The 55573-nt window shown below is 48.3% G+C and carries 61 protein-coding genes (1 of these 61 cut by a window edge); 24 read left to right on the top strand and 37 right to left on the bottom strand.

Annotated elements, in window-relative coordinates:
• The 7 genes from AC9UG7_RS00785 to AC9UG7_RS00815 all read right to left on the bottom strand — a co-directional run.
• A partial coding sequence (locus AC9UG7_RS00785) for an HGGxSTG domain-containing protein (RefSeq protein ID WP_509583126.1) occupies positions 1–348 on the bottom strand: 348 nt, incomplete at its 3' end.
• Between the two features lie 203 nt (positions 349–551).
• Entirely contained in the window at positions 552–2054 is a 1503-nt protein-coding gene (locus AC9UG7_RS00790; protein ID WP_509583128.1) for an AAA family ATPase, read from the bottom strand.
• Positions 2051–2719, bottom strand: coding sequence for a hypothetical protein (locus AC9UG7_RS00795; protein WP_509583130.1), 669 nt, complete (start codon positions 2717–2719; stop codon positions 2051–2053). Before AC9UG7_RS00795 ends, AC9UG7_RS00790 begins: the two co-directional genes overlap by 4 nt.
• Positions 2712–2957, bottom strand: coding sequence for a hypothetical protein (locus AC9UG7_RS00800; RefSeq protein WP_509583132.1), 246 nt, complete (start codon positions 2955–2957; stop codon positions 2712–2714). Before AC9UG7_RS00800 ends, AC9UG7_RS00795 begins: the two co-directional genes overlap by 8 nt.
• Complete coding sequence (locus AC9UG7_RS00805; RefSeq protein ID WP_509583134.1) at positions 2958–3251, bottom strand: helix-turn-helix transcriptional regulator; 294 nt, start codon at positions 3249–3251, stop codon at positions 2958–2960.
• Between the two features lie 72 nt (positions 3252–3323).
• Positions 3324–3971: a hypothetical protein gene (locus AC9UG7_RS00810; RefSeq protein ID WP_509583136.1), complete on the bottom strand. Its 648-nt coding sequence runs from the start codon at positions 3969–3971 to the stop codon at positions 3324–3326.
• On the bottom strand, positions 3968–5275 hold the full coding sequence (locus tag AC9UG7_RS00815; RefSeq protein ID WP_509583138.1) for a tyrosine-type recombinase/integrase: 1308 nt from the start codon (positions 5273–5275) through the stop codon (positions 3968–3970). The genes AC9UG7_RS00810 and AC9UG7_RS00815 overlap by 4 nt, the downstream gene beginning before the upstream one ends.
• A 383-nt stretch (positions 5276–5658) precedes the next feature.
• Between AC9UG7_RS00815 and AC9UG7_RS00820 the strand changes: the two genes are divergently transcribed.
• Genes AC9UG7_RS00820 through AC9UG7_RS00830 form a run of 3 tightly spaced genes read left to right on the top strand, consistent with a single transcriptional unit; the run spans position 5659 to position 7499 of the window.
• Positions 5659–6237: a recombinase family protein gene (locus AC9UG7_RS00820; protein WP_509583140.1), complete on the top strand. Its 579-nt coding sequence runs from the start codon at positions 5659–5661 to the stop codon at positions 6235–6237.
• A 16-nt stretch (positions 6238–6253) separates the two neighbouring features.
• Positions 6254–6583: an SPFH domain-containing protein gene (locus tag AC9UG7_RS00825; protein ID WP_509583142.1), complete on the top strand. Its 330-nt coding sequence runs from the start codon at positions 6254–6256 to the stop codon at positions 6581–6583.
• On the top strand, positions 6573–7499 hold the full coding sequence (locus AC9UG7_RS00830; RefSeq protein WP_509583144.1) for a glycosyltransferase family A protein: 927 nt from the start codon (positions 6573–6575) through the stop codon (positions 7497–7499). Before AC9UG7_RS00825 ends, AC9UG7_RS00830 begins: the two co-directional genes overlap by 11 nt.
• A gap of 86 nt (positions 7500–7585) precedes the next feature.
• Here the strand turns inward: AC9UG7_RS00830 and AC9UG7_RS00835 are convergent, their stop codons facing one another.
• From AC9UG7_RS00835 to AC9UG7_RS00860, 6 genes are all read right to left on the bottom strand, one after another.
• Entirely contained in the window at positions 7586–8086 is a 501-nt protein-coding gene (locus AC9UG7_RS00835) for a copper chaperone PCu(A)C (protein WP_509583146.1), read from the bottom strand.
• A gap of 61 nt (positions 8087–8147) precedes the next feature.
• Positions 8148–10469 carry a TonB-dependent receptor gene (locus AC9UG7_RS00840; protein WP_509583148.1) on the bottom strand — a complete coding sequence of 774 codons (2322 nt, stop codon included), beginning with the start codon at positions 10467–10469 and terminating at the stop codon, positions 8148–8150.
• Between the two features lie 90 nt (positions 10470–10559).
• The gene (locus AC9UG7_RS00845; protein ID WP_509583150.1) at positions 10560–10913 is read right to left on the bottom strand and encodes a DUF2946 family protein; all 354 of its coding nucleotides are present in this window, start codon (positions 10911–10913) and stop codon (positions 10560–10562) included.
• 81 nt (positions 10914–10994) lie between these two features.
• Positions 10995–12734 (bottom strand): PQQ-dependent dehydrogenase, methanol/ethanol family, encoded by a 1740-nt coding sequence (locus tag AC9UG7_RS00850; protein WP_509583152.1) that lies wholly within the window; start codon positions 12732–12734, stop codon positions 10995–10997.
• 41 nt (positions 12735–12775) lie between these two features.
• Complete coding sequence (locus AC9UG7_RS00855) at positions 12776–13363, bottom strand: QcrA and Rieske domain-containing protein (RefSeq protein ID WP_509583154.1); 588 nt, start codon at positions 13361–13363, stop codon at positions 12776–12778.
• A 55-nt stretch (positions 13364–13418) separates the two neighbouring features.
• Positions 13419–14960, bottom strand: a complete 1542-nt coding sequence (locus tag AC9UG7_RS00860) for a class I adenylate-forming enzyme family protein (protein ID WP_509583156.1) — start codon at positions 14958–14960, stop codon at positions 13419–13421.
• 128 nt (positions 14961–15088) lie between these two features.
• On the opposite strand from AC9UG7_RS00860, the gene AC9UG7_RS00865 reads away from it, so the two are divergent.
• Positions 15089–16819 (top strand): 2-hydroxyacyl-CoA lyase, encoded by a 1731-nt coding sequence (locus tag AC9UG7_RS00865; protein WP_509583158.1) that lies wholly within the window; start codon positions 15089–15091, stop codon positions 16817–16819.
• A 21-nt stretch (positions 16820–16840) separates the two neighbouring features.
• Complete coding sequence (locus tag AC9UG7_RS00870) at positions 16841–17497, top strand: GntR family transcriptional regulator (RefSeq protein WP_509583160.1); 657 nt, start codon at positions 16841–16843, stop codon at positions 17495–17497.
• A gap of 204 nt (positions 17498–17701) precedes the next feature.
• On the opposite strand, the gene AC9UG7_RS00875 is transcribed toward AC9UG7_RS00870, so the two are convergent.
• Positions 17702–18007 (bottom strand): hypothetical protein, encoded by a 306-nt coding sequence (locus AC9UG7_RS00875; RefSeq protein ID WP_509583162.1) that lies wholly within the window; start codon positions 18005–18007, stop codon positions 17702–17704.
• A gap of 324 nt (positions 18008–18331) precedes the next feature.
• Here AC9UG7_RS00875 and AC9UG7_RS00880 point away from each other — a divergent pair, with 324 nt between their 5' ends.
• From AC9UG7_RS00880 to AC9UG7_RS00900, 5 genes are all read left to right on the top strand, one after another.
• On the top strand, positions 18332–19024 hold the full coding sequence (locus AC9UG7_RS00880; RefSeq protein ID WP_509583164.1) for a hypothetical protein: 693 nt from the start codon (positions 18332–18334) through the stop codon (positions 19022–19024).
• Positions 19025–19044: 20 nt separating this feature from the next.
• Positions 19045–19851, top strand: a complete 807-nt coding sequence (locus tag AC9UG7_RS00885; protein ID WP_509583166.1) for a hypothetical protein — start codon at positions 19045–19047, stop codon at positions 19849–19851.
• Positions 19848–20351, top strand: a complete 504-nt coding sequence (locus AC9UG7_RS00890) for a hypothetical protein (RefSeq protein ID WP_509583167.1) — start codon at positions 19848–19850, stop codon at positions 20349–20351. The genes AC9UG7_RS00885 and AC9UG7_RS00890 overlap by 4 nt, the downstream gene beginning before the upstream one ends.
• Before the next feature lie 92 nt (positions 20352–20443).
• Entirely contained in the window at positions 20444–21166 is a 723-nt protein-coding gene (locus AC9UG7_RS00895) for a caspase family protein (RefSeq protein WP_509583242.1), read from the top strand.
• 20 nt (positions 21167–21186) lie between these two features.
• On the top strand, positions 21187–21993 hold the full coding sequence (locus tag AC9UG7_RS00900) for a DUF4384 domain-containing protein (protein WP_509583169.1): 807 nt from the start codon (positions 21187–21189) through the stop codon (positions 21991–21993).
• Positions 21994–22009: 16 nt separating this feature from the next.
• On the opposite strand, the gene AC9UG7_RS00905 is transcribed toward AC9UG7_RS00900, so the two are convergent.
• Positions 22010–22606, bottom strand: a complete 597-nt coding sequence (locus AC9UG7_RS00905; RefSeq protein ID WP_509583171.1) for a hypothetical protein — start codon at positions 22604–22606, stop codon at positions 22010–22012.
• Positions 22607–22624: 18 nt separating this feature from the next.
• Positions 22625–24553, bottom strand: coding sequence for a sensor histidine kinase (locus tag AC9UG7_RS00910; RefSeq protein WP_509583172.1), 1929 nt, complete (start codon positions 24551–24553; stop codon positions 22625–22627).
• A gap of 142 nt (positions 24554–24695) precedes the next feature.
• Between AC9UG7_RS00910 and AC9UG7_RS00915 the strand changes: the two genes are divergently transcribed.
• The gene (locus tag AC9UG7_RS00915) at positions 24696–25391 is read left to right on the top strand and encodes a response regulator transcription factor (RefSeq protein WP_509583174.1); all 696 of its coding nucleotides are present in this window, start codon (positions 24696–24698) and stop codon (positions 25389–25391) included.
• On the opposite strand, the gene AC9UG7_RS00920 is transcribed toward AC9UG7_RS00915, so the two are convergent.
• Positions 25379–25678, bottom strand: coding sequence for a hypothetical protein (locus tag AC9UG7_RS00920; protein WP_509583176.1), 300 nt, complete (start codon positions 25676–25678; stop codon positions 25379–25381). The genes AC9UG7_RS00915 and AC9UG7_RS00920 overlap by 13 nt on opposite strands.
• 36 nt (positions 25679–25714) lie before the next feature.
• Here AC9UG7_RS00920 and AC9UG7_RS00925 point away from each other — a divergent pair, with 36 nt between their 5' ends.
• The gene (locus AC9UG7_RS00925; protein WP_509583178.1) at positions 25715–26155 is read left to right on the top strand and encodes a LexA family protein; all 441 of its coding nucleotides are present in this window, start codon (positions 25715–25717) and stop codon (positions 26153–26155) included.
• 4 nt (positions 26156–26159) lie between these two features.
• Positions 26160–27431, top strand: a complete 1272-nt coding sequence (locus AC9UG7_RS00930; RefSeq protein ID WP_509583180.1) for a Y-family DNA polymerase — start codon at positions 26160–26162, stop codon at positions 27429–27431.
• Positions 27432–27475: 44 nt separating this feature from the next.
• Here AC9UG7_RS00930 and AC9UG7_RS00935 read toward each other — a convergent pair whose 3' ends face one another.
• From AC9UG7_RS00935 to AC9UG7_RS00950, 4 genes are all read right to left on the bottom strand, one after another.
• Entirely contained in the window at positions 27476–27835 is a 360-nt protein-coding gene (locus AC9UG7_RS00935) for a response regulator (RefSeq protein WP_509583182.1), read from the bottom strand.
• Positions 27832–28668 carry a sensor histidine kinase gene (locus AC9UG7_RS00940; RefSeq protein ID WP_509583184.1) on the bottom strand — a complete coding sequence of 279 codons (837 nt, stop codon included), beginning with the start codon at positions 28666–28668 and terminating at the stop codon, positions 27832–27834. Before AC9UG7_RS00940 ends, AC9UG7_RS00935 begins: the two co-directional genes overlap by 4 nt.
• Positions 28669–28703: 35 nt before the next feature.
• A complete protein-coding gene (locus AC9UG7_RS00945; RefSeq protein WP_509583186.1) occupies positions 28704–29099 on the bottom strand; it encodes a hypothetical protein in 396 nt (131 codons plus the stop codon).
• 114 nt (positions 29100–29213) lie between these two features.
• Positions 29214–29930 carry a winged helix-turn-helix domain-containing protein gene (locus AC9UG7_RS00950; protein ID WP_509583188.1) on the bottom strand — a complete coding sequence of 239 codons (717 nt, stop codon included), beginning with the start codon at positions 29928–29930 and terminating at the stop codon, positions 29214–29216.
• Positions 29931–30203: 273 nt separating this feature from the next.
• Between AC9UG7_RS00950 and AC9UG7_RS00955 the strand changes: the two genes are divergently transcribed.
• Positions 30204–30581 (top strand): hypothetical protein, encoded by a 378-nt coding sequence (locus AC9UG7_RS00955; protein ID WP_509583190.1) that lies wholly within the window; start codon positions 30204–30206, stop codon positions 30579–30581.
• 123 nt (positions 30582–30704) lie between these two features.
• Here the strand turns inward: AC9UG7_RS00955 and minE are convergent, their stop codons facing one another.
• From minE to minC, 3 genes are all read right to left on the bottom strand, one after another.
• Positions 30705–30965: a cell division topological specificity factor MinE gene (gene minE / locus AC9UG7_RS00960; RefSeq protein WP_509583192.1), complete on the bottom strand. Its 261-nt coding sequence runs from the start codon at positions 30963–30965 to the stop codon at positions 30705–30707.
• A 5-nt stretch (positions 30966–30970) separates the two neighbouring features.
• Complete coding sequence (gene minD, locus AC9UG7_RS00965; RefSeq protein WP_509583194.1) at positions 30971–31786, bottom strand: septum site-determining protein MinD; 816 nt, start codon at positions 31784–31786, stop codon at positions 30971–30973.
• Positions 31787–31864: 78 nt separating this feature from the next.
• Positions 31865–32614 carry a septum site-determining protein MinC gene (minC, locus tag AC9UG7_RS00970; RefSeq protein ID WP_509583196.1) on the bottom strand — a complete coding sequence of 250 codons (750 nt, stop codon included), beginning with the start codon at positions 32612–32614 and terminating at the stop codon, positions 31865–31867.
• 115 nt (positions 32615–32729) lie between these two features.
• On the opposite strand from minC, the gene AC9UG7_RS00975 reads away from it, so the two are divergent.
• From AC9UG7_RS00975 to AC9UG7_RS00995, 5 genes are all read left to right on the top strand, one after another.
• Entirely contained in the window at positions 32730–33260 is a 531-nt protein-coding gene (locus tag AC9UG7_RS00975; RefSeq protein ID WP_509583197.1) for a hypothetical protein, read from the top strand.
• Complete coding sequence (locus tag AC9UG7_RS00980; RefSeq protein ID WP_509583198.1) at positions 33257–34075, top strand: HTTM domain-containing protein; 819 nt, start codon at positions 33257–33259, stop codon at positions 34073–34075. The genes AC9UG7_RS00975 and AC9UG7_RS00980 overlap by 4 nt, the downstream gene beginning before the upstream one ends.
• A 122-nt stretch (positions 34076–34197) precedes the next feature.
• Complete coding sequence (locus AC9UG7_RS00985; protein WP_509583199.1) at positions 34198–35127, top strand: M23 family metallopeptidase; 930 nt, start codon at positions 34198–34200, stop codon at positions 35125–35127.
• Between the two features lie 23 nt (positions 35128–35150).
• On the top strand, positions 35151–35585 hold the full coding sequence (locus AC9UG7_RS00990; protein WP_509583200.1) for a bactofilin family protein: 435 nt from the start codon (positions 35151–35153) through the stop codon (positions 35583–35585).
• A gap of 12 nt (positions 35586–35597) precedes the next feature.
• Positions 35598–36449: an alpha/beta hydrolase gene (locus AC9UG7_RS00995; protein ID WP_509583201.1), complete on the top strand. Its 852-nt coding sequence runs from the start codon at positions 35598–35600 to the stop codon at positions 36447–36449.
• On the opposite strand, the gene AC9UG7_RS01000 is transcribed toward AC9UG7_RS00995, so the two are convergent.
• Together AC9UG7_RS01000 and AC9UG7_RS01005 are read right to left on the bottom strand one after the other, a co-directional pair.
• Positions 36450–37349, bottom strand: a complete 900-nt coding sequence (locus AC9UG7_RS01000) for a DMT family transporter (RefSeq protein ID WP_509583202.1) — start codon at positions 37347–37349, stop codon at positions 36450–36452. It abuts the gene before it with no gap.
• Complete coding sequence (locus AC9UG7_RS01005) at positions 37346–37864, bottom strand: methylated-DNA--[protein]-cysteine S-methyltransferase (protein ID WP_509583203.1); 519 nt, start codon at positions 37862–37864, stop codon at positions 37346–37348. Before AC9UG7_RS01005 ends, AC9UG7_RS01000 begins: the two co-directional genes overlap by 4 nt.
• A 108-nt stretch (positions 37865–37972) precedes the next feature.
• On the opposite strand from AC9UG7_RS01005, the gene AC9UG7_RS01010 reads away from it, so the two are divergent.
• The 3 genes from AC9UG7_RS01010 to AC9UG7_RS01020 are packed head-to-tail and all read left to right on the top strand — an operon-like array spanning position 37973 to position 41627.
• Positions 37973–39373 carry a phosphomannomutase/phosphoglucomutase gene (locus AC9UG7_RS01010; RefSeq protein ID WP_509583204.1) on the top strand — a complete coding sequence of 467 codons (1401 nt, stop codon included), beginning with the start codon at positions 37973–37975 and terminating at the stop codon, positions 39371–39373.
• Positions 39370–40362 carry a lipopolysaccharide heptosyltransferase I gene (gene waaC / locus AC9UG7_RS01015; protein ID WP_509583205.1) on the top strand — a complete coding sequence of 331 codons (993 nt, stop codon included), beginning with the start codon at positions 39370–39372 and terminating at the stop codon, positions 40360–40362. Before AC9UG7_RS01010 ends, waaC begins: the two co-directional genes overlap by 4 nt.
• A complete protein-coding gene (locus AC9UG7_RS01020) occupies positions 40359–41627 on the top strand; it encodes a 3-deoxy-D-manno-octulosonic acid transferase (protein WP_509583207.1) in 1269 nt (422 codons plus the stop codon). Before waaC ends, AC9UG7_RS01020 begins: the two co-directional genes overlap by 4 nt.
• Positions 41628–41646: 19 nt before the next feature.
• Here AC9UG7_RS01020 and AC9UG7_RS01025 read toward each other — a convergent pair whose 3' ends face one another.
• The 6 genes from AC9UG7_RS01025 to AC9UG7_RS01050 form a co-directional block, all read right to left on the bottom strand.
• Positions 41647–42984: a TolC family outer membrane protein gene (locus tag AC9UG7_RS01025; protein WP_509583209.1), complete on the bottom strand. Its 1338-nt coding sequence runs from the start codon at positions 42982–42984 to the stop codon at positions 41647–41649.
• Between the two features lie 22 nt (positions 42985–43006).
• Positions 43007–43678: a protein-L-isoaspartate O-methyltransferase family protein gene (locus AC9UG7_RS01030; protein WP_509583211.1), complete on the bottom strand. Its 672-nt coding sequence runs from the start codon at positions 43676–43678 to the stop codon at positions 43007–43009.
• Between the two features lie 13 nt (positions 43679–43691).
• Complete coding sequence (locus tag AC9UG7_RS01035) at positions 43692–46892, bottom strand: efflux RND transporter permease subunit (RefSeq protein WP_509583212.1); 3201 nt, start codon at positions 46890–46892, stop codon at positions 43692–43694.
• A 3-nt stretch (positions 46893–46895) separates the two neighbouring features.
• Positions 46896–48065, bottom strand: a complete 1170-nt coding sequence (locus tag AC9UG7_RS01040; protein WP_509583214.1) for an efflux RND transporter periplasmic adaptor subunit — start codon at positions 48063–48065, stop codon at positions 46896–46898.
• Positions 48066–48097: 32 nt separating this feature from the next.
• Positions 48098–48754, bottom strand: a complete 657-nt coding sequence (locus AC9UG7_RS01045; protein ID WP_509583216.1) for a TetR/AcrR family transcriptional regulator — start codon at positions 48752–48754, stop codon at positions 48098–48100.
• Positions 48755–48817: 63 nt separating this feature from the next.
• The gene (locus tag AC9UG7_RS01050; protein ID WP_509583218.1) at positions 48818–49594 is read right to left on the bottom strand and encodes a YdcF family protein; all 777 of its coding nucleotides are present in this window, start codon (positions 49592–49594) and stop codon (positions 48818–48820) included.
• 76 nt (positions 49595–49670) lie between these two features.
• On the opposite strand from AC9UG7_RS01050, the gene msrA reads away from it, so the two are divergent.
• A complete protein-coding gene (msrA, locus tag AC9UG7_RS01055) occupies positions 49671–50210 on the top strand; it encodes a peptide-methionine (S)-S-oxide reductase MsrA (protein WP_509583219.1) in 540 nt (179 codons plus the stop codon).
• Between the two features lie 8 nt (positions 50211–50218).
• Here msrA and pdxH read toward each other — a convergent pair whose 3' ends face one another.
• Genes pdxH through AC9UG7_RS01080 form a run of 5 tightly spaced genes read right to left on the bottom strand, consistent with a single transcriptional unit; the run spans position 50219 to position 55079 of the window.
• A complete protein-coding gene (gene pdxH / locus AC9UG7_RS01060; RefSeq protein WP_509583221.1) occupies positions 50219–50860 on the bottom strand; it encodes a pyridoxamine 5'-phosphate oxidase in 642 nt (213 codons plus the stop codon).
• A gap of 32 nt (positions 50861–50892) precedes the next feature.
• Positions 50893–51768 (bottom strand): carbohydrate ABC transporter permease, encoded by an 876-nt coding sequence (locus tag AC9UG7_RS01065; protein ID WP_509583223.1) that lies wholly within the window; start codon positions 51766–51768, stop codon positions 50893–50895.
• Positions 51765–52667, bottom strand: coding sequence for a carbohydrate ABC transporter permease (locus AC9UG7_RS01070; RefSeq protein ID WP_509583225.1), 903 nt, complete (start codon positions 52665–52667; stop codon positions 51765–51767). The genes AC9UG7_RS01065 and AC9UG7_RS01070 overlap by 4 nt, the downstream gene beginning before the upstream one ends.
• Complete coding sequence (locus AC9UG7_RS01075) at positions 52667–53986, bottom strand: ABC transporter substrate-binding protein (protein WP_509583227.1); 1320 nt, start codon at positions 53984–53986, stop codon at positions 52667–52669. Before AC9UG7_RS01075 ends, AC9UG7_RS01070 begins: the two co-directional genes overlap by 1 nt.
• Positions 53987–54014: 28 nt before the next feature.
• Positions 54015–55079 carry an ABC transporter ATP-binding protein gene (locus AC9UG7_RS01080; RefSeq protein ID WP_509583229.1) on the bottom strand — a complete coding sequence of 355 codons (1065 nt, stop codon included), beginning with the start codon at positions 55077–55079 and terminating at the stop codon, positions 54015–54017.
• Positions 55080–55238: 159 nt separating this feature from the next.
• On the opposite strand from AC9UG7_RS01080, the gene denD reads away from it, so the two are divergent.
• A protein-coding gene (gene denD, locus AC9UG7_RS01085; RefSeq protein ID WP_509583231.1) for a D-erythronate dehydrogenase crosses the window boundary here: on the top strand, positions 55239–55573 show its 5' end (the start). The gene runs 667 nt beyond the window's last position; the window shows 335 of its 1002 coding nt (coding positions 1–335); it begins with the start codon at positions 55239–55241; the stop codon falls past the right edge of the window.

Consider the following 55573-nt stretch of genomic DNA (forward strand, 5'->3'; position numbering starts at 1 on the left):
AAACTTACTTTTACACTTTGGACCTCTCGTCTTTGGCCCTGTTATGAAACCCAGTATCCTGCCCGTTTGTTCAAGCATTTGAAGCTCGGCTATTTTTTCAGAACGGGCTCGGCGGGCAGAGCGGGTTTCGCAACCATGAATTGTCTTTGCATCAGCGCAACGTTGCCGACCTGCTTCCGTTTTTGGGCCTGTACTTCGCCCGCCATGCGTCTTGCATACCAGTTTGCCTTTGAGGGCAGGGGCCGCACATTGCTGCTTTGTGCGTTTGGACTTGGCTTGACAGCGCTGGCACGAGACTCGTCCGCCGAGAGTGATGAGAGTTTGTTCTAAATTTTTAGTCGCCATCATTGGAAATGCACCTTCATAGTGGCTCGTTTAGGCTTGGTTTTTATCGCTCACAGTACCCCTTGTACGGGGCCGACTCTTTCGAGTTGTATGAAGGATGTCCAAAAAGTCTAAATCGTTGTATTTGGATTTTTTAGTTTTGGCCCAAATGTCTAAATAGTCCACCCACCCTATAGGGGTGGGACTTTTGGACTCCCAGTTTTTATTCATACAACCCAGCACCAAGCGTCTTGGTTTGCATCTAACGTTGTTTCTACAAACCCACCATCAACGAGTGCTTTAAGCAATCTTCTTGCTTCGTTGTTACGTTTGTTCTTTGGCTTGCCATGCAAAGTCCCAGAGAGATGGGTAACAGCATCCTCAAACTTCAAACAGACTTTATTAGCAGGACTTCCAGCAATCCCAAGCGTCGGATTAACTAATGATGCAATGTGTTGCGAAACGGTTTTCAAAGCTGATTGCTGGCTTTGCCCTTTGGGTTGGGGTTTAGCTAAGATGTTCCCTTGCACCGGAACGATCGTGCAACTTGTAATTTCATCTCCGTCGGTGTCCAGTCCAAGAACATGCAACTTCAAGTCAAATGGCACACTTTTCCCATCCTGACCATCCTTAGCTTTGGCCACAGACCAAGAACGTTGAGTAGCGGTTCGCTCAACTTCAATAGCGCCATCAAGTGCTGCAAAGAATGAACTATGGCCACGAGCACCTCGGGTGGTGTCTTTGCCGGTATGGTGGATCAATAGAACAAGACCACCGATCAATTCTTGAAGGTGTTTGCATGCCTCAAGAATTTCACCCATTTCCTTGCTGGAGTTCTCATCGCTTGTCGGTGCTGCGCGATTTAGCGTATCAACAATAACTACAGAACCATATGGAACGGCTGCCGCTAGTTCGTTGACGTCTTCAGGCTTGGTGATGTGAAATGGCTGTAAGACCATAAACATATCGGGTGGCAAAGGGCGACCGTTTTCAAGTTCCCAAGCCGCAACTCTGTTTTTAAAGCCAGACTCACCTTCGAGTGCAACATAAACAACAGTGCTTTTCGTGGTCCGAATTCCAAACCAGTCGACACCTCTAGAAATTGCAACACCAAGATCAAAACCCAAAAACGACTTGCCTGATGCGCTCGGGCCGTACATTGCCGCTAAACCTTCATAAGGCAAGATGCCTTTAAGTCGCCATTGGACGGGCGGTAACACCCGCAAGTCGTTACCTGTTAGAAGCTTGTATTTGTTATTTGTCGGTGTCGACGGCGCTTGGTTCTGCCAGCCCAATTGCATGGCAAATTTGTAAAGCGAACCGATGCCGATGTGGCGAGGGTGATTTGGGTTGTATCCATTCCATGCGTCTTCAAACCCTTGGTCGGTATATCGCGCTAGGCATTGTTGAGACCAGTTCTTTGCTATGTCTTTTCCTAACTTCCAACCAATACTGGCAATTGCCCAAATGACAGCCAACCAAATGTCAGATTCAGGGTAACCATTTGCCCCAAAGAACGAGCCATGACCACGATCAGTGTCCGGACTTATAAAAGCAAGGGCACTTTGAAGTTTGGCAATCTCAACAGGTGACTCTTGAGGAGACCCTGACAAACTCTGCATTAACGGGCTTGGCGCAGCTGTGAGAGTTTGATGTGGCGGCAGTTGTGCTCGCTTTGCTTCAAGAGCAGCGATGGTTTTCTTGATAAGTTCGAGACCATCGTTATTCATATGACCCTCGCCATGCGGTAAGGGCGTCCCTCTGATTCCAAGCCTTTGCGTGCAACTGTGCCCACTACCTTTGTAATGCGGGAAGCATTGAACACGGCGGTGTCGATCTTGACGATTTCGTTATCAAATTCAGCAGCGAGAATTTTCAGAAGACTTTGCACGTTCTGCTTTGAATCCTCATCATTAGAAACCTCAGGCAGTACGTAGTAAAGATGATGTCCGTTGCCAGACATAACTCTGATGGGTTCAGGCCATTCGTTTGTCGCAAGGTAAGCCATGACAGTGTCGGCGAGCAGTTTTGAAGCTTCCACCTCCTCGTCTGTTGCAGGTTGCTTTGCCTTTTGTGCTCGGTCAATGTCAATCAGCAGTAGATCGCGATAACTGATGTCCTCGTCTTTTACCGCGCTACCCGTGAAGGTAGGGTTGATTGGATTCATAACTATGTAGATGTTGTATCCGAGCGCATTCAATCGCAATGCTTCTGCCTCGAATTCAGATTTACATGCGTCAATACCTCCGGAGTCACTTGCTCTAAAGTGAACTGTCAGCGGCGGCTTAATTGGCTGGATGCCAGTTGGCCAGATTGCCCTAAGCTCAAGAACGGTTGTGCTGCTGGTACCGATGATTTGCCAAAGTTTTTTGATTTCTACTTTTTGGTCACTCATGGTCGTACACACCAAAACCGATTTGAAGCAGCAACAAGCCAGCTTGGCCACTGTGGGTTTGCTTGGTTAAGCGTCTAGCCTCTTTGGTAGACTTGCCGAGGTCGCAATACATTGCGAAGCCTAGTTCCTCAAATGCGATGAGAAGTCGATTCCATTCTTGCGGAGTTTCTGGTCTGAACCCTGAAGCAGGTTTAGCAGCCTCCACCATTAAGAGTGCTCTTTTTAAGTAATCAGTCATTTATTTGGCTCCTGTATTTTTGAAGCCAACTGGATCGTTTCTCCATGCGCGGATATCTGCGACCCTCCAGAGGCATATCTGGGGTGATATCTTGATTGGTGCCGGATATTCGTTGTTACGAATTTTTCTGTGGCGTGTCGAGTTTGAAAATGGGTGCGAGCCGGTTGCCTTTAGCTCATGTAGATTCAGTAACTCATCGCCACTACCGTTTGCTATTACCTCAAGTAATGCTCTGACTTTTTCTGGGGTGAAAAACGCAACTCTGGGTTGAGTTAGGGTGGTTTTCGTTGGCATTCAATGCTCCTTTAAAAAATGGAGTCTGGAATGTCGACGACACTTTCACGAAGTAGGTAAATCGTGAATAAACTATTTCCTACTTTTCTTTGGGGGCTTTAGCTTAGTCATGATGTTATGAACTGTTATAAGGCTTCGTGACTTATCAACATATTGTTTGCCAATACCATTCGGCACCCTAATGACTAAATTCTTGTCATCAATTTCAATAATGCCGTATGCGCTAGGGTTAGCCTGCATCTCGGTGATCACCTCATTGCCGGTTGCGTCTGGGTTGGCTTTTCTGATTATCTGTACTATTTTTTCTAGCTCTGTAGGTTGTGATCCTTTCCGTTTTGATTGGTAAGCTTTTTCGGTAATCTGATCTATGAGTTCGTCTATGGATTGCTTTTCTATAACTTCATCGCCGTTGGTGGTTAATTTCAAAGCTTGTTTTAATTCATTGCTTAATAATTTTTTAAATTCTTTTTTAGAAATCCATTGCAGTGTTGCGATATCGCATTCAAGAGCTTTGCCTTGATGCCAGTTACGTCTAATTTTGTTTCGACTTCGAACGGCAGCTAGGTATTGCTCTATCAGTTCTTTTGTTGCTGACTTCGACCCTTCGAGTTGTATGTTTTGTGATAAGTATTTGTCAAGTAATTTCCTCAACTTCCGTTCAACTGAGTTGCGCTTATTCAGTTCATTGATTTCTATTTGAAGCATATTTACAACTGTCATTTGCTTCTCCTTATTGGGGTAACTTTTCCAGATTTGAGTGTTGTAGCCTTGTCGCAGTAATTGCCCCACTCCAACATAAGTTGACGGCGCTTTTCTAGTAAGTCGGTGCGTTGATAAGCTTCCTTGACAGCATCGCCCAGTTTATGACTCGATACAGCTTTACGAATTTCGTCAGGGTAGGCAGTTTGCTCGGCAGCCCAATCTCTGAATGAGCTTCTCAATCCATGAGGTACGCCCTCTGTGGTTAGTTCTCCTCGTTCCCGCATCCCTTTCATGAATTGACTTAAGGCCATATCTGATAGTGCTTTACCAGTAGGACTTGGAAAAATAATATTAGTCCCCGCCATTTTCGGAAGTGACTTTAATAGTTTGATAGCTTGTGGTTGAAGAGGGACTCTGTGTTCAAGTTTCCCTTTCGTGTGCCCGGCAGGGATGACCCATAACTTCTTTTCGTAATCAATCTCCGACCATTCAGCATTTCTAACCGAGCCAGAGCGTACAGCTGTAAGTAACAGAAATTCCAGTGTCTTTGCACTTATGCTGCCGTTTTTGCGAAGCTTGGATACGAAGTCTCCAATCATTTGGTAGGGAACTGCTGGTTGGTGCTTTACCTTGTGAAGTTTCTTAGGGGAGGGCAGTTGCGTTGATAAGTAACCTGTCCACTGTGCTGGGTTCGTACCTGTGCGGTACTCGTTGACAGTTGCATAGTCCAACACCGTTTTGATTCTGCCTAGCAAGCGTTTAGCTGTTTCGGTTTTGACATACCAGAGCTTTCCTTTTTCAGTTTCAGTGACCTTGGTTTCTTGGTTTAAAACCGAAAGCACGTCACGCATGGTGATGTCTGCGACCATCATGTTTCCAATGATTGGGTAGGCATAGGTAGATAAGGTGCTAGGCCACTGCTTTCGGTGCTTATCACTGCTGTAGTCACTGCTGTGCGCTTCTATGTATGTCTCAGCACATTCTTTGAATGTCTTGTTCTTGGATGCTGCGGATAACAATGCACTGCGATCTGCGCGTTTCTTTGCTTTAAGGTTGATGCCTAGTTTGGCATCAATGACCATTTTCTTCGCTTGTTCACGAGCTTCGGCAAGTGATACCAGAGGGTACGAGCCAAGACCTATAGGCTGGCGGTCATCTCCAACTTTGACCCTGAGAATCCATGATCTTGGTAGCTGAGCACCTTCCTTCGCGGGTTTACGCACTTGCAAAAGAAGTCCGGCAACGCCGCCGACAGCATGCCACCCAACACGGTTGATGCGTCTGACTTGAATATCTGTGAGGGGTTTAGCTATTATTGGCATTCCATCCTACATACCATTAAAATTAAAATTCAATGATATCAGTTGAATGACGTTGGTGCAAATATCCCTCTGTAACCCGCATGAATACTAGGATAATGACTATTGATGGTAGATGTTGATTTTGGTCTATGGCAGCCTTCGTTTCCGCCAAGTACTGAAAATCGTATTTTCTTAAATAAAATCAAAGACTTACGCAAATACGAAATACTACATACACCACATTTTTTCACCACATGTCAGGTGCTTAAAACCGCACATTTAAGTATGGTGCGGTTTTTTCTTTGTCTAAGCACTATTTCACTGGGTTTTTGTACTGGCCTTTTGCTTGACTCATTCCCTTGGACAGTTAACTTTCTCCTATCAAACCAATAGAAGGAAAAGTCATGAAACGACTCGCAATCTACGCAAGAGTCTCAACTGACAAAATGACTTGTGAGAATCAACTAATAGAACATCGTGCAGTCGCAGAGAGATGCGGATACACAATCGTCACCGAGTTCGTTGATACTGGAATCTCAGGTGAAAAAGGTCGTTCGGAGAGACCTGCTCTCAATCAAATGATGAAAGCAGCAACTCAGAGACGTTTTGACATGGTTCTGGTTTGGTCTATTGACCGATTGGGCAGAAGTCTCCAGAATCTTGTCGAACTGCCAAATGAACCGCAATCAATGCGAATCGACTTGAAGTTTCTTCAGCAAGGTCTGAATACAAGCACTTCAAGTGGTCGCATGATGTTCAGTATCTTCTGTAAATTGGCGGAGTTTGAACGCAATCTGATTCGTGAACGAGTCATTGCGGGTCAGAATCGTGCAAAGGCAAAGGAAGTGAAGATGGGAAGACCGAGCAAGATGAACGAGGGGTTGAAGTCTGCAATTCAACTTTTGCGTGAAAAGGGAATGGGTATCAAACAAAACGCAAAAGAATGCGATGTTGGTATCGGTACTGTTTATTCGGTGATTTAAGCCACTTGGAGTTCATATGGAATTTTCGACATTTGTATATATTTTTATATTAATTCTGGTAATTGTCGCCTTATGGTTATCTATAAACATCGTGCCTCAATCCCAAAACTGGGTCATTGAAAGTCTTGGCAAATACAACAGAACCTTGAATGCGGGATTTCAACTAACTATTCCTTTATTGGAAGTAGTCAGATTCAAAGTGTCTGCACAAGAGATTCAATTACCACCTGATCCAATTAATGCAATCACACATGACAATGTTTCAATATCAGTTCAACTTGCGATTCTTTATCGAATCATTGATCCATCAAAGACGATGTATCGCATACAAAATCTTGAAAGTTGAATCCTCTTGCGGTACATATGTTGATATTAATTTTCATAGACCACATAATTACTTTAATTTTAAAATAATATGCAGTGGCGCTTTAATAGAACATGATCAGGTTTCGCTTGTTTACTATGAACCTAAAAGCCCAAATGTTGTGAGAGATTTTATTAAACGCAAAAAAATAGTTTTTATAGGTTGCGCAAGAAACTGTGATTCAAGCCTACAAAAATCCATTGAGGTCATGTCAAAGCTAGGAGACAATTTTCTTGAATACAAACTCATAGTAGCTGAAAATAACTCTCAAGATAATACTTTGCATCTTTTAAATGATTTAAAAAAAAGTTATCCATTAGACTTTTACAGTTTTGGCGATTTAGACTCTTCTATGAGTCTGAGAACGCAAAGACTGAGTTATTGCCGAAATTTTCTTTTAGATAAAGCCAAATTATTGAACTATGACTATATATGTGTTGCTGATTTAGATGGCGTATTTAATGAATCGTTGGAGTTAGAAAGTTTTTTTTCAAGTTGGGCTTTTGAAGAATGCTGGGATGGTTGCTTTCCGATAAACGATGGAATTTATTACGATTTGTGGGCTCTGCGTCACAGCGAATTAATCCCAGAGGATTTCAGCATCAGAATGAACCGTGCTGTGTATAGCTTGAGCGAACCCAATATTGCAGACATTTATTTAAAGCCTCTGCAAAACATTAATTTTAATTTACTTAAGGGCTGGCTTGAAGTTGATTCTGCATTTGGAGGAATGGGAATTTATAAATCTAAATCTCTTACACATGTCCGATACTGGGGTGTTGACAATGAAAATGAAATTTGTGAACACGTTATATTGCATCAAAAAATGAAGACATTACATTCAGCGAAACTTTATATCAACCCTCAATTTATGATCAAAGGCATGTCATACAAGTGATTCGGCTGAGCATTGTCAATATTCACTCAAGAGCATAGTGCTTTTTAATTTCAAAAAATGCCATTGAAACCTTGGATTTACTGTTATCAATGCTTGTGTTCCTCGGGCTTATTCACGTCAGTAGGTAGCTGAACCCATACCTCGACTTCCACCACGCCGGCTTTTTTAAAAGTCAGCCACACAGGAAATTTATCTCCATCTTTCAAAGGCTTTTTTAAACCCAGCAACATAAGGTGATAGCCGTTGGGGTTACCTTTGGCAACAGATACCTCCACGCCGGCAGGAATATCAATGCTGGTTAGAGCCCGCATTTTCATCACATCCCCATCCATTTTCATTTCATGGATTTCTGTTTTTTCTGCAACCTGCGTTCTTACTGAAATCAGTTGATCTGTTTCTTTTCCTGCGTTCTTGATATGCTTAAAAAAAACGGCGCCATTGCTGCTGCCAGCGATAGATGGGATCGCATAGGGATGTTGGATTGAAATATCACCTATTTGAAAACCATGTGCAATGGCGGCAGAAGTGATAGACAGTCCTACCAATAAAAAAAATTGAGAAATGAATGTAAAGAATTTTATTTTCATGATTTACCTTTTAAGTGATTAATTTTATTCTGTTGCATGTATTGATGTGTACTGTCAAGTATCAAGGGACATATTTCATATTCAATATGTAGGTTCTTTGTGGAAAGGCATGGTAAATCCAATATGTTTTGTTGCCAATATTGTCTATTCCAAATGATGAACTCCAGTGCTTATCCCATTGATAGCTAAGCTTGGCATCAATCACAAGGAAAGATTGAAATCCCCCGTAGGTATCTCTTTTGACATCATTGTTATCCAATGAAGAGGCGCCTGCTTTTTGGTAACGTCCTGCTATTGAATAGACAATATTTCCATCTGGTCTGAAGGTGGATATGACCGTTGCCCGCCAAGGAGACACATACGTAATTGGATTGCCGACCACACTTTTACCTGTGCTGCCAACCGAAGAACTTTCATCAATGGCTGACCAGACGCGGGTGACTTGACCACTTAAATCAAGCCCGTCTGTGCCTGCGTTCTTGAGTTTTCCGGCTAACTCTATGCCGTAGGCATGGACTTTTTCGGTGTTTTGCCAGTATTGATATAAACCGTTGGGATTGACTGATGGATAAAGTTTTCCATATTGCTGCAATATCGCGTCTTTGACTGATTCGCCAAACAAAGTAACACGCACAGTTCTCAATAATTCACTCTTTTCAAAACTCAATTCTGCTGAAGTGATTATTTCTGGATCTAAGTTTGCGGTTGCAGTAGTTTTATAAGCTGTGTCTGCGCAGGTGGAAACAGTTGTCAAACAATTTGTCATGCCATATAACTCCGTCAGCGTAGGGAAGCGGGTGGTTCTGGCCAATGATGCGGTGGTCAGCCAATTGTTCGGACCGTCGATCATGGCTGACAATTTGGGAGAAGCACCAGTGGCGCTCTGACTGGTTTGGTTCGAATATGCCCCCGTTGAAGCATAGTTGTATCCGTCATAGGCTTTCCATTCCTCTAATCGAATACCTGCTGTCAGCGTCAGATAGTCTGATTTTTTCCAAAAGTCTTGTAGCCAGATGGCGCTGGTTTTACTTGATCCGCGTGCGATCGTATGCTTGGTTGCTAAGCTGTTTGCGGTTGACCAGTTATAACCATAGGTCAAGAGATAGTTGTAATTATTTTGATCGTAATGCAGCCCGTAGCTGAGCGTATGTTCTCCATTGTCTATTTTGTAATTACCTCTGAAATCGGTGTTCACCCAACCAGTGCCACCATAGTCTGCAATAAAACCTGTGGCGGATGTTTTCATGCTGCCGTCACTGTTAAACCATGAGCTACTCCCACTGTTGCTTGCTGTACCGCCCGACCATCTTTGCTTGTCGTTGGCATATTCATATTTGCTGATCATCCATTCCCAAGACGATGGTTGATCTGCATTTGTCTTCAAGCTCACAGCATGCATCCAATGCTTTTGATCTAGGTAATAGGCTGATGCATTACTGCTGTTTTGCCAATTTGCAGAACTGGTGGATGCAAAACTGCTCAGGTAGGTCTGCGCATGTGCATCAGAGTTTCCATTCCATAGCGAGGAAAGAATGCCAAGCGTTAATGCAGGCTGGATTTTGTAGGCAAGTTTCACACTCAAACTGTCTGATATGCCGTGGGTGATTCCGCCTGCACCCTGATAGTACCCAGATGGACTGCTGTCTGTTTTTGACTGGTATCTGTAGGAACTGCTTGTTGTCGTGCTGTAAATGAATGACCTAGGTTGGGTATACGCATCCTCTCTGCTCAGCGACATTCGCCAGGATAAATCACCATTGGTATTTCCCAACATAGCGTTTGCTACGGTGGTGCTGTAGTCATCACTGGTGCCCATCAAATTGAAATGCTGAATCGCTTGAGTCACATTGGCTGAACCAGTGAATGTTTCGGGCATGGCCGTGGCTATGTTGACAGTCGCACCTACAGAGTTACCGGGGTATGCCGCAGAAAATGGGCCGTACATCACTTCGATATTGTCAATACTGTCAGGTGACGTGATCCACCATTTGGGCGAGCCATAGCTGTTATTTTGAAAAATTTGATTGGTGATGGGCACGCCATCCACCGTCACGGTACTTTTTGCGCTGTAAGCATTACCCCAAACTCGTGAAGAAATAGGCGCACCGTTGTAATCTGCGCCGTCTCTTTTCCTGACAAACAAGCCGGGGAAATATTTCAATGCATCTGGGGTGTCTACCGCATTAACCGTGTCAGTGATTTCTTTGGCATCAATGCCAATGGCAGTAGACGGAAAAGTTGGCATGATGTCGTTGGTTCTTTTACCTTTCACAACTATTTCATCCAATGCATTCTCATCTAAAGCAAACACATGTGTTGTCATCAACAGCAGACTAAACCCAAGCTTCCAATTCAAATATTCATTTCTTTTTGAACTCAACATCAATTCTCCAAACCCATACCCCATCGGTATGCGCATACAGCAAATGAAAACAATGGCTGATCAATGCTCAGCCATCAACTCAGATGAAGTTCAGAGTAAGGGTGGTCCGCGAGAAGGTAAAGGCGGCGCAGTGGCCGAAGCGATATGAGCCGCCGCTATAGGGTGCAGGGCATGGGCTAAGGGGGAGGGCTTGATAAAAGGATTTGCTGCAAGTGCAACAGGAATACCCACTGTCATGCATAAGGCGCAGTCCATGGTGTGGACTGTTGACTCTGCCTTGTCAGCATCGTCAGAAGATACGATCTTCATCGTTCCACCTGTGGTACAGACCAGATCCATGGCCTTTGGCGCAACCAGAGGGGAGGCTATGGCAACACTGACAGACATGACAAACCAAGCTAGCACAAAGCGTACTATGGTTTTGGCGCATCTGATGTTATCCACTTGAACATTCTATTGTCTGTAAGCCATAAAAAAACGCCCCTTTCGGGGCGTTTTAGTTTTCAGCTCATCAAAGTAAACAAATTAATTTTTAGGTAATTTGAACACCATGACTGTTCCGCCTTGAGGCACAGCAGTGGCAGAGCCGTCAAGCGTATTGATACCGGATTGCATACGCTCTGCATCGATACCCCAACCGGCTTGCACCGCAATGTACTGTTCGCCATTGACTTCAAATGATGAAGGAACGGCTGTGACACCTGATGGCATTTTGTACTGCCACAGCACTTTGCCGCTGGTCGCATCAAACGCACGGAAGAGGCGATCGTTCGTTCCACCAGTAAACAACAGGTTGCCACCTGTGGTCAAGAGCGGTGCCCAAATAGCGCGGTCATACTTGTGTGACCAAGCCATTTTTCCGGTGTTCAAATCCCAAGCTTGAAGTTCGCCAATGCTGTCGGGTTTTTTGCCGCCTTGGTAACGCAAGCTGCCCAACACACCCTCAATCGGGTAACCAATGTAGAGGTCACCTTTTTTGTATTGAGCCGTGTCAGCGGCTGGCAATTCGGAGCACAGATGGTTGTTTGCAGGGATATAGAACAGCTTGGTCTTGGGGTTCCAAGCCTCTGGAGGCCAGTCTTTACCACCCCACAATGAGGGGCAGAAGCTGACTGCTTTACCCATACCTGGCTTTTTGCTCATGTCATAGGTGGGTCGTCCGGTCTTCTTGTCGATGCTTTTAAACACATCGTTGTAGACGTAAGGGACACCGTTCACAAAGTCGATTTTGCCGTTGGATTGACGATCCAGCATCCACAGGTAGCCATTGCGGCCTGCATGAACTGCGCCTTTGACTTTGCGGCCATTGATTTCTGTGTCAATCAATACAGGCGCACTGACCTCATCCCAGTCCCATGCGTCGTTTTGGTGGTACTGATGGTGACCTTTGATTTTGCCGGTGTCCAAATCCAGCGCAACCACTGAGGTGCTGTAGAGGTTATCGCCAGGACGTCCTTCGGTTGGCCAAGGTGCGGGGTTACCTGTACCCCAGTAAGCAATGTTGTTTGCGGCATCGTAGGTGCCGGTGATCCAGACGCTTGCGCCGCCATTTTTGTGGGTGTCGCCAGGCCAAGTGTCGCCGCCGGGTTCACCTGGAGCAGCCGTCATGAATGTACGCCAGGCTTCCTTACCAGAAGCTGCATCAAATGCAGCCACAAAACCACGCACGCCGGTCTCGCCGCCGGATGAGCCGACCAAAATCTTACCCTTGGCGGCTAGCGGAGCCAATGTGATGTAGGACAAAGCCTTGACATCGCCTACGGTGGCATCCCAAACCACCTTACCTGTTTTGGCGTCCAGCGCAATCAGGTGCGAGTCAACAGTGGCCACGTAAACTTTGTCGCCATACAAAGCCACACCGCGGTTGGTGTTGTGCAGCATCAGCAAATCTGCGGGGATTTCTTTCTTGTAACGCCAGAGCTCTTCACCTGTGATGGCGTTCAATCCAATCACCTGACCGTTGGGTGTGGTGACGTACATATAGCCATTGTTGACAATGGGGGGAGATTGGTGTCCTTCAGTGACTCCGGTTGCAAAAGACCAGGCCAGGCTCAGGTTTTTCACATTACCAGCGTTGATTTTTTCTAGCGGACTGTAACCCCAGCCTTGGTAATTTCCGCGGTACATCAACCAGTTGCTGGCCTCAGGGTTGGTTAACCTGGCATCCGTGACTGGCGAATATGCGCCAAGTTTGGTATCGGCGTGCGCCATCAAGGCACACGCTCCTATCACTGCTATCGACATCTTCTTTAACAAAGGACTCATGGTTTATCTCCTGTAAGTGAGTCTTGCAAAAACCAAGGTGATTAGCCTTGACTAACGGGGGAACTGGCAACAACAGACAAAAACTCACCGTCCATCGCCAGAGAAACGGCAGGCAAGGGTTTAGAAGCCGGACCGCCAAGCACTTTGGCGTTATCAAGCAATGCAAATTTGGATGAATGGCAGTAACAAACCAATACGTTTTCTTTAGACATCCAGGTTTTGACTTCACAGCCTTGGTGTGTGCATATGCCTGAATAGGCAAGAACACCCGAGGCAGATCGTGCGCGTGTCTCAGCTGTCATTTGATCTTCTGGCAAACGGATGACAACCAACTTGTTCAAGCGTGATTCGTTTTGGGGTGTTCCTGTCTTGCTGTCAAAAGGAAAAACAAGCATCGGTTTGCCGTTAGCTAAATCCGCTGGACGCAAAGGTTTGAAATCTTTTTCTGCATCTGCATCCACCAACAGGATGGGCGAAGTTTGCGCTTGAGAAACAGATGACATGAAAGGAAGCGAGGTCAAGCCTCCCCAAGTCACCCATTGGATGGTTTGACGGCGCACCGTGTCAACGCAATCGCTATTGACATTGCATTGTTGGCAAGTTGCGTTGACTTGGTCAGTGGTTTTCATAAACATGAATTGAATTCTGTAGGATTTATCACAAGGGTTGATAGCGGGTTTTCACTTAAGTCATAGACAGTTCATTGGTGGGAAGTTGAATAACTTCTCGCAAGCGTCGGTGCATGACTTTTCCAGTTGCAGTGCGTGGCAGGTCATCACTGCATTTATAAACATAATGGCGAGGTTGTTTGTAGCCAGCAAGCCGTGACTTACACCATTGCTTGAGTTCGTCTTCATTGCACTCGGCGCCGGATTTCAACACCACAACAGCAACCACAGTCTCGCCCCATTTTTCATCTGTAACACCAATAGCTGCAGCTTCTTGTACCGCAGGGTGAGAACATAAAACCCCTTCAACTTCTGAGGGGTAAATGTTTTCACCGCCGCTGATGATCATATTGCTCTTGCGGTCTTTGAGCCAGATGTAGCCATCGGCGTCACGCATGGCCATGTCGCCTACTGAACACCACTCGTGTGCAAATGCTTCAGCGGTTTTTTCGGGTGCTCCCCAATAGCCTTCAAATGCATATGAGGTGCATGAAAACAATTCGCCTGTTTCGCCGTCTGCAACTTCTTGTCTTTGCATATCTAACAGTTTGATCGGACCACTGCCGGCCCATTCTCGACCGACAGATCCGAGTTTGGTAAGTTGGTCTTCAGGGCGTAACAAGGTGACCCAACCGGCTTCGGTGGAACCGTACAACTCATACAACTGGCCATTTGGGAACAAACCCAAAATGGCGTTTTTCAAACTCGCGTTTGCCGGTGCTGAAGAGACCAGCAAGCGAGCCACACTGCGAGGTGCGAACTGTTGCTTGACATCTTCGGGCAATGCCAGCAGCAAGGTGTAATGCGTAGGCACCAAGGACGTAAAAGTAATTTCGTGTTTTGACAAAAGCATCAAAAGATTCTTTGGATCAAAACTGGCGTTGTCATCAATGATGATGCACGCAGCTAAATGGATGAATGTGTTGGCAAAGTACAAAGAATTGGCATGACACAAAGGCATGACAAGCAAGGCCTTGTCGTTGCGTGTAAAGCCCATCTCCATGGCAGTGGCATACGCCATCAGCGTGCTTGCTTCATGACTTCGAACAGCGCCTTTGGGTTTACCAGTCGTGCCTGATGTGTACATCAATGCACATATGCTTTTGATATCCACATGAGGCCATGCAACAGCACGGCTGGCGTTTTGAATCAGGGATTCATAGTCCAGCCAACCGTTGCTCTGCTCACCATCCATTTGTATGCGCAAACGAACATCGGGTAATTCATTGGGGTTGGGGGCTTTGTCTTGTAACGATTGCGCACATACCAAGGCACTGACTTGTGCATCTTTCAAAATATAGGCAATTTCAGTGCTGACCAAACGAAAATTGAGCGGCAACGCTACCAAGCCGGCGCGTGCCAATGCCACATATATTTCCAGCCACTCTATGCGGTTGTAAGCCAATATCGCCACGCGCTCACCAGGCTTGAGTCCTTGAGCCAGCAAAGCGCTAGCTAATCCACTGGCTCGGTCGCTCCATTGGGCATAGGTGAGTTGGCGGCGGCTGTCCGCTGCACCTATTTGTTGAGGTCGCAAACGGGCATGGTGGGCAACCATGTCTGAAATGTTGTGTAGTTTTCTCACTTTTAGAAAAATAAAAAAAGGTTTTGGTGTTTGATACTGACCAGATATGGAATATAGTATTCTGAATTCAGAATGCGAATAGTATTAACCCTGACCTAACTATGACTGATTTCAAAGACGCCAACACTGCCGACCTGATAGCCCGATTCCTGAAAAGTCAAGGAATTCAAAGGGTTTATGGACTTTGCGGAGGGCACATCATGCCTATTTGGATGCGTTTGGATGCCCATGGCATACAAATCATTGACACACGCGATGAGCGGGCTGCTGTCTACATGGCCCACGCCGAGGCTGAATTGACGGGCAAGTTAGGCGTGGCCTTGGTGACCGCCGGTCCGGGTGTGACCAATGCCATCACCGGTATTGCAAATGCACATGTGGCGCGAGCCAGTGTGTTGGTGCTTTCGGGCACCACACCAGCTGCGCAGGAAAACCGAGGTGGCTTGCAAGACATGGCGCACACAGAGATTCTCAAGAGCATCACCCGCTTGGCCAGGACTGTGAGACATCCCGATTTGGTGCTGGGTAACTTGAACGAGGCTTTGGCTTGTGCAATGGGTCAAGGAGGAGAAAGCGGTCCTGTATTTTTGGATTTTCCGGTAGACGTTCTCAGAGCAATACCCGCAGCGGCGACTATGCTTCCTGAATTTTTCAATCCCATCAAAGCAGAGAGTTGTTTACCTCATCCGCTAGACGTACAAGCTGCGGTTGACTTGCTGTGGCAAGCCAAGCGCCCGTTGTTTATTTCAGGAAGAGGGGCAAGAAATGCAGGGCCTGCTTTGCAGCAATTACTGACGATGCTGGGAGCCGTTTATCTGGACACCAGTGAAAGCAAAGGATTGGTTCCAGAGCACCATCCTGCAGTGGTTGCCGCCATGCGAGGAAATGTCATGGGTCAGGCTGATCTGGTAGTCACGCTAGGTAGAAAACTGGATTTCCAACTTGCATTTGGTTCTCCAGCTATTTTTGGCCAAGCCAAATTTTTACGCTTGGCAGATAACGCTCAAGAACTAAGAGACAACAGACGAGGTGAGGTCGAAATATTCGCCGATGTCGACCAGTCCCTACGCGCCATCATGCTTGCTGCCAAAGACAAAAAGCCTGCAACCGATGTGGCTTGGGTAACTGGTTTGAGAGAGCAGCATGTGGTTCGCGCCAACAAATTGGTTCAAAGCATGCAAGAGGCACCGATTGGCACAGATGGCTTGATGCATCCCAATCGCTTGTTGGCGGCATTGCGACATGCCTTACCGCAGGACAGCATCGTGGTGGCCGATGGCGGAGATTTCCTTTCGTTTGCCCGCGTGGGTTTGCCAGCAAGCACTTACCTTGATCCAGGTTCTTTGGGTTGCATCGGTGTGGGTACACCTTTTGGCGTGGCTGCAAGCCTGATACACCCTGAACGAACTGTGGTGGTTGCCACAGGGGACGGGGCATTTGGCTTCAATGCCATGGAAATAGACACAGCGGTTCGACACCATGCCCCCGTCTTGATTGTTGTGGCCAACAATGGATCTTGGGCCATAGAAGTTCGAGATCAACAAGAAACCCATGGCAAGGTCGTTGGTACACGTTTGCAGTTTGCCGACTATGCGGGCATGGCAAAAAGTTTTGGTATGCATTCGCAACGGGTGACATCTGTAGAGGAATTGCCAGAAGCGATTGAAAAGGCCTTGCAAAATCGTCCAGCTCTTTTGGATGTCCTTGTTACCCCGGAGGCTGTTTCGTCTGATGCAAAATCGGGCTTGGCTTGGGTGCCCGATTTACAAGCTCTGAGTGCATGGGATGATGCCGAGAGGCAATGGCGCACTGCAACTCCAAACTCAAAATGACAAGAAAAACAGGTAAACGTTGTGAAAATTTTGACTGTCCAACCCAATCTCGTCGAGCAGGTGCATGAAGCCATACTTCAGGAAATTGCATCAGGCAGATTGGAGCCAGGAGTCCGAATCATTCAGGAGCAAATAGCCTCTGAGTTGGGGGTATCTAGGCAACCCGTTCAACAAGCATTGCTGCTGCTGCGTAACCAAGGATTACTTAGCGATGCCCCCGGACGCGGATTGATTGTGGCGCCGTTAGACCCTGACCATATCAAGCAAATGTATGACATACGCGCAGTGATTGAGGGCTTGGCGTTTCGTCAAGCAGCATTGGGTAATTCAGTGGCAGCAGCTCAAAAAGGCCCGGCTTTGATTGACAAGGGCAGAGCTGCGTTGAAAAACGGGACGGTAAGCGATCTCATTGCGGCTGACATGGCATTTCATCATTTTGTGTATTCTTTGTCAGAAAATTTATTGGTGGCACCCACCATGGATGCGCATTGGACATATACACAGCGTGTGATGGGAGAAGTGTTCATGCGAGATGAAAAACCCAGAGATATCTGGGATCAACATGAGAAACTGTTGCAACTCATCATCAACGGAGATGGCATCAACGCAGAAATACAAGCCAGAGAACACATACAAGCGGCTGCAGATTTCATCATTTCAAATATTAAAACGGGTTAATTTCAAGCTATCTGGCTTAGCTTGAGGTTTGCAATAAGCTCTCGACAACAGCAAGCCAGAGTGGCTTAGGGACCGCAGCAATCAAACATATAAGTACTGGTGAACCACACCAGTACGCCGCAAAACACTGCCACTGCAAAACAAGCCAATAGCAGTCTGCCAAATCGAGGTTGAATGTCAGGTTTATTCACTGGGGCATTATCTCTATCTGACAATCACGTTCAAAGACACTTTGGTAAATGGTTGGAGTGCGTTTTGTAAGGGGGTTCCAAAGCTTGGCATATCGCCCCTGCTTACCGGGTTCAATGTTTGCGACAGTGTTGACTCTGACACATACTTGGGAATTTCTTGGTGATCAATTTCGGGTGCATGTCCGGCCAAATAGGCGGACACCCAAGCTTTGCATGGCGTATTCAATGGGGCATTGGCCGCGCAATATCGCCAATTTTCTGCGTGGACAGGAAATATCAAGAAAGATAAAACAAACAATAAAGCGTTCTGTTTACGCATTGCATCACCTCTTTAGCATGCCTTGGGCATGGTTGTGGTGTCAACGAAATATCGACACTCGAGAAAAGGGAGCAATATTCAAGCCGAAGCATTCCTTATCGATACATAAACACCGAATCAGACCATTCAATACCTTTGAGGCCTTGGCCTGCAGAATCATGGCATTCCTGATTTGAAATAAATCATATTCAAAAAATTAAAAAAATAATAAAAATTAGCTGTGTCAAAAATATATCAAAGTATCAGGAAATCTCAGGTTTTTTAAAAACAGCTTATTAAATTACTCTCCAGTAAATATCCAAAACCAATTCACGGAGCAGTTGTATGTTGAAAACAAATATATTGACGTTGGGCGTTGTTTCATTAAGTCTTCTGGCCGGTTGTGCGTCAACAGCCAAGTCAGAATCGGAAATGTTAACCGCTGCTATTGCCAGATCTATACCTGACCAAGGAGCAGCACAACGCTTAGAAGCAGCCAAAGAAGCTGAGCGACGCAAAATGGTTGAGATCAATATCAGCAAATCACCGGAATGGTTTTTGCAGGATTACTCAGGATCAGATGCCGTTTATGTGACCGCTACTGAGGGTTCTGTAGATATGCAGTTGTCCATTGATATGGCAATGATGTCAGCCAAACGCTTATTGACTAACAGTTTGGGTGAAGTTATTTCATCACGCATGACTGAAATTGCGTCTCAAACTAACGGTGGCGATGACCTGACCTTGAGCAAAGAGATAGAGCGAGTAACCAAGACCATGATTGCAGAAGTCACGCTCAGTGGTTACACGCGTGATCGCATTCTTGTCATTCCTAATGGGAAAGAGTACCAAACTTATGTTCGCTTGCGTTATCCCACAGAAGAATTGAAAAAGATCATGGCTAAAGAGATTAAAAAGAACGCCATCATGGCAGCCAAAGTACGAAAGACCAAAGCGTTTGAAGAATTGGAAAAAGAGATTGAAGCCGCGCGTGAATTGAAAGCGGCCAATCAATCATCTGGAAACGATACAAAATAATCGCTTTAAGGAGTATGGCCATGAAGTTGGTCTGGCTTGTCGGTTTGTTGATGACTGCATTTATTGCATTCCTGGGCTCATTACTGGTTGAAAAATCAACGCATACAACACATGCCATGGTTGAAACAACTGAGGTATTGACTGAGCAGTTGAGGCAACAGGATGAGAAACTGGCACTGGCTCAGTCACGGTTGGAACAAGTCAGTCAACAATTGGCCGTCATCCAGCAGGCCCAACCTGATCCTGCGGTTCAATCCGTTGCCATTCAATCTCAGTTGCGTGAAGATCGTGCCAAACAAATGGCACTACAGCAAGAAACAGTGCGATTGTCAAAATGGAATGAAAAGTTGAAAGCTGAAAAATCGCGTATTCAAGCTGTACAGCAACAGATTGATGCTTCAAAAAGACAAGTTGAAGCTGACGATAAGTTGCTGGATTTGGAAATCTTGACTTCTGTGGTGGAGAGCCGAGTTCAAAAGAAGCTCAATGCCATAGCTTCAGCCCAACCACCTGTCAATACCAAACCTGTCTCTGATGCACCAGTCGTATTAAGGGGCGCGGATCAATTCGGGGAGGCGCCATATTCACCTCCACCTAATCCAGCGCCGCCTGCTATCCAGGTATCACATACGGATACCTCTAAAACAACATCTGAAATCATGGCTCGCAAAGCTGAGTTGGTTGAAGTTCGTAAAAAGCTGTCATCACAGCAACTGGCACTGGATGAAGATAAACGCAAATTAGAGAAGGAATTTGCGCTGCTCAATCTTCAAAACCAGGCCCACGCCAAATCAATCAAGAATTCCGCATTGGGTAGCAATCCATGAAGAGATTTCTTGTTCCCTTTTATATTTTTATTGCTGCGATATTGCTTCCATATGGAGTGACCCAAGCGCAATCAGCATTGCCCACTTGCAAGGGAAGCGATACCAGTCAGTGGCATGAGTGCAGGGGTATTGTGGACGAATCGGATTATTCATATGCAGGTGATTTTGTTCGTGGAAAATTTGAAGGCAGAGGCATCTTAGAGTTCACTGCCGATAAATACCAAGGTGATTATTACAAGGGTGAATTTAAAAATGGCATGAAGCACGGGTTTGGTATTTATTTCTTTGCCAACGGTGAGAAGTATGTGGGGCAATACCAGTTCGGCAAGCGCAGTGGAAAAGGGACGTATTCGTACCCAGATGGACGTACAGCCCTGTCAGGTTTTTGGTCAAATAACCAATTCTTAGGTAAATCAGCAGCTAACCAAGAATCCAAATCCACTGATAAATCTACTCAGATAGCAATAGCTGAAACTCAAAAAAAAAAAATGAGACTGTAGGTACGCAGCAGGAAAATATCTCCTTAACCTCCAACAAGAACGCGCAAGAATCAGTTGTCACATCCAAGTACCGAGACGCAGTTGCCATTATTCTGGGTGTTGAAAACTATAAGAAATTACCTGCTGCCAGTTATGCTGCAAATGATGCAACTGAATTTCGAGAGCATGCGATTCGTCACCTTGGCATATCGCCGGGTAATATCAAAATATTGATCGATTCTGAAGCCCAACGAGCTGAGGTTTTGTTGGCTTTTAAATATTGGTTACCCGCTCATTTGAACGCAGGGCGCACGGATGTATATATATATTTCAGTGGGCACGGTGTCATGCAAGAACCCGCTAAATATTCATACTGGTTACCATTTGATGTAAACACTGATTTACTTGAAGATACCGCCATCAATCAAAAAACCATACTCAGCCAAGTGGGACGCATAGGCGCAAAATCTGTGACTGTATTCCTCGACGCCTGTTTCAGTGGTACCAACCGCTCAGGTCAATCACTGGTACAGAATCAACGCGGGGTGACATTGAAAATGACGACTGATGCGGTACCTGGAGGCATCAATATTTTGTCAGCTGGAACACGAACGCAAACTGCGTACGGCGATGATGCGTTGAAACATGGTATTTTCAGCTTCTATCTTTTGAAAGGTTTGAGCGGGGCTGCAGATACTAACCATGACAAGAGAATTACGATGGGCGAGTTGGCTGATTTTGTGTCTGTGGAAACTTCCCACTATGCGCTGGGTATTCATAAGATTCAGGAGCCTCAATTTACTGGCGACCGTCAACATAATGTGGTCATGAAATGATCTACCTAATGATGAAGCCAATGACACGTTCGGCGTTATTTTTCACACTGTTATTTCAATGGCAGTGTGTTGTTGCTTTTCCGGTAGATGTGAAAGCGGATTTTTTATTTGGCCCGGATTTGTCACGCAACCAAGCTTGTGAGAATGCACGCGAGGCTGCCAAAGCCAAGGCCATAGCCTTAGTCACTGGCGAAAAAGTGTCTATTGATCAGCACATGTATTGTTCCCAAAATTCCAAAAACTCTGACGACAAACGATGCGAGCTTAAACGGCAAACATGGAACTTGGTTGAGGGCAGAATCAGTAAAAGCGAAGTGATTTCAGAAGTGGTTAAATCAGTTCAAGGTGCACAAGTGTGTACCGTTTCGATGGTTATTGATGTAGATCCACCTGCGTTGACTGCAGATCCTAATTTTGATTTGAAACTTGAACTCAATCACATGAGTTACAGACCAGGGGATGCATTGTCGATCAGCATTCAACCCACTGCTCCCATGTACATCAGTATTTTTAATTGGCGAACAGCTTTTCTCAATAACAATGTCATTCGCTTATACCCAAATGAAATTGATAAAAATAATTATTTGACTCAACCCTTGACTGTTCCACCACTCACACCTTCTCCTGGTTACAAATTGGAACTTGAATGGATAGCACCTGCAGAATTTGATAAAGACTCCATGGTTGAATGGATCATTGTGGTCGCCACCCAAAAGCCAATCACCTGGTTGCCTGCCTATGACATGACCAGATTCAAGGAGAAATTACTTGAAATACCCGCTGATCAAAGAAGGGTCGTACAGCGCTCTTATGTTTTGATGCGCTAAGCGGCCAAGTGTTCAATCAGTGGGGATCCTCAAAGAGTCGCAGTTTTTTCTCAAGATCATCAGCCAGTTTTCTTCTGGCTGCATACATGGTTTCTCTTTCACTGTTGTAGGCTCTGACTACACCAATTGAATCAAACATTTTTTGATGTATTTCACGTAATTCGTTGATCGTTTGATTCATTTGAGCTTCGATGGACTCCAGCAATTTCTTTTTTGTTGTGAAATTTTCAATATTGGTAAGCAAAGGCTTCCAAGTTTCTAAAAAATCGTCTGGTTTACCTTTGGTTTCATTCATACTGGCGATGGACGTCGATATGCTTTGCAAGGCATTGAAAATATCATAGAGCTCAGTCGTATCTATATTATTTTGTATTCTTTCATATTTCTCTAAATAAGCCAGTTCACTTTCTATAGAGTTGTCATCAAAATGCTGTTTCAATAAAACGGGGGGTACATTTTTTTGAGAATCGTTTTTCTGATCGCCCGCAGCAATTTCATCCAGAGGGATGAGATCTAAATCATCTTTTAAATTAAGCATATTGTGTAATGGCAAGTCTTTGGCGGGACCTTTGTCTGCGGGAGCGCCACTAAATACCTTGTTAAGTAACTTCATGTCAATTGTCCTTATGGGTTATTGCGGGTGAATGATGGGGAGTGTGAAATGGAAACGAATGGTTTTTTGCGGGGTCAAGTCCATATTGATGCGTGTTCCTAGTTGCTTGGCCATGATTTGTGAAAGCCATAAACCTAAGCCGGTTCCAGCGTATTTTTTTGCGGTTTCCGCACGGTAATAACGCTGGAAAACCTGGGATTCGTCTGGTGCACCGGCTTTACCGATTTCGTTTTCGATTTCGAAAAGCATTTTTGCTGATGATTGTTGTTGCACTTTATAAATACGCAGATAAATTTTTGTGAATGGTGGCGAGTACTTCACAGCATTGCTCAATAAATTAAGAAGCATAGATCGAAGGTAATGCTTGTCGGTTTGAAGCCAGTTTCTGTCGCTTGCGTCCATGCCTACTTCAATGCGTGAGGCATATTCGGTATTGGCTTGGGCGTATTGGCTAGACATATCTGCTAATTCTTGTTCAACCAGAAATCTGGTGATTTGAGGTTTTATCAATCCTTCTTCGTGTTTTTCTGCTTGTACACAGTTTTCAATAACTTGGGTGATATTGTCTATCGCCACATCAATGCGTTCTACCCATATTTGCTTTTCGTTGATGGCAGGGGCATCTTGAATGATCATGTCAGTACTTATTTTGATCACACTCAGGGGGGTGCGTATCTCGTGCATCAGCATAGATAAAAACCTTTGCTGATTCATTCTTAGCTTTGTTTCTTGTGCTGCAATTTTTTTGGCTTCGCTTGCTTCATTGCAACGCTGTGTGAATGAATGTCGATCAATCAAGGTCAGCAAATGTATGGTCAATATGGATGAAAAAATCCACAGCAATTCAAAAATGTCGCGTAGCAATTGATTTTGGGAAACAAAGACTGACAGGTTGAACGCATACAGCACATTGAAGACAAAAATGCTGAATGCCACAGCCAAGACTACCCAGCGTAAACGCATGACACTGGGTGGGACAGACTGGTCTTGGAGTGAATGTATGAAATCCCAACTGATCAGCGCTAACAAAGCAAAAAACAGCATTACCGTTGCAGGTATTAACTCACTGCTGGAGAGTAAAAGGGTATAAATTTCAATCAGTACGGTTGCTGAATAGGCCGCATAAAAAATCTTTTTTCTCTGTGTTTGTTTGTCTGGTTTGATTAATAGCAGGTGAAGCAGATACAAAGCATTCATTGCATAACCGATTGAAAAAACCAGTAGCAAAAGATGATTTTGTTTGATGCTTAAATGTAAATAGCTCGCTAGTTGATCGCTCTGGGTTAACAGTCTTCCTAAAAAAAATACCAGAGTAAAGCCGATGACGGCGTATAGACGCTGTCGAGAAAGCGTCCATTGAACCAAACTCCAGACCAGCAAAGTGGTGGCGACACCTATTTGAAATACTTTTAATTGCGATTCACTATGTTGCCTGTTTTGCCACTCTGATTCAGGCCAGACGCTGACTGCGAATTCGCTGATGCCCTGTGGTTGAATGCGCAAGTACACCACGCTATCTTGCGATAGTTCAATGTTGTTGTTCAGTTTCAAAACATGCGAGCCTGCAAGATCGGCGTTGTGCAAAGCGGTCTCGGTCCACCCACCTTGTGACACGGTATTTAACGTGATCACACTGACTTTGTCTGAAGTCGGCGTATCGAATTTCAAATGCAATTCTTCTGAGCCGCGCCTATGGATATGAAGTTTTATCCATAGCGTGCCAGTTTCAAATCGGCGCTGGATAGTGCCGTCAAACTCTTCGAACGTTTCACTGGCGACCTCCTGGAATGTCAACCGGTTGTCTGCGTCATACAAAAATTGCTTATGAGTGATTTGGTCAGCGCATACGCATACCCCGCTGAAGGTCATTACCAACGACAGTAAACACTTGATCCACGCCGTTGCACTGCCTGCGGCAGTTGCTTTTAAAAGGCTAGAGGACGTCATGTATGGCAATGAAAAGGTCTGATGGGTTGTGTGTGCAGAATCTAAGTCAGGGCAGGTTAAAAGTCTGAGAAATCCTGAGATTTGATAAAAGTGAAAGATACACTAAAATTATCATGAATTATTATTAGAATAACAAATATTTATGCCAAAGACCATCAATCGCATCGTGCTTGTTGAAGACAATATTGCATTGCGGGAAGCCTTGGAAGACCATTTAACGAATTCTGGCTTTGATGTGCAAGGCGTGGGCGATGGCAACGAGTTAAACCTCGCGCTGGCATCGGCTGTCCCGCATGTAGTGGTCTTGGACTTGAACTTACCCGAGGAAGATGGCTTGTCAATCGCCAAACGCTTGCGTAAGGCATTTCCACAGATCGGCATTGTGATGTTGACCGCCAGGGTACGAAGTATTGATAGGCATGAGGGGTATGAGTCGGGCGCCGATATTTATTTGACCAAGCCGGTTAAACCGATGGAGCTGACCACCGTGCTGCAGACCTTGTGTCGACGCATGGCGCCTGCCGCCGCCACCCCAGCCTGGCTATTGCGTATGTCTTCTTTGCAAATCGAGCCGCCCGGCCATCCCCCCATATTGCTGACTGTCAGCGAAGCCAACTTGGTCTATGAGCTGGCATTGTCTGGGGATTTATTGAGCATGTCCCGATTGATCGAACTCTTCGGAGACATTGATTTACCAGAGGCGACCAATAAGCTGCGTATTGAACAAATTGTGAGTCGCGTGCGTCGCAAGCTAGACGCGGTCTTACAAGGTCAGCCGGCTATCAAGGCAGTCACCCGCATGGGCTACAAATTATTTGTCCCTGTTCATATTGAATAGCCTAATGATTGGCGTGATTGGTGCTTGATTGCATGGATGGGCAGGGCAGTTCTCCTGATGGGATGTTGCTGCGCGTGTGCAATACTGGCATGTCGCGCCCGCGCATCATCTTCGCTGCTGCGGCTTTGTACCAAGATAGGTGCTGCATAGCCCGGGTAGGTATCCGCAGGGAAAGTCGCGCTGTCTGGTAGATCTACACCGAAGTGGGCGTTAACCCAAGCAGACTGGCGGGTAGGGTTGAAGTGCACACACATGACGAAATGTTGGGGGGCATCACCAATACACATTCCATATACTGTACAAATAAACAGTATTATCTAGCTATGCATGCGTCTGACTTACCCTTTTCTTCCCCCGTGCCGCTGGATGCGCCGCCGATGTGGTTGGACATCTGCAGCTGGGCCGTGCCCGCCGGTTTTCCCTCGCCGGCAGCGGACCACACGCGCCGGCGCATCGATCTGAACGAGCACCTGATAGGCAACAAAGAGGCCACGTTTTTATTCCGCGTCAAGGGTGACTCCATGACCGGCGCAGGCATTTACGAAGGAGACACCTTGTTGGTCGACCGCAGCCTAGACCCGAAGCATCAGTGCATCGTGCTTGCATTGCTGAACAACGAATTCACGGTCAAGCGGTTTTACCGGCGAGGTGGCGTTGTCAAGTTACTGGCCGAGAACAGCATTTACCCGCCGCGCCTCATCAAAGACGAGGACGATTTCACTGTCTGGGGTGTGGTCACCTACAACCTGCACAAGCTGTACTGAAGCCATGGTTGCCGCATTGCCGCAGTTGGCCTTGGTGGACTGCAACAACTTTTACGTCTCCTGTGAACGGCTGTTTCGCCCCGATCTCAAGAATGTGCCGCTGGTGGTGTTGTCCAACAACGACGGCTGCGTGGTGTCGCGCTCTAACGAGGCCAAGGCACTGGGTATACGCATGGGGCAACCCTGGTTTGAGTGCAAGGAACTGGCCGAGCAACATGGCATTTTGGCGCTTAGTTCCAACTACGCGCTGTACGCTGATTTGTCCAACCGCGTCATGCGCATACTGGCTGATTTTTCACCGCGCACCGAGGTGTATTCCATTGACGAATGCTTTGTCGACCTCAGCGGTACGCCCGATTTGCGGACGGTCAGCTACCGCATCCGAGAAACGGTATTGAAATGGACTGGCATTCCAGTGTGCGTTGGCATAGGCCCGACCAAAACCTTGGCCAAGCTGGCCAATCACATTGCCAAAAAACACCCGCGTTCGCGCGGTGTATTCAATTACAACGACCTCACAGACACGCAACAAACGCACTTGTTGTCGCGCATTGCCGTCGATGAGGTATGGGGCGTAGGCAGGCGCCTCACTACCCGTTTGACAGCACACGGCATACACAGCGTGCAGGACTTGCGACTCGCGCATGTGCCCAGTTTACGCGCCGAGTTTGGTGTGGTGATGGAAAAAACCCAGCGCGAATTGAACGGCTTGGCTTGCATCGATTTGCAAGAGGTCGAACCCGATAAACAGCAAATCATCGCCAGCCGTTCGTTCGGTTCCATGGTTGAAACAGTGGATATGCTGAAAGATGCGGTCAGCGTTTTTGTGGCCAACGCCTGCGCCAAATTGCGGGCCCAGGGCTCGCATGCATCGGTTATTCAGGTGTTTTTGATGACAAACCGTTTCCGCAAAGATTTGCCACAGTACATGCCTTCGCTGGTGGTGCCACTGCCGCAACCGACTAACGATAGCCTGGTGGTCAACCGCTGGGCAGACTATTTGGTCGGGCGCATGTTCCGCCCTGGCTATCAGTACAAGAAAGCCGGTGTCATGCTCAGCGGTATTTCGCCGCAAGGGCGTTATCAAACCGATTGGCTGGAACCGCCGCAAGCGGTGGACACGCGTTTGATGGATACGCTGGATGGTTTGAACAAACGTTATGGGCGTGGCACGGTCAAAGTGTCAACGCAAGGCGCATACCAAGGGTGGCAGATGAAGCAGGACAACAAATCACCTGACTACACCACCGATTGGCAGTCCATACCCGTGGTCTAGTGCATAGTCTTGGATGCAGCCCACGTTGTTGACCGAGGCGCTGCTTATATATTGAGCGCACTCAGCAACTCGTGGCTACGTATGGGTTTGAGTAATACCTTGTTGAAACCGGCTGCTTCAAGTTGTTGGATTTCATCGGGCATGGCATGCGCTGTATACGCAATGATTTTCATGTCGGAAAAGCGGGCATCTGAACGAAGCTGCTGACACAGTTGCAGGCCGCTCACGGTGGGCATGGAAATATCCAGTAGCAACACATCGCAGACTGTGTCTTGCAGCATATCTAACGCTTGCGTCGCGCTGTCGCATTCATGCACGGTGTAGCCCAGCGGGCGTAAGAACAAACCGGGCAGCAGGCGGTTGGTGTCGTTATCGTCAACCACAATCACATGGCGCGTATTCATGCGGTAGCCGTTTCTGTTTGACGAAGGGGCAGGGTGAAAAAGAATGAACTACCGACACCGGCTTGCGTGCGGTAATTCAGTTGTCCGCCCATCAGTTGTACCAATTGGTGACTGAGCATCAGACCCAGTCCGGCCCCTTCTTTTCGCTTTAACGTGAAGTCAGAGGACGGCTCAAAAAGACCCATGAACAGACGTTGTTGCACCTCCTCTGGTATGCCCAGTCCGGTGTCAGCGACCGTGAATGTCAGATTGCCATCCGCTTCATTGTGTGAGATTTCTAAGCTCACTTGCCCTTGTGGCCGGTTGTAGGCGATGGCGTTGTCAATCAGGTTATTGAGCACCAGGCGCAAACGGTAGGGGTCGGCAGTCATCTTCAATGTGACGTGCTGATCGGTGCTGAGTTCAAGTGCAATGTTCAGCCGGCTAGCGCGGGGTTGGTGTAACTTACGCACGGACTCCAACAGATCGTAAACATCGAACTCCGATTCAGCGAGTTGTAAGCGGCCCTCTTTGATCTTGTGGATATCCAGCATGCCATTGACCAGATTCAGCATTTCCAAGCTGTTTTCCAGAATGATTTTCGAGGTGAAATGGATCATCGGTTCCTTGGAACTGCTGTTTATGTACTCTGCGTATCCCATGATGCCGTTGAGCGGCGTGCGCAAGTGGTGAGACATAGACGCCATGAAGCTTTGCATGTGTTGCAGACTGTGCATTTGCTGCGTTAGCTCGGATTGGAGTTGCCGACTTCGCTGGATGGTCATCGCCCAAGCAATGGACAGACATAACAACAAACTCAGTAATGCAATTTGGATAATGTCGTTCGTGTTCATAAAGCACTCGCTGGTTTCATTACATTCGCAATATATTATTTCTTAGCAAATACCAAGAATTTTGTTCCAAGGATGCGGCCAAATTCATGGCTGTGAGATTCGAGGGTTTGCAATAAGTCTTCCGTAGGCACAATTTTTTTGGATCGTTTATCCACTTGACTGGCCTCAAACTTGACCAAGCCTTCTTCTTCAAATTCACGTATCTTGTAGCGCAGAGCCCTTTCGCTCAAATCTTGGTTGCTATAAATGCCTTTAAGGAGGGCGCTTGGTTTATCGCGTTTCTCTTCAATCAATTGTTTGACCAGACTCAGGTAGAGATAACGGCCAGCCTGACTTTGCACCAGATGCAAGTGCTGGTTTTCCCATTCGTGCAGTTGGCAAATGACTTGGAGGAGTTTGGTATTGAATTGCGGATCGGAATCAGTTTTCATTTCGGTTATCCTGAAGTTTGGTGACCGAATGGTAATAATGTTTTTGTATAAAAACTGACGAAAACTGATAATTTTGTGTGTATTTTGTATAGATATTTGGTATTTATTGATAATTTAATCAATTTTAACAGCGCAACAGAGCTGATAACCTTGCAAACGGTTGGCTCTGAGGACCTGCTTACCGGCACCGCAATCTCTCATTTTTTTCCGCAATCTGTAAATTTGGGCCTCTAAAGCTTGCTTGGGTAACTGATCCTCGTTTTTTTCAAGTACTTCATAAATTTCCCAAAGTTCAAGTTGTTGTTGGTCTGATTGGAGAAACGCCATCAGTAAAAGAAATTCAGACCGTGATAACGCCTGCTCTGACAAATTGCCGCGCATGACTCGGAACCTGGTATTCAATTGCAAACTGCTGGTTTCAACAAATTTGTCATTGGTATGTGTGGCGCGATACAGCGCACGTTGCTCCAGATTGTCGACCAAGGCATTCAATTCATCGGCTTCCCAGGGGGAGGTCAGCACATGGTCTGCACCCAAGCGCAATGCACGCAGTTTGGTTGACAAATCGCCTGCCTGGGTCATGCACACGCTACCTAAGGTTGTGGGGTGCTGTTGCAATTGCTGCAACAGCGAAAACAAAGCATCGTCTGGCTTTCTCAGATCCAGTAAGTAAATCGCCGACGCTGTATTGGCCAAGATTTCCAGGCACTCTGTGGCAGTCATGCAGTGCTTTAACAGACAGAATGCCTCTTGCGTCCTTTGCAAAAGCACAGCCTGCGCGGCGTCCGCTGACACGAGCACCATATTCACGGTAGAAAATGCCAAAGTCATAAATCTTCAATCCGAGTTTGAGCCCATCATTTGCTGAAAACTCTACCATTTTTCCTTACAAAAGAATATTTTATTGTTAATAACTGTTATTAAAATGATTGAATATTAAAATTCAACGCTTGAAATTTTAGTAAAAAAATATTCATAAATTCAATGAATCCCCAATGAAAATAGCCGGATCTATTGCCGGTTGTCTGCTTAGAAAAATGAAAGTCATAGCGATGAGATTGAGCGCCGTTAAGATGATCAGCATATTTGACGGAGGGAATTTTGATGGGTACAACATTTTTAAGAGTCAGTGTTTTAGTTGGTTGGGGTTTGATCGGTATGTCCGCTGTCACAGCCGCAGACAAGGCCGCGGACCCCGTAGTGAAAAAATCTGACAGTGGTATTTGCCACGATAAATCCAGCCCTTCATTTGCCAACACCAAAAAATTCACTGCTTTCAACAGTGTGGATGAATGTGTGAAAAGCGGCGGGAAATTGCCTGCTGGACAACCTGCGGCGGCAGCTGCCACGCCTGTTGTTAAAAAATCTGACAGCGGTATTTGCCATGACAGCAAAAGCCCAAGCTATGAACGCACCAAAAAATTCACTGAATTCAAAACTGTGGATGAATGCTTAAAAAGTGGCGGTAAATTACCTAAATAAAGTAGCCATTGGCTGACCCTGATGAGGGTCAGCTGGGCATAACAGCGCTAGACCAAGCGCAACACAGACGCAACTTCAAGTCATGCTCGCATACCCGCATACGGTCATGCTGAGAACATCGCATCAACGTGCGTCGGGTAACTCTATTTTGACCTCCAGCACTTCAAGGTTGTCCTGTCGCTCCAGGTTGACCTTGATATCACTGGGATTGATATTCACGTATTTAGACAACACCGCAATCAGGTCGCGTTGCAAGTCTGGCAAATAGTCCGGCTGGTGCGCAGACTTGCCAGAGCGTTCGTGCGCCAGAATGATTTGCAATCGTTCTTTGGCGACGCTGGCGGTTTTTTTCTTTTCGCCGATCAGAAAGGACAACAAAGACATGTGGTTTATCTCCGACCGAACACGCGTTGCAGCAGTCCAGGTTTGCTGGCTTCGGTAAATCTCAACGGTATGTCTTTGCCGAGGAAGCGATCGACCACGTCTTTATAGGCCTCAGCCACATCGCTTTTTTCAAGCAAGACCGCTGGCACGCCTTGGTTGGAAGCTTGCAAGACATCTTCAGATTCTGGAATGACACCAATCAGCGGAATACGAAGAATGTCTTGAATATCTTCTAAAGACAACATCTGCCCTTCTTGCACCCGGTTCGGGTTGTAGCGGGTGATCAACAAGTGTTCCTTGATAGGTTCCTGTCCTTGAATGGCTCTCAAGGTTTTGCTGCCAAGCATGCCCAGTATGCGATCCGAATCGCGCACCGATGAAACCTCGGGGTTGGTGACAACCACAGCCTCATCTGCAAAATGCATGGCCATCATGGCGCCGGTTTCAATACCGGCAGGCGAGTCGCAAACAATGAATTCAAAGTCCATGCCGGCAAGTTCGCGCAGTACGCGTTCAACACCGTCTTGGGTAAGCGCTTCCTTGTCGCGGGTTTGCGAAGCGGCGAGTACAAACAGATGTTCTGAATGCTTGTCCTTGATGAGCGCCTGGTTCAGCGTGGCTTCACCGTTGATGACATTGACAAAGTCATAGACGACACGACGTTCACACCCCATGATCAGATCCAAGTTTCGCAAGCCCACGTCAAAATCAATCACCACGGTTTTGTGACCACGCAGTGCCAATCCGGAAGCAAAACTGGCACTGGTGGTTGTTTTACCGACTCCGCCTTTGCCAGATGTCACGACGACTATTTTTGTCATTGAAAAAAATCCTAAGTAAAAAAAACAACGGCAGATGAAAAAAGGCAAGCACCTTAAACATCGCTAAATGCCTTGAGTTTACAAGGCTCGCATATTCAGTTTGTCATCAGCCAACCAAACCTGTGCAGCTTTACCTAGAACATCCGATGGCAACGCGGTGTCGCTGGTGCGGTAAACGCCTGCAATCGATACCAATTCGGCCTCCAGACTGGATGCAAAGATGCGAGCGCTGGTGTCTCCTTTGGCGCCTGCAATCGCTTTACCGCGCAGCGGTGCGTAAACGTGGATATGCCCATCAGACATGATTTCAGCGCCGGGGTTGACCATGGCCAGCACGACCAGATCGCGCCCGCGGGCATAAACGTGCTGACCTGAGCGAAGCGGTTTGTCGATGACCATCGCTGTTTGAGAAGCCATGTGAACTTCTCGCACCACTTCAATTTCACGCACGACTTCACGTATGGTTTCATGCGGCTCACTGACGGGCGATGGCAATGCTCGAAGTTCCTGTGCCACAAACAAGCCAGCCAAAGTGGCGGCGGCTGCTTGTAGGTCGGTTCCTGCGCGTAATGCGACCGGGTTCATTTTGAATTGGCGCAGCAATTGCAGCAATGCATTGAGGTCGATCGGGCCGGCTTGGGCATCCACGGCTTGCAGGTCAATCAATACTGGATCGTTGTCAAAAAAATCGGGGGTCTCACCAAAGCGGTTTTGCAGATCGGCGCTCAAGCGTTGCAAATCGGCGGACTTGACCAACACCGACATCAAGGGCAGATGGACATTTTTGATTTCAAAAGACAATGATTGAGAAGATGTACGCGAACTCATAGGGGATCCGGATAACGGCAGGCATGAAGCCTTGCATGAAAGGCACACACTTTACACGTTCAGGCAAACCGGCTGGTTTTTTCCAGCCAATTTGAAATTTTGCACAATGCGCCCTATGTTTGAAAGGCTGGATATGTACGTATTGGCGGGCTTATTTGCGGCGTATTTTGGTGTACTTGCGCTAGGAATGTTTTGGCAAAGCCAAACGGTTCGAGGGCCTTGGTTGTATTTACTGCGTGCTTTTTTCCCTAATTGGCAGTTTTATCACCAGGTCGGCTCCGTGCCTCATTTGTATGTGCGTTCGCAAGAAGCACAGGGACCATGGTCCGATTGGCGGATGGTTTATCCAAGGCACCAACGCAGTACGTGGCGACTGTTTCATAACCCGTGGGGCAACAGAGACCTTGCTCAGCAAAATCTGGTAGAGCATTTGTCCAGCGATATCAAAGAGTTGGGAGAAGGCGCAGATGCCAGCCAATTGGTGAGTTACCAGTTGGTATGTCGGTTGGCGGCGCATGCCATCCGAATCCATCAACTGCAAGCAACAGCCAGTCATTACCAACTGGAAATCAGACTTGAGCGTTCCGGCCCGCAAGGCCTCATCAGTACAGACACGGTGCTTCGCAGTCCGTCAATGACTTTATGAGTGGCGATCTGGTGGTGCGCTGGTTGGAAGTACTGGGTGGTTTTAGCATCGCCTTGCAATGTATCGAGTACTGGCGCATTGCTGTTTCCTTGGACCCAAACGGCATTTGGGCTTGGCGTGTCCAAAGAGCTGACATACCTGATTCACCGATGTGGATCAAATTGTTACTCGACCAGATGTACAAGCCAACCCTCTACCGTTTGCAATTGATGGTCAGGTTGTTGGCTGCGCTGGCATTGATGATTTGGGGCAACCAACTGTTGACCGCACTGGTTTTGTTCACGGGCACATTGCTTTTGTTGATCCGTTGGCGGGGGGCATTCAATGGCGGCAGCGATTTCATGACCCTCATCACAGTCAGCGGTTTGTTGATCGCGCAACTGGTGGCACTCTTTACTGATGCTCAAACGGGATGGTCAGCTGGTCTGGGATACATCGCTATTCAGACCTTGAGTTCGTATTTTGTGTCTGGTTGGATCAAATTGAAACGACCCGAATGGCGCAGCGGTGAGGCACTGACGGTATTTTTAAACGGGGGCTTGTACGGTCCCTTGCCACTGAACAGTGTCTTTCGCCAGCCGATGCTGGCGAGGCTATGCAGTTGGACCTTCATCCTTTGGGAAGGTTTGTTTGCTTTGGTTGTGATGTATCCGCCATGGATTGGAGGTTTTGTTGCTTTGGCCTTGCTTTTTCACTTTTTGGTGTTTTGGTTCTTTGGCTTAAACAGGTTTTTCTGGGCTTGGGCGACCAATTTGAGCAGTGTTTTTTTTCTGGGACATTATTTTTCTTCCATTGAAACAATACTTTTTTATTAATTAAGTCGTGAAATACAGTTCTTTATATGATTTTTTGCCGATTTATATGCTTTGCGCACTTCAGCTAACTGCATAGAATGACGATCCCTCTTCTCTATAGGGCTTTTAAGTCAGGATGATTCATGCAGTTAATGTGGCTATCAGGGCCGACCGGTAATGTCAGGACCATTTCAATCACAACCCGCACAGTGTCAACCGCTGCGGTGGTGATTGGTTTTTTTCTGGTCACTTCTGGTTTCTTGCTCCACTTTGTCGGATTCAAAATTGCTGTTGAATACAACCCTGACTTGGCGCGAAGCATTGGTGGCGTTACCACCGAGGCTGAACAAAAGCGCATGGAATCGGTTTACCGAGACCACTTGACTCAACTGCGTGAGTCCATGCACAACACGGTGAACGAAATTCGCCAACTTGAAACCATGAAAAACCGTTTCATGGAAATGGCGACCCCCAATGTAGTGCGAGACAAAATCAACCGCAAAGACGATAACAAGGGTGGGCCTTTGATCGCGCCCAAACCATTCTCCAGTTTGTTTAGACAGCCCTTAGGCATGGAGTTTGACCAAACACTGCAAGACTTTGTCCAAACGCAAACTGCCGTGGCTGAGTTACGCAGTCGCTGGGAGAAGCAACTTGATTGGCTCAATACCCTGCCCACAGGCATTCCGGTTCACGGTGATTTCAGGGTAAGCAGCGGATTTGGTATTCGCAATGATCCTTTCACAGGTGGTTTGGCCATGCACGAGGGTTTGGATTTCACAGCCAATACCGGTACGCATGTGGTTGCCACGGCCAAAGGCACTGTGACACGTTCTGGCTGGGATTTCGGTTACGGAAATGTGATTGAGGTTCAGCACGCCGAGGGTTTCTCCACCCGCTATGCCCATTTAAGCAAGCGCATTGCGCAAGTCGGGGACCGGGTTGATCGTGGCGGCGTTTTGGGTGAAGTAGGCAGTACCGGGCGCTCAACCGGCCCCCATTTGCATTACGAAGTGTTTATCAAAGACAGGGTGATCAATCCTGTGCAAGTACTTCCCCTTAGCTCTAGCTAACCCCCCGTTCACCGGAGTGACATATGTTTGAAAAATTGCGCGATAAACCTCTTGCGAGTTCGCAAGAGCGTTTTGAAACCTTGATTGGACGTACCACCCAAATTTATGGTCGACTGGTACTGGTCGACTCTGTGCGCATTGACGGTAAGGTTGTTGGAAATATTGAAACCGCCAAGGAAAGCAAAGTCACGGTTGCCATTGGTGCCAGTGGTGAAGTTTCTGGTGACGTCACTGCGCACCGAGTGATGGTGGCAGGCAAAGTAGAAGGCAATATTTATGCATCTGAGCGTGTAGAGTTTCATAAAGACTCTATCGTTCACGGCGACATATCCTACGGCTCTATTGCTGTCGAACATGGCGCTCGTTTACTTGGACTGGTCATTCAAAACCCAGTGGGTGGCGCCAATGCAGGTGCCGAGGCCAATTCCGCCATTCGTCAGGCGCAATCCAGTAAATAAACGGTTCAAAACATGCGGGGCTCTCCAGAATGGTTTGACCGGATGTATAACAACCGCGCCTTGGTGCCGGATTTCGCTGAGCACCTACAGCGATGGGCTGATGAATCCAAGCATGCACGAGAGCACTCCAATGGCCTTTTTGACCTGAGTTATGGTGAAGGTTTGAATGAAACATTGGATATTTTCACCACCGCTTCTGCCAAAGCGCCTGTGTTGGTATTTCTCCATGGCGGCTATTGGCGTGCACTAGACAAGTCTGACCATTCTTTTATAGCCCCGGCATTGACCAAAGAAGGTGTGTGTGTGGTGGTACCCAATTACGCACTGTGTCCAGCCGTCAGCATCAAGGACATAGTCATGCAAATGGTAAAGGCCTTGACTTGGGTGTGGCGCTACATCTCACATTGGGGCGGTGACCCTGGTCGAATTCATGTGGCAGGTCATTCGGCTGGCGGGCATTTGGCGGCCATGATGATGGCGTGTGAATGGTCGCGGTATGCCAAGGATTTACCCCCGGACTTGGTGAAATCCGCATTGGCGATTTCAGGTTTGTTTGAACTTGAATCCGTGCGTCGCTCGCCCATGCTGCAAGCAGACTTGCGTCTCGACGATGCGCAGGCCGTTCAATGCAGTCCTGCTTGGATGCCCGCACCTCTTCATGGGGCTTTGTTGAGTGTGGTGGGGGCGTTGGAGAGTGAAGAGTTCTTGCGACACAACACATTGATTCGCCAGTCTTGGGGTGAGCAGCGTGTGCCGTTGTACCAAGAACTACCTGACTTGCACCACTTCAGTATTTTGAGCGCTTTGTCACAATCTGACCATCGCTTACATCAGATGGCATTAGATATGTGCTTTGCGCAATGATTACTTGCGTGTAGAAAGTGGTAACAAGCCCGCGGCCAATGCGGTACCCAACAGAATCAACATGCCGTACATCAGCATATGCAAAGTGATTGTTTCACCCAGTATCAACACACCGATCAGGTTAGCAATCAATGGAATAAGGTAAGTCACACTCAGCGTACGAGCCCCACCTGTTTTAGCAATCAGTCTGAAATACAGCACATAAGCCAAGCCTGTGCAAATGGCGCCAACAATCAGCAGACCAAGCCATGCCCATGGGTTCGGCCAGGTCGCAGGCCAAAACCATATACCAGGCACTGTGAGCGCCATACACGCACCGATTTGACTTCCGGTAGCGATAGCAAGCGGTGGCACACCTTTTAAATATTGTTGTGAAAAAGTGGTTGCGAAACCGTAGCAAGAAGTGGCCAACAGACAACTGAGAACAGCCCAGCCGTTGGCATCAGCTTTGAAAGACAAGCCACCAGGCATACCCATGGCAAGCAGGGCGACGCCACAAAATCCCAGAAACAATCCCAAGGCACGCCATCCTCCTGGGCGTTCAGATAACCACAGCCAAGCAATCAGCGCACCAAACAATGGTGAGGTGGCGTTGAGTATGGCTGACATGCCGGTAGTGAGCGACAAAACAGCATAGGCATAACAACTGAACGGTATGGCGGAGTTAACCACACCCATGGCAAACACAGGACGCCAATTTTTTTTCAGATCGTCCACCTGACCCTTCATCATAAGCAAGGGTAAAAGCACCAACAAAGCAATACTTACACGCATCCAAGCCGTGGCACATGGACCAAATTGCTGTGCTGCCAGGCGCATAAATACAAAAGAGGATCCCCAAATCATGCCTAATAAAACGAACTCGGGTAGCCAGTGTTGCCAGCGTAAACCCGCCGTCACAACAACATACCTTCAATGTCCAACAAAGCGACTTTGCGGTTCAATCCGCCTGCATAACCGGTCAATGCGCCGGTGCTGGCGACCACGCGATGGCAGGGGAGAAAAATACTTAAGGGGTTGCGTCCAACGGCGGCGCCAACTGCACGGGCTGATTGAGGCTTACCTAAATAGCGTGCAATGTCAGCATAGGTCGCATAGCGACCGAAAGGAATCATGGCCAGCGCATGCCACACTGCATGTTGAAAATCGCTGCCTCCAAAAGGTGACAGCGGCAGTTCAAATTGTTGTCGTTGGCCGGAAAAATATTCATTCAACTGTTGTTTGGCTTTCAGTAACCAACATTGTCCTGGTCCCCATGGCAGGTGTTGAAGATCGGGCACATGCTTTTGTTGATCAAACCAGGCACCGCTGAGCCCTTGTTCGTTGGCCAACAGTGTCATTCGACCCAATGGGGTATGTATGGGCATCTGCCAATGATCAGAAGGGGTTTTTAAATAAAAATTGTCTGAATTCATACGGATATTATGGGTTGTTATTGGCATGGATGCGTGGCAGATTCTATGGATCGCTCGACTCTTTCAGCTTACTCAGTGCTCATTCGCTCACGCCTACAATGCGTTTTCATGAATATTGAATCCTCTATTTTCAAAGCGTATGACATTCGCGGCGTTGTGCCAAGCGCATTGCATACAGAAATGGCCACAGCGCTGGGTCGTAGTTTCGGTACGCAGGCACGCGCATGCGGTCAAACCCGAGTAGCCGTGGGTCGTGATGGACGACTGAGCGGGCCAACTCTGGCGCAAGCGTTGATACAAGGTTTGATGGATGCAGGTATAGAAGTGATGGATGTCGGCATGGTGACCACGCCCCAGCTTTATTTCGCTGCAAATACCTTATGCCAAAGCGGCATACAAATCACGGGCAGCCACAACCCCAAAGACTACAACGGTTTCAAAATGGTATTGGACGGACGTGCCATTTACGGAGAGGATATTCAAGCATTACGCCGGATGATCGAGCAAGACAGCTGGCAATTGCACGCTGGCGGCAGCGTGACATCCGTTTCCATACAACACGAGTACCAACAACGCATCACCAGCGACATTCACCTGTCACGGCCCATGCGCGTCGTGGTTGATTCTGGAAATGGCGTTGCCGGTGCGAGTGCGCCACAGATTTTGCGAGACATAGGCTGTGATGTGATCGAGTTGTTCAGTGACGTAGATGGCAATTTCCCCAACCACCACCCTGACCCCAGCAAACCAGAAAACCTTCGTGATTTGATTAGGGCATTACAAGAAAATGATGCTGAACTGGGCTTGGCTTTTGATGGAGACGGCGACCGGTTAGGCATAGTCACGCGAGACGGTCAAACCATTTATCCGGATCGCCAGATGATGTTGTTTGCCCGTGATGTGTTGTCTCGCCAACCGGGTGGCACCATTGTTTTTGATGTGAAATGTTCGCAACAACTTGCTCCATTTATTCGTGCTGCTGGTGGCGTACCCTTGATGTTTAAGACAGGTCACTCGTTAATCAAAGCCAAAATGAAAGCCATTGACTCGCCTTTAGGTGGTGAGATGAGCGGCCATGTGTTTTTCAAAGAGCGTTGGTATGGTTTTGATGACGGCACCTATGCAGGGTGTCGTCTGCTGGAAATACTTAGCCGTTCATCGGATGCCAACACGGTTTTGCATGATTTACCTCAAAGCGAATCTACGCCTGAGTTGAATGTGTCTTGCCAAGAAGGTGAACCTCACCGTGTCACCGCTGAGTTGCTCACATTGGCCCAAACCCAGGGTTTGCCGTCGGTTGACCATCATCCCGTTTTATGCGACATAGACGGATTACGCATAGATTGGGATGATGGGTTTGGACTGGTGCGTGCTTCGAACACCACGCCAGTGCTGGTGTTGCGTTTTGAAGGTCAAAACACAAAAGCCCTGCAGCGTATTCAAGCAGACATGATGGCCTTGTTGCGACAAATCAAACCGGATGCCCAGGTTCAAGAGGCTGCGCATTGAGGGTATTGGTTGTCAAACTGTCCTCACTTGGCGATGTGGTTCACAGTTTGGCCAGTGTCATGGATATGCGTCAAGCCATGCCTGATGCCAGTATCGATTGGGTGGTAGAAGATGGATTCGCCCCACTGTTACAAACTTGTCCGGCAGTCGATCGCGTTATCCCTTGCAGATTGCGTCGTTGGCGCAAACAGTGGTGGACCGCTGATACGCGACAAGAATGGCGGACATTCATGAGCGAACTTCATGCTGTCAAGTATGACGCTGTGATTGACTTGCAAGGCTTGAGTAAATCAGCACTCATCTCCCGCCTCACAAGCTTGAGCGAGCAGGGCAAACGCTACGCCATGGCCAACCGTACCCGTGGTTCCGCCTATGAAAGGCCGACCCGATGGGTGGCTGATGAATTGATTGAATGCCCATGGGACAGCCATGCCGTTCAGCGTGCCCGTCATGTGTGTTCTCATGCTTTGGGTTACAACGAATCGTATCAAGGCATACAAACCATGTTCATTGAGCCCGACCCGTCGGTGGCGCCACGCACACTGGCTTTGGTGCACGGAACCTCTCGAGCAGATAAATGCTGGCCGTTAAATCACTGGATGACGCTGGCGCGTCAATTGACATCCATGGGATTTCAATTGGCTTTGCCGCATTCAAATGATGCTGAGGAGCGTGTCGCCATGCAGGTGGCGCAATCCTGCGCTGGTTCGGTGGTGTGGCCGCGTTCTGATATTTTTCAATTAAGCAGGCGATTGGCTGCTTGTGTAGGTGTGATCGGTGTTGACAGCGGACCCAGTCATATGGCGGTGGCACTGGGATTGCCCCATGTACAAATCTATAACTTTGATACCGCGTGGCGCACTGGACCACAACATTGTGATTGGCAACAAAGTGTTTTCGCACAACCGCAACCCTCGCCTGAAGTGGTGATGCACACTTGGCTGGACTGCTTACACGCGCATGAAAATAAAGCTGGAATTCAACCATGATGCTGTTTGCGTATGGTTGCTTCATGTACTTGTTGTCGCCATTGCTATTGCTCAAGTTGTATGCGCGTTCACGCAAGGAGCCTTTGTATGCGCAAGCGGTGGCCGAGCGTTTTGGTTTTTACCGCATGCCTGCCACTTCGGGAGGTATTTGGATACACGCAGTGTCTTTGGGTGAAACACGCGCCATTCAATCTTTGGTGGAAACTTTGCGTCATCATTATCCCAATGTGAGATTTGTATTCACACATGGCACTGCAACCGGTCGCCAACAAGGATTGAGTTTGCTCCAAGCTGGCGATATTCAGGTGTGGCAGGCTTGGGATTCGCCGCAGGCAGTCAAAAGATTTTTCCGTCACTTTCAGCCCAAGCTTGGGTTTTTGGTAGATACCGAGGTTTGGCCTGTCACGGTCTCACAAGCAGCCAAACATGGTGTGCCTGTGGTGTTGCTCAATGCCCGATTGAGTGCGCGGTCCTTGCGCAAGGCGATGCAATGGTCTGCGCTGGCAAAGCCTGCCTTTGGCAGTTTAAAAGCCATTTGGGCGCAGTCTGAGCAAGATGCCAAACGGTTTCAAAGCCTGGGCGTACCAGTGCAGGCTGTCATGGGTAATTTAAAGTTTGACGCGGTGCCTGACGCAGTTCAGGTTCAGCAAGGACATGATTTACGCGCCCACATGCAGCGGCCGGTGATTCTTCTGGCAATTTCCCGTGAAGGTGAGGAAGCCGCTTTACTCGACGTGTTGATGCAACAACCTGCGTATTTGAAAGATGTGCAATGGTGGCTGGTACCCAGGCATCCTCAACGGTTTGAAGATGTGGCTGCTTTGGTCAAAGCCAAAGGCTTGACCTTGATCAAACGCAGTGAATGGGGAGCCCATCCTCAAGCCAACGATGTGCAGTCTACCGATGCAATGGTTCTGGGTGACAGCATGGGGGAAATGGCGTTTTATTTCAGCGCGGCCAGTGTGTGTTTGCTTGGTGGAAGCTTTGAGCCGCTAGGCGGTCAAAATTTGATCGAGTCCTGCGCCTGCGCGTGTCCGGTAGTGATGGGTCCGCATACCTTCAATTTCGCGCAAGCAGCAACGTTAGCTCAACAGGCCGGCGCAGCCGTGCGAGTCAAGCATTTGAATGAAGCGGTAGACGTTGCTTACCGGCTAGCTTTGGATAAACAAGAATGCGCCAACAAGGCGGAATTAGCAAGACAATTTGCAACCCAGCACCAAGGGGCAGTCGCTCGATGTGTCGAGCTTATCAAGCCCCTGATGTGAGTTTGCTTAATGAGTTTGCTTAAGGACTCAGTTGGTTGTTGATGTTTTGCAAGTCTTCCACTTGCAGTACGCCACTGAGTTGACGTAATTTCAACTGACCTACCAACACGTCATAACGGGCCTTGGCCAACTTCGCTTTGGTGTCAAAGAGTTTGCTTTGCGCATCCAAGACGTTGATGTTGATGCGAACGCCAACGCTATAGCCCAGCTTGTTTGCATCCAACGCTACCTGGCTTGAATCTTCAGCGGCTTTCAAGGCTTTGATCTGACTGACACCGGACACCAGTCCATAGAAAGCACTGCGGGTGTTTTGAGAGATGTTGCGAACAGCTGTGTCCACATCCGATTCAGCTTTTTGCCGCAAGGAAACGGTTTCTTTCACACGGTTGTTCAGGGCATTGCCATTGAACAAAGGCACACTGACAACCACAGCGCCGGTGGCAATACCAAGGCTTGAATCTTTACTGCTAGTGTAGGAGCCGCTGCTGTTGTTGGTGTAGGAATAACTCAATTGCAAGTCGACAGTGGGCAGCAGTGCAGACTGTGCCTTGTCGGTCTCCAAGCGTGCCACATCGCTGGCGATACGGTATTGCTTGATGCTTGGATTTTTTTGCTCACTCAGTGACACCCATTCTTCCACCCGCTCAGGCACAGGGCCTTGAGGTTCAACCGTCAAAGAAATAGGTTTGGGGCTGGTGTCTGATTTGCCCACCAGTTGGTCAAGCGCCATTTTCTTAACCCGTAAATCGTTTTGGGCAGCAATCTCTTGCGCCACTGCCAGGTCATAACTGGCTTGCGCTTCACGTGTATCTGTGATGGTTGCTGTACCTACTTCGAAATTGCGTTTGGCAAAGGCCAGTTGCTCGGCAACTGCAGTCATTTGCGCCTGTATAAATGTCAGCGTGTCTTGACTGGCCAAAACATCGAAATAAGCTTGGCTGATACGAACCATGAGATCTTGTTCTGCGGCCAGTAATTGAGCATCTGCGATTTGCAATTGCAGATTGGCTTGAGAAACCTCAGCCCTGTCCCCTGGTCGAAACAAAGGCTGTGAACCCAGCAAGGTGCCGGTTTGTGTGCCGTAGGAGTGAACTGTTTGGTAAGCCGAAGAAGTAGGCGAATAAAAACCGCCGTTGTTCAAACTCAGATTGGCGGACGCAGTGGCAGTGGGTCCAAGCTTGGCTTGAGCCTGATCTACTTTGAGTCGTGTGGCTTGGGCTTGCAATTGAACAGATTTGAAAGTGGCGTCGTAGTTCTTAGCAACTTCGTAAAGTTCAACCAAACTTTGACTGCGGGCGGCACCTGAAAAAGCCACTGACATGGCGGCGATCAAGGGCAGAGTGCAAAACAATTTCATGGTCTTCCTTTGTGACAACATATTAAAAATGAAAAGCAGTTTTTTCAGTAAAACCATGTAAGCGAGGAATGACCACATCCCACAGGATATGGTCATGGCTGCTGCCGTCAGCTTGACGTTGAACAAGGGTTGTTTGCATCATTGGTTCTTCACCAATGACAGCCAACATCCGTCCTGTCGGTTTGAGAAGTTGCAGTAAACCCGTGGGAACAGTCGCCACGGAGCCGCCGAGCAAGATGGCATCAAAAGGTGCACCTTGTGCATTGTCAGGTAAGCCTTGACTGTGGGCCATATGAAAATTGGAGATGCCGTTTTTTTCAAGACGCTGGCGTGCCACAGGGATGAAATCTGCATGGCATTCCACACTGGTGACGTGTGCGCAAGACATGGCAAGCAAAGCCGTTAGATAGCCCGTACCTGTGCCTATTTCCAGCACATTTTCATGCGCTTGCAATCCGAGGTCCTGCAGCAATCGTGCATCTACCTTGGGCGCCAGCATGTGCTCACCATGACCGATGGGAATTTCAATATCGCTATAGGCCAGCGATTGGTAGGCATCAGGGACAAACATACGCCGATCCAGGCGATCGAGCAACGCTAAAACATGCTTATCCAGCACCTGCCAGGTACGGATTTGCTGTTCAATCATGTTGAAGCGTGCAACTTGCGGATTCATGGTCGGGTGAGAATTCATAGACTCTGCCATTCTATACAGTGCCATCTTGCAAAGGCCTTGGCTTGCCATGCCAACGTTTTTGCAACCATTGACTCAAGTCATCGATATAGCAATACACCACCGGCACCACCACCAACGTCAGTAGGGATGAGGTGATGACTCCACCAATCACAGCCTGTCCCAATGGTGCACGCTGCTCTGATCCTTCTGTGACTGAGAAAGCCAATGGCACCATGCCAAAAATCATGGCCAATGTGGTCATCAAAATCGGGCGCAGTCTGACTTGGGCGGCCATCAACAAGGCACTGGTTCTGTCGAGCGGCGCTTCACGCGTGCCGTCGCCTCGGTCCAACCCTTCTTGGGCGCGAATCGCAAAGTCCAGCAACAAGATGGCATTTTTCGTCACCAAGCCCATGAGCATGATCACACCAATGACTGAGAACATGGACAAGGTTGAGTGAAAAGCCATCAAAGCTGCCACAACGCCAATCAGAGTCAAAGGCAAGGCCGTCATCAGCGCAAGCGGTTGCAGAAAACTTTTGAATTGGCTGGCCAAAATCATGTAAATGAAGATGACGCCCATGGCAAGAGCAACCAAGGCATACTGAAATGATTCCTTCATGTTTTTGGTGGAGCCGCCAAATTGATAACGGTAACCGTCTGGCATGGCAATTTCCGCCATCACGGCCTGAATGTCTTTTGAAATTTCACCTGTCGCACGGCCATAGGCGTTAGCGCTGAAAGCCACTTCACGAGACAACTCGCGCCGGTTGATCTGGTTAGGTCCAACGCTCTCTTTGATTTGAGCAACTTGGTTCAATCGCACAGTCCGACTGCTGCCATCCGCTGCCTGAGCGATGTTGAATGGAAGTCTTTCCAAGTCATGGGGATAGGTCCGCAAAGCAGGATCGAGGCGCACCAACACATCATAGGTTTGGTCATTGCCAGCTCGCCACACACCCACGTTTTGTCCGGCGACCAAGGTACGCATTTGGTTGGCAATGCTGCCAACACCGAGGCCAAAGTCGGCAGCAGCCTCGCGCTTGACCGAAATATCAATGGTAGGTTTATTGGGTTTGACACTGGACTCGATATCAACCAAACCCTTGATGCCACTGAGTTTGTTCATCACCACGGCGGCCAATCTTTCAAGTTCGGCCTGGTCCGGACCCAGCAGGTAGAACTCTATTTGCTTGCTGCCACCCACAGAGTCCAGCAGGCCGACATGGGTGACGGTGAGTCCGCCCATGTTTTGCAAGCGTTCGCGGATGATGGGCGTGAAGTCATTCACATTCAATTGACGCATATTGCGATCAATCAATCGGTAATAGATGCTGGCGTAAATTTTTCCGTTGGCATTGCCTGTATTGATGGTGCTCAAGGTATAGCGCACCTCAGGAAAACTGCGCAACATGCTTTCTACTTCGCGTGCTTTGGCCTCTGTGACTTCCAAAGAAGACCCAACAGGGACATAAAAAGTCACACTGGCTTCAGAGAAATCTGCTTTGGGAACAAATTCCGTACCCAGAAATCGAACCATGAATATGCTGCTGATAAAGACACCCAAGGCCAATAGCACCGTAGCCAATTTGTGCTTCAACGCCAGTCGCAACAGTTTTTGGTAAACCATGCCAAGCCGGTGGGTGCCATCTTCAAACCATTGCGTTACCCGCCCAATGGTTTTGTCATACCAGTTTTTCTTGTCTGCGTGGGCGCCATCGCGATGAATACTCGGATCGTGCCAGATGCTAGACAGCATAGGGTCGAGTGTGAAACTGACAAACATCGATATGAGCACAGCAGCAACAATGGTCAATCCAAACTCATGAAAGAATTTTCCAATGATGCCTTGCATGAAACCGATGGGAAGAAAAACTGCCACGATGGAAAACGTGGTGGCCAGCACAGCAAGGCCAATTTCACGCGTACCCTCCATGGCTGCATCAAAGGCTGATTTACCCATTTGTACATGACGCACAATGTTTTCGCGTACCACAATGGCATCATCAATCAAGAGGCCTATACACAGGGACAAGGCCATCAAAGTAATCATGTTGATCGTGAAGCCCAGCATGCCCATGAACAAAAAAGTACCGATGATGGCAATCGGTAAAGCCAAGCCGGTAATCACGGTTGAGCGCCATGAATTGAGAAATAAAAACACGATCAATACTGTCAGCAATGAGCCTTCGATCAATGTTTTTCGTACATTGTTGACGCCCACACGGATTTGTCGCGAGCCATCGTAAATGTTTTGCAATTTGACCCCTGGCGGCAACTGTGCTTGCAGTTCATTGACAGTTTTCATCAAACCATCCACCACTTCGATGGTGTTGTCGTCTTGGGATTTTTGCACCGATAAAAGCAAAGTTCGTTCGCCGTTGTAGAGCGCCAGATTCTCCAACTCCTGTGCACCGTCGTTCACTCGCGCAACCTGCGAGAGTCGCACAATACTGCCAGCCTTACGCGCCACGATGATGTTGCCAAAGTCCTCTGGCCGTTGCATCCGTCCTTGAACTTGCACAACCCGATCTTGTTGTTTCGAGCGAATCGAGCCCACGGGCAAGTCTTGGTTTTCATTGCTGACTGCATCCACCACTTGCTGCGCTGTGATGCCCAGAGACTCCATGGCTTGGTGGTTCAGGTACAGATTGATTTCACGTTTGGTGCCGCCGACCAAAGCTACTGAGCCCACACCGCGCACATTCTCAAGACGCTTTTTGAGAACCTGGTCGGCCCAGTTGGTCATCTCAACTTGCGACAGTGGTTTGACACCAGCGGGCAGCGATTTCAAATCGGTGACCACTGCCAATGACCAGATAGGGCGACTTGAAGGGTCAAACCGCAAAATGCGTGATTCCTTGACCTCGGTGCGTAAAAACGGATGGACGTTGGAGACTTTCTCGCGTACGTCATCCGCAGCCTTGCGACCGTTGATATTCAAATCAAACTCAACGATGACGACTGAAAGACCTTCGTAACTGCGGGAAGTCAGCGCACTGATGCCTGCAGTGGAATTGACAGCTTCTTCAATTTTTTTACTGACTTCGCTCTCGACAATTTCAGGTGAAGCACCAGGGTATTCGGTCGTGACCACCACCACCGGCAAGTCGATATTAGGGAATTGATCAATTTTCAAGGACTGCAATGAAAACAGTCCAAGAACAACCAAGGCCAGCATGACCATGGTGGCAAACACAGGATTGCGAAGGCTGACTTGGGTGAACCACATGGCTTAAGGCTTCGCTGTTGTGGCGGGAGTGTTGGTTGACACAATATTCAAACGCAGTCCCTCGCGCATAAAGCCAGCACGAGAAGACAACACTTGCGCTCCTTTTTCTAAGCCTTTGACCTCTACCCAAACCGATGCATCGGCTTTGTTGACATTGCCGCGCTTGCCTAAGCTGACATTCTGATGGACCACTTGACCGTTGACCAGCAATTGCACATAAGGCAGCGGTTTATCCGTGCGAACCATTTCTAAGGGTAGAGCTAGCACCTGTTGACGGCCTAGTTCCAACAGCCCTTGTCCATACAAACCTTGGCGAAGGCCAGGGGTGGGTTGCAGACGCAAATACACAAGCACACTGCGACTGTTTGACTGCACATTCGGATTGATGCGCTGCACCAGTGCATTCACTGGCAAATCTGTCCCCTCCAGATGAATAACGGCAGACTGCCCGATACGCACGTCCATAGAGTCTGCAGGACTGAGGGTGGCTTCAAGCTCTAGGCTGCTTAAATCGACAATGTCGAGCAGTTTTTGATCAATGGCTACTCGCTCACCGGGTTGGGCCAGACGCGCTGAGATTTGGCCACTGATAGGCGAAATCAATACGGTGTCGTCAAGCGTTTTACGTGCTAGGTCAGCACCAGCTGATGCTGCGTTGTAAGTAGCTTTGGCACCTAAAAGTGTGGCCTCTGAAACTTCCAGTGCGGTTTTTGAAATGAAACCTTGATCGACCAAGGCTTTGTTGTTGTCGAACTGTCTTTGCGCAATATCGATTTGTGTTTTGGCGGCATCGGCTTGTTGCTCAGCTTGACGAAGCTTGCGTTGGAATTCCGCTGGATCGATTTTGGCAATGGTTTGACCGGCTTTGACGTTATCCCCCTCGCGCCCGTTCAGCATCAACAATTCACCCGACACACGCGATTTGATGGCGACCGTGTTCAGTGCTTTAAGGTTGCCAGACACAGGCAAGGTATGCGAGAGGGTTTGCAATTCCAGCGTCAAAATATGGGAAGCCTGCAATTGACTGATGGCGGTGTTGCTGTTGGCTGCAGGTGGCGCAGGCGTTGATGCAGCCGGGCTTGCAGCAGTATTTTTTCGAGTTTGCCAATAGCCCACTCCCCCAAGAACGATAGCAATGAGTAATGTCCAAGTGATTTTGGAACGCAATTTCATGTGGATAAGCTCCGGGTTTTTAAATGTGCCATTTATTTGCTTAACCATCCATGCATCAACGCCTCTACATGGGTTTGCAAAAAGGCTTCAGGACTGAAAGAAAATGAATCAACGCAGGCGGACAAGGAATGCTTCCACATGCTGAGAAATAAGATGACGGCTACTAAGCTGTAAACCGCTTTGTCGGTATCTATCTTTTTAAATTCGCCGTTGTCAATCCCGCGTTGCAGGATTTTTTTGAACAGTTCCTGGCCAGGGCGCATGACCTCGGTTTCGTAAAACTGCACCACATCCGGAAAATTACGAGCTTCGCTGGTCACCAGTTTGGTGATGCCGCTGGCGTTGGTGTTGCCTATGCGTTGCCACCATGATTGCATGGCGTAGTTCACCATGTCTTCTGTGCTGCCTTTGAAATCCGCAAATTCTTTGTTCCAGATTGGGAAATGATCAGACAGGTTCGCGCGAATGACGGCCTTGAATAAATCTTCTTTGGAGTTGAAGTAAAGAAAAAGCGTTCCTTTAGACACACCGGCAAGCAAGGCGATTTCTTCAACTTTGGTTGCAGCAAAACCTTTTTCTACGAACAAACTCAAGGCCGCATCCAATAACTCCTGCGGTCGTGCTTGTTTGCGACGCTCGCGCTTGTTGGGTGGGGACGCGTGAGATGTGGTGGGAAAGGTGATGAGCATATTAATGACCGACTGGTTAGTAATGTAACCTGCCAAGATTTCGAGGTCAACTGATATGGGTATTTAGGTGAGCAATAAACCAAGCCACTCCCGCAAAACCAAGTAGCTTTGGCTAAGCCCGCTTACAGTGGGGACAAAGTCGGTTGGGGTATTGAGCGGTGGTTGCAAATAGCCCATCGGGGCAGGAAGAACCTCGAAACCAGCTTGCTCGAAATTGCGCAGGCTGCGCTGCATGTGCCAGTCGTTCGTCACCAGCGCAATGCGTTTAATCCCCAGCGGTGACAAAACCTCGTAGGCACTTGATGCGTTCTCGCGGGTGTCCCGTGATGTCTTGTCCAGCCATTTCAACTGCAAACCAAAATCTCTTGCCATGGTGTGTTCGGCAATCTCTGCTTCGCTGCCGTATTGATTGCCCGAAGCAGCCCAACCTTTGCCTCCCGCAAACAGCACCGGCAGGTGGGTCTGCTTTGTCAGATGCGCTGCGAACGCCAGTCGCTTGTAGGCAGTGCTTGACAGTTCTTCGCTGCCGAACTCTGGTGCAAATTTATCAACCCCACCGCCCAGCACGACGATGGCCTGTGCCTTGTTCAAGTCCTGGGCGCTGATCGGGGCATAGCTTTTCAACAGTAAACGGCTCAATCCGGAAGCAGTGGCGTCACAGGCCAAAATCCACATCGTGGCGCTTGCCAGCATGACAATGCCCCATGCCAGTCGGCGGTAAGTACGGGCCAGCAAACAGCCTAAAAATATCAATAACAATAGCCCGCCGGGCGGCAAAAGCAAAGCAGTAAGTACAGGTTTGAGAGGTCCAATGGAAAGCATGGTGAGCAAGTGTCCCATAGAAAAACAGGGGTTTACATAAGGTGATTTATTTGCTCGTTGGTCTGTGTTGATAGGGAGCCGATAAGATGGTGCGATGAACCATTCGAGCATTACTTTGGGCGGCGGTTGCTTTTGGTGTACCGAAGCCGTATTTCAGCGCGTGCGCGGCGTCATCAGCGTCGAGTCCGCTTATTGCAACGGATTGAAGCCAACGCGTCCAAGCTACGAGCAGGTGTGTCGTGGAGACACTGGCTTTAACGAAGTGGTGCAAATCAGCTACGACAGCGAAGTGATCACTTTGCGTCAACTGCTTGAAATCTTTTTTGATATCCACGACCCGACCAGTTTGAACCGCCAAGGCAACGACACGGGCACCCAATACCGCAGTGGCATTTATTACACCGACAAAGCCGAGCAAATGGTGGCTATTCAATTCATCTCTGAAGTCACCAGTCGGGGCGACTACGACCGCAATATAGTCACCGAGGTGCTACCTCTCACGCACTACTGGCCGGCCGAGGACTACCATCAGAATTATTTTGTCAATAACCCCGACCAAGGCTATTGCACCTTTGTGGTTGCTCCCAAAGTGCGCAAATTAGGACAACATTACAGCGAATGGCTCAAGACCTGAGTTGCCACTTAAGGCGCTAAGCGCTGAATCACCCATTGGTCATCATGCTTGCGGTAGTGCAGGCGATCGTGCAGGCGTGCGCTGCCGCCTTGCCAGAATTCCCAGTTGTCCGGCACCAACCGGTAGCCGCCCCAGTGCGGCGGACGAGGCGGGTCTGTTTGAAACTTATTCGCATAGGTTGTCAATTCCTCCTGCAACCATTCCCGTGAGGTAATCGATTGGCTTTGCGGGCTGGCCCAAGCGCCAATGCGCGACTCCAGCGGGCGTGAATGGAAGTAGGCATCGCTGTCAGTCGCGCTGATTTTTTCCACACGCCCTTCGATACGCACCACACGCTCCAACTCGACCCAATGAAATTGCAACGCGGCATAAGGGTTGCCAGCTAACTCTTGACCTTTGCGGCTGTCGTAATTGGTGAACCAGACGATGCCTTGTTCGTCAAACCCTTTGATCAACACCACACGTGTACTTGGCCGCATTTGGGAGGACACGGTAGCCAGCGTCATCGCGTTCGGCTCGGGAATTTGTGCTTGCAGTGCCTGGTTCAACCATAGCGTGAATTGTTCTAAAGGATGCTTGGCCGCGCTAGATTCCAGCAGTTCAGCTTGCTGGTAGTTTTTGCGCATACCGGCCAGTGAAGGAGTTTTCATAAAGCCTGAGAGTTGAAAAACAGGCCTTGATCTTATTCCTTGACCGCACCGGTCATGCCGGAAACATAGTGATCGACGAAAAATGAGTACAACACAGCCACCGGCAGCGAGCCAAACAAAGCGCCCGCCATCAGTGAGCCCCAATGGTAAACATCGCCTTCGACCAATTCGGTGACCACGCCTACAGGTACGGTTTTCACTTCTGATGAAGAGATAAATGTGAGCGCATAAATGAACTCATTCCACGATAAGGTGAAAGCAAAAATACCTGCTGATATCAAACCAGGCACAGACAGGGGCAGAATGATTTTCCAAAGAATTTCAAACCGAGTAGCACCGTCAATCAACGCGCATTCTTCCAACTCAAAAGGTATGGAGCGGAAATAGCCCATCAGCAACCAAGTGCAAAAAGGAATCAAAAATGTGGGGTAGGTAAGGATCAAAGCCCATCGGGTATCAAACAATCCGAGCTTGAATACGATGGTGGACAGGGGGATAAACAAAATAGACGGAGGCACCAAGTAAGCCAAAAAAATACCCAGTCCCATTTGCCGCGCACCTTTGAAACGCAAGCGTTCGATGGCGTAGGCTGCCAGTACCGCGCACAACAAAGACACCACAGTGGAGACGACCGAGATGATGACCGTGTTCCACAACCACTCTGGGTAGGCGGTTTTGAATAACAGTTTTTGGAAATGCTCTAGGGTGGGTTGAATCACCCAGAACGGATTACCGTCGCGTGAAAGCAGTTCGTTGTTGGGTTTCACCGAAGTGATGACCATCCAGTAAAACGGAAACAGCAACACGAACACAAAAATACCCAACGGGATGTAAACAGTAACCCAGCGACTGCGTACCGTGTCCAGATAGGACATGCCTTGGCTGTCGTCTTCTGCTGTAGCGCTCATGCGTCGCTGCCTCCTTGTTGCCAGGCGCGGCGTTGCAACCCGAAATAACTGAACAAAATGGCGGCCAGTAAAAACGGCACCATGGCAATCGCAATAGCAGCGCCTTCACCCAAAGCCCCGCCCGAAATGGCCCGCTGAAAAGACAGTGTTGCCATCAAATGCGTGGCGTTCAGCGGACCGCCGCGGGTGATGACGTAAATCAGCTGAAAGTCGGTGAAAGTAAAGAGCACAGAAAAAGTCATGACCACGGCGATCATGGGTGTGAGCAGTGGCAGCGTAATGTGTCTGAAACGTTGCCAAGCGGTGGCGCCGTCAATCGCTGCGGCCTCGTACAGAGAAGGCGAAATGGTCTGCAAACCGGCCAACAACGTGATCGCAACAAAAGGCACGCCGCGCCAGACATTGGCGGCCAGCACAGACAAACGCGCATTCCATGGGTCACCCAAAAAATCGATGTAATGGTCAATCCACCCTAACTTGATGAGCATCCAGCTGATGATGGAAAACTGCGCGTCGTACAACCACCAAAAGGCCAATGCAGACAAGGCGGTAGGCACGATGTATGGCAACAAAATGACCGAACGGAAAAAGGTTTTGAAAGGCAGTTTTTCATTCAGCAGCACTGCCAGCCACAGGCCCAGAAAAAACTTCAGCACGCTGGCGATGAAGGTGTAAAAAAGGGTGTTAAACAAGGCCAAGCGGGTGACCGAGTCTTCCCATAAAAACTCATAATTTTCCAAGCCGATGAATTCGCCGCCGCGTCCGATTTTGGTGTCTGTGAAGCCCAGCCATACTCCCAGACCCAGCGGGTAGGTGAGAAAAAGTACCAGCAAGATGGTGGCCGGTGCCATGAACACCAAGCCCAAACCATTGCGGCTGTTTTGAAGTTTTTGCAGCATCAGGATTTGTAGTAACGCTCGGCGCGTTTTTGCGCACGTTGAGCCGCCTCAGCAGGCGATTGAGAGCCTGAGGCCGCCTCAGCCACCATGTTGCTGACAATGAAGTCGGCCATTGCACCCGCGGATGCGTAGCCCAGTTGTCCAGCGTAGCCCGAGGGGCGCATGTTTTTGGCAGAGTCACGGTAGGGCGTGTGCTTGGGGTCCACGCTCCATATCGGGTTTTTAGCATAGGCCGCCAGTGGGTGCGACACATAGCCGCCGCCGCCTTGCAGCCAGGCATCGTATTGCTCGGCTTCCATCATGAAGCGTAAAAATTCTTTGGCCGCGTTCGGGTATTTGGTGTACTTGAAAATCATTTGGTTAAAGAACAAATGGTATTCAGTGGGCACACCGACCGGACCCACGGGAAAGGGTGCGTGTTGAATGTCTGCGGCAATGGCTTTGACAGCTGGGTTGTCTGAGTTTTTAGCAGCATAGTAAATAGAAATGCCGTTGTTGGTGACGCTGATTTGGTTGTCTAAAAATGCTTTGTTGTTGTTCGGGTCCAACCATGACAGGGTGCCGGGAATGAAGGTTTTGTAGAGTTCACGACCATACTCCAGCGCCTTGATGGTTTGCGGACTGTTGATCACGACCTTGTTGTTTTTGTCAACGATGGAGCCGCCGAAAGCCCACATCAGCCAATGCGTCCAACCGCTGTCACCGGTGGCATTGCCTAATGCCATGCCGCCGGGCGTACCCTTGGCGTGAAGCGCTTGGAACATTTTTAAAAAACTGTCTACGTCTTTGGGAAAGGTATTGAACCCCGCCGCTTTCAACATGCTTTGCCGGTACACGATGATGGCGCCGCTGGCGCCCAAAGGCACACCAATCCATTTTTTTCCGTCTGGACGCATATAGGTTTCACATGCAGGGTACCAACCCCCGTACTTACTGCCAAGGTAAGTGCAAAGATCGGTGACATCGAGTAACTTGTCGGGGTAGAGGTTGGCATCGTCATTGGTCGACAAAATAATGTCTGGTCCGGCACCTGTGTTGGCCGCTACCGCCGCCTTGGGTCGCACGTCTTCCCAGCCTTCGGTATCGACCCTTACTTCGATGCCGGTTTTTTCAGTGAATTTTTTGACATTCGCCATATAGGCATCTAGCTCGCCTTGGACAAAACGACTCCAGCGCAGCACGCGCAGCTTGGCGTCTTTTTCGGGAACATTGTTCCATTGCGCCTGCGCTTTCGAGGTCCACAAAGCGGGTGCAACAGCAGCAGCGCCAGTGGCCAAACCGGTAGATTGGATGAATTGTCGACGTGTAGTGCCGGTCATGAGGTTGTCTCCAGATTCAATGGTTTTTTCAGGCTGTCAGCGCTTGGCCGCTGGCGGCATCGAATAAATGGGCGCGGCTGGCATCAGCCTGTAAACGAATGGTGCTACCAGGGGTGAACGCATGGCGCTCGCGAAACACGGATGTGACTTCAACACCTGCGATTTTGGTGAAAACTTGGGTGTCCGCGCCCGTGGGCTCGACCACGATGACTTCAGTCGCTAAACCGTTACCGTCGCCAGTGATGTCTAAATGCTCGGGGCGGATACCGTAAATCACACTGTGACCTTCTGCGGCATGTGCATGCAAAGGCATGGGCAGTAGGTTGCCATCGCTCAAGGCGATCTGCTTGCCACGAATGACGCCGGGCAGGAAATTCATCGATGGCGAGCCAATGAAACCAGCCACAAATTGGTTGGCGGGATGGTCGTACAGCTCTAGCGGGCTACCGATTTGTTCGACCACGCCGTCGCGCATGACCACGATTTTGTCGGCCATGGTCATGGCTTCGATTTGGTCGTGCGTGACATAAATGGAGGTGGTTTTCAATCGCTGGTGTAACTCTTTGATCTCGGTCCGCATAGACACACGCAACTTGGCATCCAAGTTGGACAGCGGTTCATCAAACAAGAAGACTTGCGGGTCGCGCACGATGGCGCGTCCCATGGCCACGCGCTGGCGCTGGCCGCCAGACAGTTGGCGTGGATAACGGTCGAGCAGGGCATGTAAACCTAAGATGCCAGCTGCTATGTCTACACGTTCGGCGATTTTATTGGCGGCTTGTTTGGCCAACAGCAAAGAAAAAGCCATGTTGTCTCGCACCGTCATGTGCGGATAAAGCGCATAGTTTTGGAAAACCATGGCAATGTCACGCTCTTTGGGAGGCATCTGGTTGACGAGTTTGTCGCCGATGTGAATCTCGCCGGCTGAGATCTCCTCTAAACCGGCAATCATGCGCAACAAGGTGGACTTACCGCAGCCAGAGGGACCGACAAGTACACAAAATTCACCATCTGCGATATCGATGCTGACACCTTTGATGATGTGGGTTCGGCCAAAGTATTTTTCTACCCGACCAATGGTCACGCTTGCCATGTCACACTCCGAATGGGGCAGTACTCAGCGCACTGCAATCAGACGAGCATAAGCTGTTTATGCATTAAGGGTATATCAGGTGATACCCCTTAAAAATCACCAAAGATTACCGGCATGAACACGCTATGCTTTCAACTTGATCCAAACAGGGAAATTGAAATGAAGTTATTGATTACCGGCGGCGCAGGATTTTTGGGCGCCCGATTGGCGCGTGTTTTGCTGTCCAAAGGCGAATTGGCGGGTAGCAAGCTTTCACAGTTGGTGTTGGCAGACCAATTTCCTGCCCCTGCTGACTTGGCTGCTGATCCCCGAGTACAAGTATTGACTGGCCCCTTGCTGGAGCAATGCGCAGGTTTTGCACAAGCCCAATTCGATGGAGTTTTTCATTTGGCATCTGCAGTCTCTGGCGAATGTGAGGCAGACTTTGACTTGGGGATGCGATCCAACCTAGACAGCACCCGCGCTCTTTTAGACGCACTGCGTGCCGCAGGCAA

The sequence above is a fragment of the Limnohabitans sp. genome (assembly GCF_046052765.1).
Classification (GTDB): domain Bacteria; phylum Pseudomonadota; class Gammaproteobacteria; order Burkholderiales; family Burkholderiaceae_C; genus Limnohabitans.

Excerpts from the sequence above, each read along its gene's own strand:
- AC9UG7_RS00820 (WP_509583140.1), top strand. The coding sequence starts at position 5,659 with ATGAAACGACTCGCAATCTACGCAAGAGTCTCAACTGACAAAATGACT.
- minC (WP_509583196.1), bottom strand. The coding sequence starts at position 32,614 with ATGAGTTCGCGTACATCTTCTCAATCATTGTCTTTTGAAATCAAAAAT.
- AC9UG7_RS01005 (WP_509583203.1), bottom strand. The coding sequence starts at position 37,864 with ATGAATTCAGACAATTTTTATTTAAAAACCCCTTCTGATCATTGGCAG.
- AC9UG7_RS00925 (WP_509583178.1), top strand. The coding sequence starts at position 25,715 with ATGCATGCGTCTGACTTACCCTTTTCTTCCCCCGTGCCGCTGGATGCG.
- AC9UG7_RS00935 (WP_509583182.1), bottom strand. The coding sequence starts at position 27,835 with ATGAATACGCGCCATGTGATTGTGGTTGACGATAACGACACCAACCGC.
- AC9UG7_RS01075 (WP_509583227.1), bottom strand. The coding sequence starts at position 53,986 with ATGACCGGCACTACACGTCGACAATTCATCCAATCTACCGGTTTGGCC.
- pdxH (WP_509583221.1), bottom strand. The coding sequence starts at position 50,860 with ATGAAAACTCCTTCACTGGCCGGTATGCGCAAAAACTACCAGCAAGCT.
- AC9UG7_RS01030 (WP_509583211.1), bottom strand. The coding sequence starts at position 43,678 with ATGAATTCTCACCCGACCATGAATCCGCAAGTTGCACGCTTCAACATG.
- AC9UG7_RS01070 (WP_509583225.1), bottom strand. The coding sequence starts at position 52,667 with ATGCTGCAAAAACTTCAAAACAGCCGCAATGGTTTGGGCTTGGTGTTC.
- AC9UG7_RS00990 (WP_509583200.1), top strand. The coding sequence starts at position 35,151 with ATGTTTGAAAAATTGCGCGATAAACCTCTTGCGAGTTCGCAAGAGCGT.
- AC9UG7_RS00825 (WP_509583142.1), top strand. The coding sequence starts at position 6,254 with ATGGAATTTTCGACATTTGTATATATTTTTATATTAATTCTGGTAATT.
- AC9UG7_RS00855 (WP_509583154.1), bottom strand. The coding sequence starts at position 13,363 with ATGAAAACCACTGACCAAGTCAACGCAACTTGCCAACAATGCAATGTC.
- AC9UG7_RS01065 (WP_509583223.1), bottom strand. The coding sequence starts at position 51,768 with ATGAGCGCTACAGCAGAAGACGACAGCCAAGGCATGTCCTATCTGGAC.
- AC9UG7_RS01045 (WP_509583216.1), bottom strand. The coding sequence starts at position 48,754 with ATGCTCATCACCTTTCCCACCACATCTCACGCGTCCCCACCCAACAAG.
- AC9UG7_RS00920 (WP_509583176.1), bottom strand. The coding sequence starts at position 25,678 with ATGTGTATTGGTGATGCCCCCCAACATTTCGTCATGTGTGTGCACTTC.
- AC9UG7_RS00835 (WP_509583146.1), bottom strand. The coding sequence starts at position 8,086 with ATGAAAATAAAATTCTTTACATTCATTTCTCAATTTTTTTTATTGGTA.
- AC9UG7_RS00915 (WP_509583174.1), top strand. The coding sequence starts at position 24,696 with ATGCCAAAGACCATCAATCGCATCGTGCTTGTTGAAGACAATATTGCA.
- AC9UG7_RS00985 (WP_509583199.1), top strand. The coding sequence starts at position 34,198 with ATGCAGTTAATGTGGCTATCAGGGCCGACCGGTAATGTCAGGACCATT.
- AC9UG7_RS01080 (WP_509583229.1), bottom strand. The coding sequence starts at position 55,079 with ATGGCAAGCGTGACCATTGGTCGGGTAGAAAAATACTTTGGCCGAACC.
- AC9UG7_RS00950 (WP_509583188.1), bottom strand. The coding sequence starts at position 29,930 with ATGACTTTGGCATTTTCTACCGTGAATATGGTGCTCGTGTCAGCGGAC.
- AC9UG7_RS00805 (WP_509583134.1), bottom strand. The coding sequence starts at position 3,251 with ATGCCAACGAAAACCACCCTAACTCAACCCAGAGTTGCGTTTTTCACC.
- AC9UG7_RS00905 (WP_509583171.1), bottom strand. The coding sequence starts at position 22,606 with ATGAAGTTACTTAACAAGGTATTTAGTGGCGCTCCCGCAGACAAAGGT.
- AC9UG7_RS00865 (WP_509583158.1), top strand. The coding sequence starts at position 15,089 with ATGACTGATTTCAAAGACGCCAACACTGCCGACCTGATAGCCCGATTC.
- AC9UG7_RS00860 (WP_509583156.1), bottom strand. The coding sequence starts at position 14,960 with ATGGTTGCCCACCATGCCCGTTTGCGACCTCAACAAATAGGTGCAGCG.
- AC9UG7_RS00945 (WP_509583186.1), bottom strand. The coding sequence starts at position 29,099 with ATGAAAACTGATTCCGATCCGCAATTCAATACCAAACTCCTCCAAGTC.
- AC9UG7_RS00955 (WP_509583190.1), top strand. The coding sequence starts at position 30,204 with ATGGGTACAACATTTTTAAGAGTCAGTGTTTTAGTTGGTTGGGGTTTG.
- AC9UG7_RS00880 (WP_509583164.1), top strand. The coding sequence starts at position 18,332 with ATGTTGAAAACAAATATATTGACGTTGGGCGTTGTTTCATTAAGTCTT.
- AC9UG7_RS00910 (WP_509583172.1), bottom strand. The coding sequence starts at position 24,553 with ATGACGTCCTCTAGCCTTTTAAAAGCAACTGCCGCAGGCAGTGCAACG.
- AC9UG7_RS00890 (WP_509583167.1), top strand. The coding sequence starts at position 19,848 with ATGAAGAGATTTCTTGTTCCCTTTTATATTTTTATTGCTGCGATATTG.
- AC9UG7_RS01035 (WP_509583212.1), bottom strand. The coding sequence starts at position 46,892 with ATGTGGTTCACCCAAGTCAGCCTTCGCAATCCTGTGTTTGCCACCATG.
- AC9UG7_RS00810 (WP_509583136.1), bottom strand. The coding sequence starts at position 3,971 with ATGACAGTTGTAAATATGCTTCAAATAGAAATCAATGAACTGAATAAG.
- AC9UG7_RS00790 (WP_509583128.1), bottom strand. The coding sequence starts at position 2,054 with ATGAATAACGATGGTCTCGAACTTATCAAGAAAACCATCGCTGCTCTT.
- AC9UG7_RS00975 (WP_509583197.1), top strand. The coding sequence starts at position 32,730 with ATGTTTGAAAGGCTGGATATGTACGTATTGGCGGGCTTATTTGCGGCG.
- AC9UG7_RS00795 (WP_509583130.1), bottom strand. The coding sequence starts at position 2,719 with ATGAGTGACCAAAAAGTAGAAATCAAAAAACTTTGGCAAATCATCGGT.
- msrA (WP_509583219.1), top strand. The coding sequence starts at position 49,671 with ATGAACCATTCGAGCATTACTTTGGGCGGCGGTTGCTTTTGGTGTACC.
- AC9UG7_RS00840 (WP_509583148.1), bottom strand. The coding sequence starts at position 10,469 with ATGTTGAGTTCAAAAAGAAATGAATATTTGAATTGGAAGCTTGGGTTT.
- AC9UG7_RS00800 (WP_509583132.1), bottom strand. The coding sequence starts at position 2,957 with ATGACTGATTACTTAAAAAGAGCACTCTTAATGGTGGAGGCTGCTAAA.
- AC9UG7_RS01020 (WP_509583207.1), top strand. The coding sequence starts at position 40,359 with ATGATGCTGTTTGCGTATGGTTGCTTCATGTACTTGTTGTCGCCATTG.
- AC9UG7_RS00900 (WP_509583169.1), top strand. The coding sequence starts at position 21,187 with ATGACACGTTCGGCGTTATTTTTCACACTGTTATTTCAATGGCAGTGT.
- AC9UG7_RS01040 (WP_509583214.1), bottom strand. The coding sequence starts at position 48,065 with ATGAAATTGCGTTCCAAAATCACTTGGACATTACTCATTGCTATCGTT.
- AC9UG7_RS00930 (WP_509583180.1), top strand. The coding sequence starts at position 26,160 with ATGGTTGCCGCATTGCCGCAGTTGGCCTTGGTGGACTGCAACAACTTT.
- minD (WP_509583194.1), bottom strand. The coding sequence starts at position 31,786 with ATGACAAAAATAGTCGTCGTGACATCTGGCAAAGGCGGAGTCGGTAAA.
- AC9UG7_RS00850 (WP_509583152.1), bottom strand. The coding sequence starts at position 12,734 with ATGAGTCCTTTGTTAAAGAAGATGTCGATAGCAGTGATAGGAGCGTGT.
- AC9UG7_RS01050 (WP_509583218.1), bottom strand. The coding sequence starts at position 49,594 with ATGGGACACTTGCTCACCATGCTTTCCATTGGACCTCTCAAACCTGTA.
- minE (WP_509583192.1), bottom strand. The coding sequence starts at position 30,965 with ATGTCTTTGTTGTCCTTTCTGATCGGCGAAAAGAAAAAAACCGCCAGC.
- AC9UG7_RS00885 (WP_509583166.1), top strand. The coding sequence starts at position 19,045 with ATGAAGTTGGTCTGGCTTGTCGGTTTGTTGATGACTGCATTTATTGCA.
- AC9UG7_RS00815 (WP_509583138.1), bottom strand. The coding sequence starts at position 5,275 with ATGCCAATAATAGCTAAACCCCTCACAGATATTCAAGTCAGACGCATC.
- AC9UG7_RS00940 (WP_509583184.1), bottom strand. The coding sequence starts at position 28,668 with ATGAACACGAACGACATTATCCAAATTGCATTACTGAGTTTGTTGTTA.
- AC9UG7_RS01010 (WP_509583204.1), top strand. The coding sequence starts at position 37,973 with ATGAATATTGAATCCTCTATTTTCAAAGCGTATGACATTCGCGGCGTT.
- AC9UG7_RS00875 (WP_509583162.1), bottom strand. The coding sequence starts at position 18,007 with ATGCGTAAACAGAACGCTTTATTGTTTGTTTTATCTTTCTTGATATTT.
- AC9UG7_RS01025 (WP_509583209.1), bottom strand. The coding sequence starts at position 42,984 with ATGAAATTGTTTTGCACTCTGCCCTTGATCGCCGCCATGTCAGTGGCT.
- AC9UG7_RS00995 (WP_509583201.1), top strand. The coding sequence starts at position 35,598 with ATGCGGGGCTCTCCAGAATGGTTTGACCGGATGTATAACAACCGCGCC.
- AC9UG7_RS00980 (WP_509583198.1), top strand. The coding sequence starts at position 33,257 with ATGAGTGGCGATCTGGTGGTGCGCTGGTTGGAAGTACTGGGTGGTTTT.